At 62.4% G+C, this 45470-nt stretch carries 37 protein-coding genes and 1 pseudogene; 12 read left to right on the top strand and 26 right to left on the bottom strand.

Annotation, left to right across the window (positions count from 1 at the left end; translation table 11 throughout):
- The 3 genes from APH42_RS15660 to csiR all read right to left on the bottom strand — a co-directional run.
- On the bottom strand, positions 1–1153 hold a 1153-nt coding region (locus tag APH42_RS15660; RefSeq protein WP_060493700.1), incomplete at its 3' end, for a HAMP domain-containing sensor histidine kinase.
- On the bottom strand, positions 1131–1811 hold the full coding sequence (locus APH42_RS15665; protein WP_012272507.1) for a response regulator transcription factor: 681 nt from the start codon (positions 1809–1811) through the stop codon (positions 1131–1133). The genes APH42_RS15660 and APH42_RS15665, both read right to left, overlap by 23 nt.
- 74 nt (positions 1812–1885) lie before the next feature.
- On the bottom strand, positions 1886–2581 hold the full coding sequence (gene csiR / locus APH42_RS15670; RefSeq protein ID WP_012272506.1) for a DNA-binding transcriptional regulator CsiR: 696 nt from the start codon (positions 2579–2581) through the stop codon (positions 1886–1888).
- Between the two features lie 196 nt (positions 2582–2777).
- On the opposite strand from csiR, the gene glaH reads away from it, so the two are divergent.
- The 6 genes from glaH (at position 2778) to proP (ending at position 10434) form a co-directional block, all read left to right on the top strand.
- Entirely contained in the window at positions 2778–3755 is a 978-nt protein-coding gene (gene glaH, locus APH42_RS15675) for a glutarate dioxygenase GlaH (protein ID WP_012272505.1), read from the top strand.
- 114 nt (positions 3756–3869) lie between these two features.
- The gene (gene lhgO / locus APH42_RS15680) at positions 3870–5120 is read left to right on the top strand and encodes an L-2-hydroxyglutarate oxidase (protein WP_012272504.1); all 1251 of its coding nucleotides are present in this window, start codon (positions 3870–3872) and stop codon (positions 5118–5120) included.
- Positions 5121–5270: 150 nt separating this feature from the next.
- Positions 5271–6662, top strand: coding sequence for a GABA permease (gene gabP / locus APH42_RS15685; protein ID WP_060493701.1), 1392 nt, complete (start codon positions 5271–5273; stop codon positions 6660–6662).
- Between the two features lie 87 nt (positions 6663–6749).
- Positions 6750–7643 (top strand): PA4780 family RIO1-like protein kinase, encoded by an 894-nt coding sequence (locus tag APH42_RS15690; protein ID WP_012272502.1) that lies wholly within the window; start codon positions 6750–6752, stop codon positions 7641–7643.
- Positions 7644–7816: 173 nt separating this feature from the next.
- Positions 7817–8791: a porphobilinogen synthase gene (gene hemB / locus APH42_RS15695; protein ID WP_012272501.1), complete on the top strand. Its 975-nt coding sequence runs from the start codon at positions 7817–7819 to the stop codon at positions 8789–8791.
- 140 nt (positions 8792–8931) lie between these two features.
- Positions 8932–10434 carry a glycine betaine/L-proline transporter ProP gene (gene proP, locus APH42_RS15700; protein ID WP_012272500.1) on the top strand — a complete coding sequence of 501 codons (1503 nt, stop codon included), beginning with the start codon at positions 8932–8934 and terminating at the stop codon, positions 10432–10434.
- On the opposite strand, the gene APH42_RS15705 is transcribed toward proP, so the two are convergent.
- From APH42_RS15705 to APH42_RS15730, 6 genes are all read right to left on the bottom strand, one after another.
- Positions 10435–11136 (bottom strand): YoaK family protein, encoded by a 702-nt coding sequence (locus tag APH42_RS15705; protein WP_012272499.1) that lies wholly within the window; start codon positions 11134–11136, stop codon positions 10435–10437. It lies immediately after the preceding gene.
- Positions 11137–11145: 9 nt separating this feature from the next.
- The gene (locus APH42_RS15710) at positions 11146–11775 is read right to left on the bottom strand and encodes a riboflavin synthase (RefSeq protein WP_060493702.1); all 630 of its coding nucleotides are present in this window, start codon (positions 11773–11775) and stop codon (positions 11146–11148) included.
- A gap of 133 nt (positions 11776–11908) precedes the next feature.
- On the bottom strand, positions 11909–14065 hold the full coding sequence (locus APH42_RS15715) for a hypothetical protein (protein ID WP_156352779.1): 2157 nt from the start codon (positions 14063–14065) through the stop codon (positions 11909–11911).
- A gap of 256 nt (positions 14066–14321) precedes the next feature.
- Entirely contained in the window at positions 14322–17306 is a 2985-nt protein-coding gene (locus APH42_RS15720; RefSeq protein ID WP_060493704.1) for an autotransporter domain-containing protein, read from the bottom strand.
- 89 nt (positions 17307–17395) lie between these two features.
- Entirely contained in the window at positions 17396–19462 is a 2067-nt protein-coding gene (gene treS, locus APH42_RS15725) for a maltose alpha-D-glucosyltransferase (protein WP_012272495.1), read from the bottom strand.
- An 87-nt stretch (positions 19463–19549) separates the two neighbouring features.
- Positions 19550–20467, bottom strand: coding sequence for a LysR family transcriptional regulator (locus tag APH42_RS15730; protein WP_012272494.1), 918 nt, complete (start codon positions 20465–20467; stop codon positions 19550–19552).
- 120 nt (positions 20468–20587) lie between these two features.
- Here APH42_RS15730 and APH42_RS15735 point away from each other — a divergent pair, with 120 nt between their 5' ends.
- From APH42_RS15735 to APH42_RS15745, 3 genes are all read left to right on the top strand, one after another.
- Positions 20588–21346 (top strand): 5-oxoprolinase subunit PxpA, encoded by a 759-nt coding sequence (locus APH42_RS15735; RefSeq protein ID WP_060493705.1) that lies wholly within the window; start codon positions 20588–20590, stop codon positions 21344–21346.
- 92 nt (positions 21347–21438) lie between these two features.
- Positions 21439–22326, top strand: coding sequence for an allophanate hydrolase subunit 1 (locus APH42_RS15740; protein WP_012272492.1), 888 nt, complete (start codon positions 21439–21441; stop codon positions 22324–22326).
- Positions 22323–23294 carry a biotin-dependent carboxyltransferase family protein gene (locus APH42_RS15745; RefSeq protein WP_060493706.1) on the top strand — a complete coding sequence of 324 codons (972 nt, stop codon included), beginning with the start codon at positions 22323–22325 and terminating at the stop codon, positions 23292–23294. Before APH42_RS15740 ends, APH42_RS15745 begins: the two co-directional genes overlap by 4 nt.
- Positions 23295–23430: 136 nt before the next feature.
- On the opposite strand, the gene APH42_RS15750 is transcribed toward APH42_RS15745, so the two are convergent.
- Positions 23431–24279: a TIGR03915 family putative DNA repair protein gene (locus tag APH42_RS15750; protein ID WP_060493707.1), complete on the bottom strand. Its 849-nt coding sequence runs from the start codon at positions 24277–24279 to the stop codon at positions 23431–23433.
- Positions 24270–25490, bottom strand: coding sequence for a putative DNA modification/repair radical SAM protein (locus APH42_RS15755; protein WP_012272483.1), 1221 nt, complete (start codon positions 25488–25490; stop codon positions 24270–24272). The genes APH42_RS15750 and APH42_RS15755 overlap by 10 nt, the downstream gene beginning before the upstream one ends.
- A 145-nt stretch (positions 25491–25635) precedes the next feature.
- Between APH42_RS15755 and mqo the strand changes: the two genes are divergently transcribed.
- The gene (gene mqo / locus APH42_RS15760) at positions 25636–27201 is read left to right on the top strand and encodes a malate dehydrogenase (quinone) (protein WP_060493708.1); all 1566 of its coding nucleotides are present in this window, start codon (positions 25636–25638) and stop codon (positions 27199–27201) included.
- On the opposite strand, the gene APH42_RS15765 is transcribed toward mqo, so the two are convergent.
- The 5 genes from APH42_RS15765 to APH42_RS15785 are packed head-to-tail and all read right to left on the bottom strand — an operon-like array spanning position 27182 to position 32059.
- Positions 27182–28708, bottom strand: coding sequence for a glycosyltransferase family 39 protein (locus tag APH42_RS15765; RefSeq protein ID WP_060493709.1), 1527 nt, complete (start codon positions 28706–28708; stop codon positions 27182–27184). The genes mqo and APH42_RS15765 overlap by 20 nt on opposite strands.
- Before the next feature lie 4 nt (positions 28709–28712).
- Positions 28713–28985, bottom strand: coding sequence for a lipid-A-disaccharide synthase N-terminal domain-containing protein (locus APH42_RS15770; protein WP_012272480.1), 273 nt, complete (start codon positions 28983–28985; stop codon positions 28713–28715).
- Positions 28982–29725 carry a glycosyltransferase family 2 protein gene (locus APH42_RS15775; RefSeq protein WP_012272479.1) on the bottom strand — a complete coding sequence of 248 codons (744 nt, stop codon included), beginning with the start codon at positions 29723–29725 and terminating at the stop codon, positions 28982–28984. Before APH42_RS15775 ends, APH42_RS15770 begins: the two co-directional genes overlap by 4 nt.
- A gap of 34 nt (positions 29726–29759) precedes the next feature.
- On the bottom strand, positions 29760–30734 hold the full coding sequence (locus tag APH42_RS15780) for an NAD-dependent epimerase/dehydratase family protein (RefSeq protein WP_060493710.1): 975 nt from the start codon (positions 30732–30734) through the stop codon (positions 29760–29762).
- Entirely contained in the window at positions 30722–32059 is a 1338-nt protein-coding gene (locus APH42_RS15785; RefSeq protein ID WP_060493711.1) for a UDP-glucose/GDP-mannose dehydrogenase family protein, read from the bottom strand. The genes APH42_RS15780 and APH42_RS15785 overlap by 13 nt, the downstream gene beginning before the upstream one ends.
- Positions 32060–32303: 244 nt before the next feature.
- Here APH42_RS15785 and APH42_RS15790 point away from each other — a divergent pair, with 244 nt between their 5' ends.
- Positions 32304–33350 carry a class I SAM-dependent methyltransferase gene (locus tag APH42_RS15790; protein ID WP_060493712.1) on the top strand — a complete coding sequence of 349 codons (1047 nt, stop codon included), beginning with the start codon at positions 32304–32306 and terminating at the stop codon, positions 33348–33350.
- A 57-nt stretch (positions 33351–33407) separates the two neighbouring features.
- Here the strand turns inward: APH42_RS15790 and APH42_RS15795 are convergent, their stop codons facing one another.
- The 6 genes from APH42_RS15795 to yghU all read right to left on the bottom strand — a co-directional run bounded on the left by APH42_RS15795 (position 33408) and on the right by yghU (position 40426).
- Entirely contained in the window at positions 33408–34652 is a 1245-nt protein-coding gene (locus APH42_RS15795; RefSeq protein WP_016394970.1) for a saccharopine dehydrogenase family protein, read from the bottom strand.
- Between the two features lie 33 nt (positions 34653–34685).
- Positions 34686–35783, bottom strand: a complete 1098-nt coding sequence (locus tag APH42_RS15800) for a carboxynorspermidine decarboxylase (protein WP_060493713.1) — start codon at positions 35781–35783, stop codon at positions 34686–34688.
- Between the two features lie 185 nt (positions 35784–35968).
- Positions 35969–36886 carry a pyridoxal-phosphate dependent enzyme gene (locus APH42_RS15805; protein WP_060493714.1) on the bottom strand — a complete coding sequence of 306 codons (918 nt, stop codon included), beginning with the start codon at positions 36884–36886 and terminating at the stop codon, positions 35969–35971.
- A complete protein-coding gene (locus tag APH42_RS15810; protein WP_060493715.1) occupies positions 36883–37557 on the bottom strand; it encodes a transcriptional regulator in 675 nt (224 codons plus the stop codon). Before APH42_RS15810 ends, APH42_RS15805 begins: the two co-directional genes overlap by 4 nt.
- A gap of 185 nt (positions 37558–37742) precedes the next feature.
- Positions 37743–39446, bottom strand: coding sequence for an amidase (locus APH42_RS15815; RefSeq protein WP_060493716.1), 1704 nt, complete (start codon positions 39444–39446; stop codon positions 37743–37745).
- A gap of 140 nt (positions 39447–39586) precedes the next feature.
- Positions 39587–40426, bottom strand: a complete 840-nt coding sequence (gene yghU / locus APH42_RS15820; RefSeq protein ID WP_012272471.1) for a glutathione-dependent disulfide-bond oxidoreductase — start codon at positions 40424–40426, stop codon at positions 39587–39589.
- Positions 40427–40625: 199 nt separating this feature from the next.
- Between yghU and APH42_RS15825 the strand changes: the two genes are divergently transcribed.
- The gene (locus APH42_RS15825; RefSeq protein WP_012272470.1) at positions 40626–41672 is read left to right on the top strand and encodes a dienelactone hydrolase; all 1047 of its coding nucleotides are present in this window, start codon (positions 40626–40628) and stop codon (positions 41670–41672) included.
- On the opposite strand, the gene APH42_RS15830 is transcribed toward APH42_RS15825, so the two are convergent.
- The 4 genes and pseudogenes from APH42_RS15830 to APH42_RS15840 form a co-directional block, all read right to left on the bottom strand.
- Positions 41634–42827 (bottom strand): MFS transporter, encoded by a 1194-nt coding sequence (locus tag APH42_RS15830; RefSeq protein WP_012272469.1) that lies wholly within the window; start codon positions 42825–42827, stop codon positions 41634–41636. The two genes, APH42_RS15825 and APH42_RS15830, sit on opposite strands and share 39 nt — an antisense overlap.
- Before the next feature lie 196 nt (positions 42828–43023).
- Positions 43024–44610: an ABC-F family ATPase gene (locus APH42_RS15835; RefSeq protein WP_012272468.1), complete on the bottom strand. Its 1587-nt coding sequence runs from the start codon at positions 44608–44610 to the stop codon at positions 43024–43026.
- A gap of 20 nt (positions 44611–44630) precedes the next feature.
- Positions 44631–44896 (bottom strand): annotated as a pseudogene (locus tag APH42_RS30480) (site-specific integrase); the annotation flags it as partial.
- A partial coding sequence (locus APH42_RS15840; RefSeq protein ID WP_060493717.1) for an SOS response-associated peptidase occupies positions 44881–45470 on the bottom strand: 590 nt, incomplete at its 5' end. The pseudogene APH42_RS30480 and the gene APH42_RS15840, both read right to left, overlap by 16 nt.

Raw genomic sequence — 45470 nt, forward strand, 5'->3', positions numbered from 1 at the left:
TATCGTCCTGTGTCGCGAAAATCCGCACCTGCCCACCCTCGGGCGTAAACTTGATCGCATTGCCTACCAGATTGGCCAGCGCCTCGAACAGCAGTTCGCGGTCACCGTGCAGAGCCGGCAGCTGTGCGGGCTGGTGCAATTCCAGATGAATGCCGCCATCCTCGGCCAATGGCAGGTAAAAGTCGTGCAGTTCGACCAGCAGTTCATGAGGGTCCAGCTGGACGAAACCAGCCCGGCGCTGGCGGTCTTCCAGCTCGCTGATGCGCAGTAACCCACGAAAGCGCGCCATCAAGGTGTCGGTTTCGCCAATGGCCTGGTCCAGCGCCTCGGCTTGCGCGGAATCCACGTCGCTTTGCTGGCGAATGCGGTAAAGCTGGGCGCGCAGGCGGGTCAGCGGGGTGCGCAGGTCATGGGCAATGTTGTCGCACACGCCTTTGACCTCGTGCATCAACCGCTCGATGCGGTCGAGCATGGCATTGACGATGGCGGCCAGCATGTCCAGTTCGTCGCGCCTGGCCGACAAGGGCAGGCGGTGAGTCAGGTCTCCCGCGACGATAAGCTCGGCCTGGGCCTGGATCGCACGGATACGCTTGAGCGGGCGGCGGCGCAACAAATACCAGCCGGCAAAGCCTGGGATCAGCGTCAAGGAGATACCCCAGAGCAGGGCATCGAGAATGATCCGGGTAACCACGAACAGTGAGCCGTTGTCGCGGAACAGTACCAACCAGCGGCCATCCTGTACCTTGATCGCTACCGCATCGCAGCTGTCGCGGGGCAGGTGTGGGTCGTCGGCATCCAGGCAGCGTTTCAATTCATGGATCTTGCCGTCCAGCCTGAGCTCCGGGGGCAAGGCTCGCACACTGCCGCCAATCGGGTTGAGCTGGGTGTCGAACAAGCCATAGGCATCGAAGCTGCGCTCCTCGAAGGCCTGGCTGGCGATCAGGGCGTCGTCCAGTTGTTTGCCGCTCATGTGCGCGAACAGGTGCTGACGCTGCAGCATGGAGTGGCGGGTGAGTTTGTTCAGGTAGCTGGACACCTCGAAGTACAGCACCCCCATGAGGATGCTGCTCCAGGCCACGAACAGAAAGCTGTACAGCGCCAGCAGGCGGCTGGTCGAGGAACTCCAGCCTTTAGACGGGTTCAGCAATGGCATAGCCGGAGCCCCGTACCGTACGGATCAGCGGCGATTGGCCGGGGGAGTCGATTTTCTTGCGCAGGCGGCCGATGTGCACGTCGATCAGGTTGGTGCCCGGGTCGAAGTGGTAGCCCCAGACTTCCTCGAAAATCATCATCCGCGTGATTACCTGGCCGCTGTGGCGCATCAGGTATTCCAGTAGCTTGTACTCGGTGGGCAGCAGGTTCAGCGTGTTGTCACCGCGACGCGCTTCGTGGCTGATCAGGTCCAGTTGCAGGTCGGCGACCTGCAGGCGGGTCTGGGTCATGGGCACGCTGTTGCGGCGCAGCAACACCTCGACCCGCGCGGCCATCTCGTCGGAGGCGAACGGTTTGGTCAGGTAGTCGTCACCGCCGGCACGCAGGCCGCGCACCCGCTCATCGACGTCGGAGAGGGCGCTGATCATCAGGATCGGCGTGGCGATCTTGAGGCTGCGCAGGGTGGTGACGATGGTCAGGCCATCGACCTCGGGCAGCATGCGGTCCAGGGTGATCAGGTCGTAGCCGCCGGCAATGGCCTTGGCCAGGCCCTCACGGCCGTTGTCGGCCCAATCCACCTCCAGGCCGTGGCTGGTAAGTTCGGCGACGATTTCCTGGCCGGTGACGGCGTCGTCTTCGATGGTCAGTACGCGAGGCATGCTGGTTCCTGGGCATCTAATAGAGATTTGATTGTGCCAAAGAATAGACAACCGGCGATTTAAGAAAAATTCATCTAGCGTGCGCCGATACCTTCAGCATGCATGATCTGCGCAATGATCGGCACCGGGGTCATCAGGTGCGAGCGCATCATGGCGCTGGCGCGCTTGGCATCACGGGCGAGAATCACCTCGACCAGCGCTGCATGCTCCTGGCGCTTGAGCTCCAGCGCCTGCTCGGAAAACACCGTCTGCGTCAGCCACAGATGGCGGTAGCGTTCGGCCTGGTCGAACAGGTAGGTGCGCGCTTGCAGCAGGTGCTTGGAGCCGCAGCCCGAGGCGATGGCGGTATGGAACGCCTTGTGCCGTTCGTCCCACACGTCCAGGCGCTGTTCACGGGTTTTCACCTCCACCACTTTGGCCAGGGTGTGCGAGTGGGCCAGCACCGAGGCCTCCCAGGCGTCGTCGCCGCGTTCGATGGCCAGGGCGATGATCATCGCTTCCAGGTTGGCGCGGGCATCATAGATGTCGTTCATCTCGTCCAGCGACATGGGCGCCACCCGGTAGCCTTTCTGGCTTATCGCGTTGACCAGGTGCTCTGCCACCAGTTGTGACAGTGCTTCGCGCAGCGGGCCCACGCCCAGGTCGTAGCGTTCCTTGAGGGCGCTCATCAACAGTTTTTCACCGGGTTTGAACACGCCGCGGATGATGTCCTTCTTGAGCCTCTCATACCCGCTGAATGCTGAGTTTTGTCGGGGGGCGAGCGCTTCCAAGATCCTGTTCCTCAAAACGTTTTGCCGATCATACCGAAACCCTCTGCCGACGAAAAACAATGGACAAAAAAGTCCAATGTCGCTGAATGATAAAAATGTAGACATTTTGAGTTTGTAGCGATATTTTTACCTCGCCCGCACTGCTCCAGGTCACTACCGGACGGCGCCACACAACTTTTTTTGCCAGGACACTGCCATGAACGCCTTTACGCAGATCGACGAACTTGTCATGCCGCTGCCGCTCGAACCGCAGGGCTACACCATTGCCCCCTCGAAACAGTCGCCGCGCCTGCTGGAACTGACCTTTGCCCGGGAAACCGTCGAAGCGTTCGTGCAGGCGGTTGCCCAATGGCCGGTACAGGCACTGGAGTACAAGTCGTTCCTGCGTTTTCGTGTAGGCGAAATCCTTGACGAGTTGTGCCAGGGCACCTTGCGCCCGGTGTTGCTCAACACCATCCTCGACCGCGCCAGCGGCGGCATGCTGATTACCCCTGTCGGCCTGGACGACGTGAGCCAGGCCGAGGACATGGTCAAGTTCACCACCGCTTGTGCACACCTGATCGGCCGTTCCAACTACGACGCCATGAGTGGCCAGTTCTACGCGCGCTTCGTGGTGGTCAACAGCGATAACTCCGACAGCTACCTGCGCCAGCCGCACCGGGTCATGGAACTGCACAACGACGGCACGTTCGTGAACCAGATCACCGACTACGTGCTGATGCTGAAAATCGACGAAAAGAACATGGAAGGCGGCAACTCGCTGCTGCTGCACCTGGACGACTGGGAGCAGTGCGACGAATTCTTCCGTCACCCGATGGCACGCCGCGAAATGCGTTGGACCGCACCGCCGAGCAAGAAGGTGGCCGAAGATGTGTTCCACTCGGTATTCGACACCGATGCCGAAGGCCGCCCGACCATGCGCTACATTGACCAGTTCGTGCAGCCGGAAAACTACGAGGAAGGCATCTGGCTGAACGCCTTGTCCGATTCGTTGGAAGGCAGCGAGAAGAAGGTTTCGGTACCGGTGGGGGTGGGCAGCTTCCTGCTGATCAACAACCTGTTCTGGCTGCATGGCCGCGACCGCTTCACCCCGCACGAGGGGCTGCGCCGCGAACTGATGCGCCAGCGTGGTTACGTCGCTTTCCCTAAACCGCTGTACCAGCGCGGGCAATAATGACAGGGCGCGGGGCGGGCGCCCGCCCACGCGTCTTTGCACAAAACGATGCCACCTGGGCCCGCGCGGGCCTCGGTGAGCAAGCCAGGCAATGCCTGCGTGTGAGGTAAGGCTGTGTACGATTTCATCATTATTGGCGGTGGCATTGTGGGCATGTCCACGGCCATGCACCTGATCAAGGTCTACCCGGACGCAAAGATTCTCCTGCTGGAGAAAGAGTCTGGCCCGGCCCGCCACCAGACCGGCCACAACAGCGGCGTGATCCACGCCGGTGTGTATTACACCCCCGGCAGCCTCAAGGCGCGCTTCTGCCTGGAAGGCAACAAGGCCACCAAAGCCTTCTGCACCCAGCACGGCATCCGCTTCGATGAGTGCGGCAAGCTGCTGGTAGCCACGAACGACCTGGAAATGCAGCGCATGAAGGCGCTGTGGGAGCGTACTGCGGCCAATGGCCTGGAACGCTACTGGCTGTCGGCTGACGAATTGCGCGAGCGCGAGCCCAACATCGTTGGCATGGGTGGCATCTTCGTGCCGTCCAGTGGCATCGTCAATTACGCTGAAGTCACTGCTGCCATGGGCGCCGAATTCCAACGTGCTGGTGGTGAAATCCGCTATGGCGCCGAGGTGGTCGGCCTGCAGGAGCAGGCCAGTGAAGTGATCGTGCGCACTCAGCGCGACGAGTTCCGCAGCCGTTTCCTGGTGACTTGCTCGGGCCTGATGGCCGACCGAGTGGTGAGCATGCTGGGCCTGCGCACCGAGTTCGTAATCTGCCCGTTCCGTGGCGAGTACTACCTGCTGCCCAAACAGCACAACCAGATCGTCAACCACCTGATCTACCCGATCCCCGACCCGTCGATGCCTTTCCTGGGTGTGCACTTGACCCGCATGATCGACGGCACCGTCACCGTTGGCCCCAATGCTGTACTGGCGATGAAACGCGAGGGCTACCGCAAGACCGACGTCAGCCCCAGTGACTTGTTCCAGACCCTGACCACCCCTGGCATCCTCAAGGTGCTGGCGAAGAACTTCCGCCCGGGCCTGATCGAGATGAAGAACTCGCTGTTCAAGGGCGGGTACCTCAAGCAAGTACAGAAATACTGCCCGAGCATCACCAAGGCCGACCTCACGCCTTATCCGGCTGGTGTGCGTGCCCAGGCAGTATCGCGTGATGGCAAGCTGATCGACGACTTCCTGTTCGTCAACACCGCGCGCAGCGTCAACGTGTGCAACGCACCGTCGCCAGCTGCCACCTCGGCTATCCCGATCGGCGCCTATATCGTCGAGAAAGTTTGCGAGCAGGTCAGCCTCCAGGGCGGCAGCTTCCCCAAAGCAGACCTGGCTGCCAACCAGCGGGCGGCTAGCTGACACCGCCGTAGCACCTCTTGCGGTTTCGTTTTACTCAACCCGAACTGCCCTACTCACCATTTAGGGCAGGGCGGGCTTTTTCGCGCCTGCGTCGGTGACGTGCAGCCGGCGGCCCCAGCGTGGGCATGACAAAAACAACAAGGTAGCGCCATGCAAACCCACAAGAACAATTTGAGTCATGGATTGAAATCACGGCATGTGACCATGCTGTCCATTGCCGGCGTGATCGGCGCCGGCCTGTTTGTCGGTTCTGGCCGCGCCATCGCCGAAGCAGGCCCGGCCACCATCCTGGCCTATATCCTGGCAGGCGGGCTGGTGGTATTGGTAATGCGGATGCTGGCCGAAATGGCGGTTGCCTCGCCGGATACCGGCTCGTTCTCGACTTACGCCGACCTCGCCATCGGCAAATGGGCCGGCTACACCATCGGTTGGCTGTATTGGTGGTTCTGGGTGCTGATCATCCCGATCGAGGCCAATATCGCCGCTACCATCATCAACTCCTGGGTCCCGCAGATGGAGATCTGGGTCTTGTCGTTGGTGATCACCTTGCTGCTGACCGCCACCAACCTGTTCAGCGTGAAGAACTACGGCGAGTTCGAATTCTGGCTGGCACTGGTCAAGGTGGTGGCCATCGTCAGCTTCATTGCCCTTGGCGTTTGCGCTATTTTCGGCCTGTTGCCGGGGTCCGGCGTCAGCGGCGTTTCGCGCCTTTGGGATACCGGCGGCTTCATGCCCAACGGCTTTGGTGCGGTGCTGAGCGCGATGCTGATCACCATGTTCTCGTTCCTCGGGGCCGAGGTGGTGACCATTGCCGCCGCCGAATCCGACGAGGCGGGCAAGCATATTTCCAAGGCCACCAATTCGGTGATCTGGCGGATTACCCTGTTCTACATCCTGTCGATCTTCATCGTGATCGCACTGGTACCGTGGACCGACCCTCGCTTGGCTACCGAAGGTTCTTATGTCACGGTGCTGGATACACTTGGCGTGGCTAATGCCAAGGCCATTATCGATTTCGTGGTGCTGACGTCGGTGACCAGCTGCCTCAACTCGTCGCTGTACACCGCCTCACGCATGGTTTATTCCCTGAGCCGGCGCGGTGACGCCCCGGCCTGTGCCCAGGTAACCAGCCGCAGTGGTACGCCGGTGGTGGCGGTGCTGTTGTCCACGGGTGCTGCATTTCTGGCGGTGATCGCCAACTACCTGGTACCGGCAAAGGTGTTCGGCTTCCTCATGGCAAGTTCCGGCGCCATTGCCCTGCTGGTGTACCTGGTCATCGCCATTTCCCAGCTGCGTCTGCGCCAGCGCCTGACTGCACAGGGTAAGACGTTGGGCTACCGCATGTGGTTGTTCCCGTGGCTGACCTGGGGCGTGATCCTGTTCATCAGCGGCGTACTGGTACTGATGCTGTTCCGGCCGGATCACCGCCTGGAAGTGGTGTCGACCATGGTGCTGGCGGTGCTGGTGGTGTGTTCGGGGCTGCTGGTGACCCGGCGCCGGGCGCGCGCGGTGGTGGTGGGGGGCGTAGGGCAGGGCGCCTGATGCGTCCGGCCTGAAGACAGACGAGCAAGTCGCATCAGGCTGTGAGAGGATGTCCGCCAACAAAGCCAGGACCCTGAACGCAGCCTGATGAAGACACCTAAAAGAATCGAACCCCTGATCGAAGACGGCCTGGTCGACGAAGTACTACGGCCGTTGATGAGTGGCAAGGAAGCCGCTGTGTATGTGGTGCGCTGCGGCAGCCAGGTGCGCTGCGCCAAGGTTTACAAAGAAGCCAACAAGCGCAGTTTCCGCCAGGCCGCCGAGTACCAGGAAGGCCGCAAGGTGCGTAACAGCCGCCAGGCACGCGCGATGGCCAAGGGCAGCAAGTTCGGCCGTAAAGAAGCCGAAGATGCCTGGCAGAACGCTGAAGTGGCGGCGCTGTTCCGTTTGGCCGGCGCTGGTGTAAGGGTACCCAAGCCCTACGACTTCCAGGACGGCGTGCTGTTGATGGAGCTGGTGACCGATGCCGATGGCGATGCGGCCCCGCGCCTGAACGATGTGCACCTTGAAGCCGAAGATGCCCGCGTATTCCATGCCTTTGTCATTCGTCAGATCGTGCTGATGCTGTGTGCCGGGCTGGTGCATGGCGACCTGTCCGAGTTCAACGTGCTGCTTGGCCCGGACGGGCCGGTGATCATCGACTTGCCGCAGGCAGTGGATGCGGCGGCCAACAACCATGCCTTCAGCATGCTGCAGCGCGACGTGGACAACATGGCCCATTATTTCGGGCGCTTTGCCCCGGAGCTGAAAAGCACCCGCTATGCGCAGGAAATGTGGGCGTTGTACGAGGCCGGCAAATTGCTCCCTGACAGCCCGCTGACTGGGGTGTTCGAGGATGACGAGCACGAGGCTGACGTGACCGGGGTAATGCGGGAGATCGACGCCGCCCGGATGGATGACGCCCGCCGTCGTGCGGCGCGCGCCGAGGCGGAGCATGGGCCGGCCAAGGCAGAGGAGCCGACGCCGCCCTGGCTGCAGTAACCGCTTGACTCACCGGCCTCTTCGCGGGCTCGCCCGCGAAGAGGCCGGCGCATGAGCGCACGCGACCGAAGCAGCCCTTGCCATTGACGCAAGACATAATCTCGTCATTTGGCCTTTTCACTGGCGCGCGACAGGCATAAGGTATACGCCGTTCAAAATGCCCTGGAGCTGTCATGTCCAACCAATTCCCGTCCGTTCGTCCCCGCCGCCTGCGCCAGAACGAGTCCCTGCGCACGATCTTCCAGGAAACCGAGTTCCGCCTGGAAGACCTGATCCTGCCGATCTTCGTCGAGGAGGGTATCGATGATTTCGTGCCGATCACCAGCATGCCCGGTGTCAACCGCATCCCCGAGAAGCTGCTGGCCCAGGAAATCGAGCGCTATGCCCGTGCCGGTATCAAGTCGGTGATGACCTTTGGCGTCTCGCACCACCTGGACGCCACTGGTAGCGACACCTGGAACGAAAACGGCCTGGTCGCGCGCATGTCGCGCATCTGCAAGGACACCGTGCCGGAAATGGTGGTGATGTCCGACACCTGCTTTTGCGAATACACCAGCCACGGCCACTGCGGTGTGCTGCATGACCACGGTGTGGACAACGACGCCACCCTGGCCAACCTGGGCAAGCAGGCGGTCATCGCCGCGGCGGCGGGTGCCGACTTTATCGCCCCGTCGGCGGCGATGGACGGCCAGGTACAGGCTATCCGCAGCGCGCTGGATGGTGCCGGTTTCCACGACACTGCGATCATGGCCTACTCGACCAAGTTCGCCTCGTCGCTGTATGGCCCGTTCCGCGAGGCCGGCGGCACTGCGCTGAAAGGTGACCGCAAGAGCTACCAGATGAACCCGATGAACCGCCGCGAAGCGGTGCGCGAGTCGCTGCTCGACGAGCAGGAAGGTGCGGATGTGCTGATGGTCAAGCCGGCCGGTGCCTACCTTGACGTGATCGCCGACATTCGCGCAGCCTCGCGCCTGCCGCTGGCGGCGTACCAGGTGAGTGGCGAGTACGCGATGATCAAGTTTGGCGGCCTGGCCGGCGCCATCGATGAAGGCCGGGTGGTGCGTGAGAGCATCGGCGCGATCAAGCGTGCCGGTGCCGACTTGATCCTGACTTACTTCGCCATGGACCTGGCCCGCGAAGGTATCTGAAGCCCAGCCTTCAGCAAACAAATGCCGCTGCTATTGCAGCGGCTTTTTTATGCCAATGCACAAAAAATCCGTAAGCGCTGAATTATTTAGTGTCCCGTTGTATCTGATCCCTTAGAGCATTCATCGACAGGGATACGGGTATGAAACCTCGCAAGAAAAGCGTCCAGCCAATCGGCCTGAAGGACATCACCATCGTCGACGACGCCAAGATGAAGAAGGCGATCACCGCCGCTGCGCTGGGTAACGCCATGGAGTGGTTCGACTTTGGCGTGTACGGCTTCGTCGCCTACGCCCTGGGCAAGGTGTTCTTCCCCAATGCCGACCCCAGCGTGCAGATGATCGCGGCCCTGGCCACCTTCTCGGTGCCGTTCCTGATCCGGCCATTGGGCGGGTTGTTCTTCGGCGCCTTGGGCGACAAGTTCGGGCGGCAGAAAATCCTCGCTGCGACCATCGTGATCATGTCGCTCAGCACCTTCGCCATCGGCCTTATACCGTCCTACGCCAGCATCGGCATCTGGGCGCCGATACTGTTGTTGCTGGCCAAGATGGCCCAGGGTTTTTCAGTGGGGGGCGAGTACACCGGTGCCTCGATCTTCGTTGCCGAATACGCCCCTGACCGCAAGCGCGGTTTTCTCGGTAGCTGGCTGGACTTCGGCTCGATTGCCGGGTTTGTGCTAGGTGCTGGAGTGGTGGTGCTGATATCCACCATTCTCGGTGAAGAGAAGTTCCTTGAATGGGGCTGGCGGCTGCCGTTCTTCCTGGCCCTGCCGCTGGGCATCATCGGCCTTTACCTGCGCCATGCGCTGGAAGAGACACCCGCGTTTCAGCAGCATGTCGACAAGCTGGAGCAGGGCGACCGTGAAGGCCTGGCTTCTGGGCCCAAGGTGTCGTTCAAGGAGGTGGCTACCCAGCACTGGCGCAGCCTGGTGACCTGCATTGGTGTGGTAATCGCCACCAACGTCACCTACTACATGCTGCTCACCTACATGCCCAGCTACCTGTCGCACAACCTGCACTACAGCGAAGACCATGGTGTGCTGATCATCATCGCGATCATGGTCGGCATGCTGTTCGTGCAGCCGATGATCGGCCTGCTCAGCGACAAGTTTGGCCGTCGGCCATTCATCATCGTTGGCAGTGTTGGCTTGTTCGCCCTGGCCATTCCGGCATTCATGTTGATCAACAGCGGCGTGCTGGGGGTGATTTTCGCCGGGCTGCTGATCATTGCTGTGCTGCTGAACTTTTTCATCGGCGTGATGGCCTCCACGTTGCCAGCGATGTTCCCTACGCACATCCGCTACAGCGCCCTGGCCGCTGCATTCAACATTTCGGTGCTGATAGCCGGGCTTACTCCGACCCTCGCTGCCTGGCTGGTGGAGAGTACCGGCGACCTCTACATGCCGGCCTACTACCTGATGGTAATCGCCGCCATTGGCCTGCTGACCGGCCTGACCATGAAGGAAACCGCCAACAAGCCGCTGCGCGGCGCGGCACCGGCGGCATCGGACATCGAGGAAGCGCGTGAGCTGCTGCAGGAGCACCACGACAACATCGAGCAGAAGATCGAGGACATCGATGCGCAAATCGCCGAACTGGAAGCCAAGCGCGAGACGCTGGCCCAGCAGCACCCGCGCATCGAATGATCAGCGCGGCATGTAGCCACGCTGCCAGGCGCGCGGGATGAACCGCGACACCAGGGCCAGCATGCAGGCCAGCGCGCAACTGCCGGCCAAGGCCTGCAGGCCCAGGTGTTGTTGCAACCAGGCGCCGAGCGCAGCCCCCAGCAGCATGCCGGCCCAAGGCACCAGCTGCACCCGCCAGCCGTTGCGCCGCTCACCCAGCAGCCAGCGCCCCAGGCCACGGCCGAAACGCGACAGGGCGCCGGTCACGTAGGTCAGGCCGATGGGCAGGCCATTCACCTGTTCGACCACAGCATTGATCATGCCCATGGCCAGCGTTGCGGCCAACAGCGCCGGGAAGGTGGCTGGCAATGGCCACGCTGCCGCGAACGCCAGCAGTGCGGCAACCACCAGCAGCACCGGCCAGGCCCGACGGCCCAAGCCACGCGCCATCAGCACGCCCAATGCATTGCCCGCGACAAAACCCAGCACTGCGCCACTCAGGCGCAGCACCAGGGCCAGATCTGCCTCACTGATGGCCACTGCCAGGCGTGTGGTGTTGCCACTCATGAACGACACGAAGTCGCCCAGTGCCAATAGGCCAATGGCATCGGTCATGCCGGCCAGCACCGACAGCGCGGCGACCAGGCCGAGGCCGACGCGGCCACGCAGTACTTGCAGGCGTAAACGCTTGGCCGTGCGCGCGGTGAGGGCGTTAGGCAGCATGTGCAGGCCTCAAGGCAGCTGTTTTTCGCGGGCCAGGGTGCCTTTGATGGTGCGCTCCACCACATCGACCAGCACCATGGTCTGGTGGTCGACCTCGATGTTTAGCAGCTCGCCGGCCTTGTAGCTGGCGAAGGTGGTCTGACGCAGGGTTTCCGGGATCAGGTTGATGGTGATGACGTTGTCCTCCACATCAGCGACGGTCAGGCTGCAGCCATTGACCCCGATGAAACCACGCGCAAACACGTACTTGCCCCATTCCGGCGGCATGCGGAACTTGATGAAGGCGCCGGTTTCCTTGATCGACAGCTCGACGATTTCGGCAGTGGTGGCGATGTGGCCAGCCATCAGGTGGCCGCCAACTTCGGCGTTCATCTTCGCTGAACGTTCGATGTTCACCCCTTGGCCGGCCTTGAAGTTACGCAGGTTGGTGCGTTCGAGGGTAGCGGTCATGGCGTCGAACCTGACCTGGCTGCCGTCGATTTCGGTGACCGACAGGCAAGTGCCTTCGACGCTGACGCTGGCGCCGATCTTCAGCGCTTCGAGCAGTTCTGGGGTGAGGTCGATGGTGAACTGGTTGTGGCCCGGGTAGGTGGTCACATCAAGCAGAGGGCGGACGGCCTGGACGATGCCGGTGTACATGGAGTTGCTCCTGGGCGCGGAAAAGAAAACACCCGAACGCTATGCCCGTAGCGCTGTAAATGCAAGGCTTCGCACGACCTTGCTTTGCTACTGCCAATTTGTAAAAGCCCCCGCCTGGCTTCCCTCCGTGCAGTCATGCGTGAGAACCAGCCCCTCGGCGTGACAACGTTCCATCCGCAGGAATACTGATAAGTAGTTCAGGCGCGGATGCAATTGGCGACCACACTTCGTTCAGGTTGAAATACAGCGTGACGTCTAGTTTTAACATTGCGCTTTGTGAGGATGGGGTCGTGTGATTGAACCACTGCATGAATCCATCCGCCAATTGCTCGACCAGCGTGGCGAAAGAGTGGGCGTTGTCGGCGATAGTTTCAGAGTCACCGTTCGCAATACTCACATTGTCTACCAGCAGAATCGGAACCTCGCACCAAGCGTCCAATGCAGCAGCACTGGGGGCGGTAATCTGAGAGCGCAAACCCATGGCTATACTGAGGCAACATTCCCGGGGCCGTGCACGGCTTGCATTGGCGAACGGCGTCAAGGCAAGCTCGATAGCAGTGAACAAGTTGCCATCGCAGGCGAACTGGCGGCTTGGTAGGATGATATTTGGCACAACGGGAGCGCTGAAAGCAGATGCCGGCGACTGATAGACCAAGGCTGAGTTGGTCCGCGCCCCCGCAGAACCTTCAAGATTCGCGTTTCGCACAATCCACCAGGTCGAGCAAGCACTCTGGTATGTTCCGATATCGATATTCGCCCAGACGAATTTGAAAGTAGGCTCGTCCATCGTTGAAAGCGCTTGATCATCGTACTGTGCCACATACCAGCATGAGTCGTTATTGAGTGCCGCTACTTCACCTGCAAACGCTACGCCGCAGGGGTGTTGGCCATTGATGGTTGGCCAGCCCATCTTCGAAAGACCACACCCTGCCTCCACTTGTGTGCTTTGAGCGAACAGGCGCAGCGTCTTGCGCCCATTGGATGCGCCCGCGAAATCCAAAACATACAGAGCGCTTGCCTGATCAGCGGGAGGAGGAGCCGTTGACGCACTCGGCACAGTTGCGCATGTGGGCCAACGCCAGTTAGCCCATGTTTGGATGACGTGTTCAAACTGATTCAGCAATGCAGTAGTTACCCGTTGCTTTGCGGGACCATCGGTATGCCGTTCTGATGCCTCTTGTTGCAATGCCTGCATCTGTGGCCACAAGACCGGCCAGGCAACATTGAATGACGCAAGCGCGGCAAACATTTCCTGGTGATCACCCATGTCAGTTGAGTCGCAATCCTGTAGCGGCTCATCGATTGGCTTGTTGTAGGCCAGTCTTACCCAAAGCTGGTCTTGAGCACCGTGTGCGGGCAACTCCACTTGCGCCTCATAACTCCACTGCAGCGCTGTGCAGGCAGAGGCCTGGACACGCGCCTCGTGGGACAGTTTTGCTCGTTGACTCAACAGCGACGGTTGATGAGGGAATTCCCGCCTAGGCATTGGTACTTCAAGCATGGACATCGTTGTGAACTGGGGACCAGCCTGGTGACCCAGTACACAACGATTTCCATGCGAGTGCGTATAGCCAAACTCCATGAGTGTACCTATGAAACGCGGGACGCTCGATTCAGCTCGCAATGGAAACGGCGTGCTGACAGCGGCTGGTATTTGTACAATCGAGGCATGCAGATACGCATTTGAGAACGACGTTTGCACATGCTGCTCAAACTGATCCCGTGCGGCGCTCAGGTCGCCGTCTGACTGCATGGCGAAAACCGGAGCGACACCTGTGGCAAGCACTTTGGCAAGGGTTTCCTTCAACGATACAAGCCGCTGATAGACGGGATCGTCGAACGCGGTGGGTGCGCCGTTGGTCATCAAGGCGAGGAAATCGTCGAATGCGGACATGAAGGATTGCGCCCAGATGTCGAGGTCTAAGTCCCTGAATGTGAGCGTGTTGTAAGTCGGTTCCAATGTGCAGGTTTCATAATTTGGTACCACTGCCGTGCCGCTTATCAATCTATTGCTGATGGGCAACAGGGTGAAATAGCTTGCCGTTCTGCACCGTGTAACAAAGTCCACATGGTAGGGCTCACCCCAGCGCATGCCCCATAGTGACACCTGCGGCGTGAGCAGCTTGGCGAACAAGCCCGCATAGCGGTCGAGTGCCTCGCGCATTTGCTGGCAGACACAATTATCGTTGTTCGCAGTACGGCAACCGCTCATGCACGAAGCGGGTTGCTCGCATGGCAATTGTTGCCAAGTCACGCTTGGTACGCTGTACATTGCAGTCAGTGTGTACATGTGCCTGTATTCAGCTCCATCGAATTACTGGTTTATCGAGCGCTTGTTGCCAGGGGAAAATCTTCGCGTACCGATTTTCTCTCACTGGGGCGCTCAGCAATGCCGACTTTTGAGGGGGTAGATGGCCTGGCGACTGCCATCACATTAGGTCACGGACACTGTGCAGACAAACCAAAACCAGAAATTCTCAAGCGCAATGTTGACTGTACGAATAGTGGGCAAGGCCACTGCCGTACGCAGTGACCGTACTCTGAAATCAGAATTTCAACTGCCACTGCCCAACCACCGCATGGTTACGGCTGTTGCTGCCCAGTTCACCGCTATACCCGATGCCTACGCTTTGCCGCGCACTCAGCCCCAGGTCCAGCCCGGCCTCGGCCAGCAAGCTGTCGCGGTCGATCGCACTGCCTTCGACACTGAACGCATCACCCCCTGCGATAAACGCCTGCCGCGTGCGGGTATCGATGCTGCCGTAAGTGTGCCGCCAGCCCAGGGTCGCCCGTGGCGTCAGGCTCATGCCGTTGTCCAGCTGCCCCAGGTGCGCCAGGCGCACACCGAAGGTGCTGCTGACGTTGTTCTGGGTATCGGCGTCCACGGCCAGCGCCGCATCGCCGCCTTGTTCCCGGTAATTGTCGCGGTGGTAGCGCTGGTAGCCGAGGTTGGCGAACGGCTCGGCGCTCAGGCGACCGCTGCCCATGGTGTAACCCAGCTCGATGAAGGCCTGCTGACTGTCGGCGTCGTAGTCACCCTTGAGGCGCTCTTTGAAACCGGCAAACGCCACGTCGCGCTTGCTGTCGCCGTCGTGGCTGCTGTACGCCGCACCCAGGCGCACGGCCAGTGGGCCGCTCTGATGCTGGGCGTAGACGCCAGCGTGCCAGCTGCGCACCGTGCCATCCAGGCCAGTGGCGTCCAGGCGGGTGTGCGAGTAGCCACCCAGCAGGCCCACGCGCCAGTCACCAGCCAACGCCCAGTCGACGCCCAGCACACCACCGCCGGTACGCTGCTCCAGTGTGCTGGCGCCATGGCTGCCATCGACCTTGCCGTAGCTGCCCAGCGCCTGTGCCCAGACGCGCCCCTGGGCAGTCGGGTCGTTGAGGTTGCGCGCTTCACGCGGCACGCCGGTGGCGGCCAGCGCCGGGCCGTCGCTGTCGTTCAGGCCAACCAGCAGGCCGCCAGCGCTGCCCATTGCCTGCATCGCGCCGAGCATGCTGCTGCCGACCTGCGACGCGCCAGCCAGGGTGGCGGCCGCGAGGTTGGCGGTATTGCTGCCGGACAGCTGCTCGATGGCATTGCCGGCACCGGCTGCGGTGGTACCGAGCACGGCGTTGTACAGGTTGCTGTTCTGCCCGAGGCTGGCCAGGCTACGCGCAGCGCCAGCCGCGTTGGCGGACGGTGCATAGTGCTCGAAGGCTACGTCGTTGCGGGTGTAGTCCAGACCTACCGAGGTGTTGTTGTAGCGCAGGATAGGGGTGAGGAAGGCATAGTCGCTGCTGACTTGGGTGAAGGTGCCGTTCACGGCACCGGCGGTCAGCACGGTGTAGTGGCTCTGCCACGGGTATTCGCCGGCGCTTGGCTGCACATGCAACGTGGCGCCATCGAGGTTGGCAGTACCGCTGACATGGATCGGTGCACTGCTGCCGTCAGCGTTGACGCCATACACCAGGCTTGAACCCTGGCCAAAGCTCAGGTCGCCCGCAACGGCGGCGACGCCCAGGCCGGTGTTGGTGAGCAGGGTGCCGTTCACTTGCAGCCCGCCGACCGACCCGCCACCGGCATACGTGGCGCCTTTTTCAATCAACATCGAGCCGAGGATGCTGCCCTGATTGATCAGCGTGGCGCCCGAGTTCACCACGCCACCTTGGCTGAAGTCTTCGAGGCTGGTCAGGGTCCAACTGCCGCCGCTGACCTTCAAGGTTTCGAAGTTGGCGCTGTTGCCGAAGTTGCCAGTGCCGTTCAGGGTCAGGCTGTCGATGCCAGCACCGCCATCGACCAGGCCGTTGAACGTGCCACCAGTCAGCACGGTGAGGCTGTCGTTGCCGGCACCCATGCTCAGCGCAAGGCCGTTGCCACCGCTGATAGTCCCGCTGTTGATCACGCTGTCGTCGTACTCGCCGATCAGCTTGATGCCAAAGCCGCCTTCGCCCTCGATGCGTCCGGCGTTGCTGATAGTGGTCGCGGCCACACCGGCACCTTCGGCGCCGTCATCGACCAGGATGCCGTTGTCGACACTGCGAATGACCCCACTGGTGGTATTGACGATGCTGCCACCGCCCATGGCAATGCCTTCGCTGCCATTTGGCCGGCCACCACTGTCGACGCCCTTGGCGCCCAAACCCTGGATGGTGCCGGCGTTGTATACATGGCCGATGTTGTCGATATCGACGCCATCGCCGTCGCCATTGATCTTGCCGTCGGCGATGGCACCGGTGATGGTGCCCCAGTTGTACACCGTGCCGCTGCCGTCGGAGCCGAAACCCGAACCGTTGCGCCCGGTAATGCTGGCGCCCTCGTAGTTGTACAGCGTGGCATCGGTCTTCAGGTCGACGCCGTGGCGGTCGGCGCTGATGGTGCCGTGGTTGTACACGGTGACCCCGGTAGAAGTGCCGATCTTGATGCCGTCCCACTTCTGGTCAAGGCCGTTCTTGTCCTGTGGCGCGGTGTCGGTGTAGATCAGCCCGTAGTTGGTGATCGTGGCGTTGGAGCCGGTCTTGATCGCGTCGTTGCCTACGGCGTGGATCACGCCTGTGGTCTGGTTCTCCAGGGTGGTGGTGAACGCTGGATTGTTCAGCGTTTCGAGGTCGATGGCCTGGCCTTCGACGGTGGACGCGATGGTGCCCGCGTTGATGATGCTCAGGCTACCGCCGGCGGCAGGGTTGGTCTGCAAGCGCAAGCCGTCGTTGCTGCCTTGGATCAGCCCCCCGGCGTGGTTGGTGATGACGAAGTGGCTGAGGTCTTCGCCGTCGCCCTTGCTGTCAATGCCACGGCCATCGGTTGAGCGGATGATGCCGGCGTTATCGACACTCACCGTTGCACCACTGGTGTGCTTGGGCAAAATCACGCCGTCGTCGTCACTGGCCACGATGCTGCCACTGGCCGTCACTATCAAGGTGTCGGACTTTTTCAGCTCCAGGGTGTCGGTGCTGGCGCGGTCGATCAGGTAATCCTTGGCAAAGGCGTTGGGGGCGAAGGCAGCACAGGCCAGGGCGATGCACAGGGCCAGGCGGTTGGGCGTGAAATGCATTGGGCGACCATGGGTGAGTGTTCAGGGGCGCCCAATATGGCCATTCGATATTACGATTTGATTGATCGGGTGGCTGTTTTCATCGCCAATTACACATGTCCGCTACTGTTGACGATGCGCAGGCACAGCGCCTCGTACGGGTCCAGGTTCACCATCAACCGCCCATCTTCGCTCAAGTCGCCTTCGACCGTTTCGTTGATCATGTCCACCACCGGCCCAGGCGTGAACCCGTCCAACAGCAACTCCTCGGCAATCGTTTCATGGCCAAAGTTCAACGCACTGATCTGGATGCCGCGCCCGGCTGGCAGCTCATGCACCATCACCAGCAGCCCCGGGCTGATGACCTCGGGTACCAGCACCTGACGGCTGGTGGCAATGCCATAGGCCTGGCGTACCGCTAGCAGTTTCTTCACTTTGCAGGCAAACGAATCAACCGCTTCCAGCTGGCTGTCGAGGCTGCCGTACAGTGCCCGTGCACGCGGCATGCCACGCACTGACGCCTCGGCTTGCGGGTCAAGCCCGGCAAGGTCATAGCCGCCCCGGTGAATCCAGCGGGTATCGCCATCGAGCATGCGCTCGGCCACGGCTTCGGCGGGCAAGGGCAGGGCGCCGACCAAGTCCCAGCCAGACAATGCGACCACCCCGGGCTGCATGGCGTTGTACATGACCAGCAGCAGGTGCACCTTCTGGATCAGTTCGATGTCAGCCGTGCCAATCTGCTCGAGGTCGCGAATGCCCAGTGCGGCAGCGATCAGGCTGGCGGTGGTGCAGGCGATGCCATTGGTGACGAAACGCAGGTTGTAGGGCGCATGTTCGCCCGACAGCCGTTCGTAGATCTCTTCGCGGATGTGTTCGCGCAGGATGCTGCCAGGCAGGGTCTGGCCTTTGTACAGGTACATGTCGTGGGCATGCAGGGTCCAGAAGTGCACCAGTTCCACCGTCAGCTCGTCGTGGTTCTGCAGGGCATGGATCAGCGAGGCCGGGTCGATGCCGAAGGCATGCATTTCTTTGAGCATCAGGCGCAGGAACGCGGTGTCGCCGGTCAACAGCGCATGCTGATAGGCCGGCCGGGTAATGAAATCGTAGGACAGGTCGGCACCGCCCTTGGACATCTGCGCAATGTCATCAAGGGTCAGGTTGAGCTCCTGGAAGCTGAAACCACCGGCCTTGCGGATCATGCCGCCGATCAACTGGTTGCCGACGATCGACAGCGGATGGCTTTCCGACCAGGCGGTGCCGCTGGCGCGCGTTTCCACGCCGAGAAAGCCGTTGGCGTCCAGGCGCAAGCCGCGCGCACCCAGGCAATCCAGGGCGTGTAGCGCGTCGCCAATGATCATCTGCTGGGCGGCGAAGGTCGGGTCCAGCCAGTTCAGCGACGGTTGGCCTTCCTTGAAGTAGTGCAGGTACACCCAGCGCCGGGTCTTGCCGTCGACGCCTGTGACCGGCGGCGTGGCGCTCCAGTCGGTTTCCTTGACGCCCGGCTCGAAGAAAATGACCCGTTGCAACTGGCCGACGATGTAGTGGCGGGCCTTGAGCTCGTCGCACTGAGCTGGCAGCAGGTTGACCGCGTCGCGGCCGACGGGCACCTCGGGCAGTAGCGGCCAGTCTTCTTCGCGCACCTCGACCATGTGGTACAGCCCAGGGTAGGGGCCGTGGGCAAGCTCGGCGAGGCGGAAGTCGGCCCCCTTGCCGGTGTGCGAGGGGATCAGGTCGTCAATGGTCACGGCATTGTGCGCGGCGGCCATGCGGCTCATCTGGATCAACTCCTGCTCGCTGCCGTACAGCGGGTCGATGTCGAAACTGATGCGGTCGAAGTTGCCATCCACGCTGGGGGTGAGTTCGCGGCCGCGGATACCCCCGGAGCGCTTGATCGGGCCGGTGTGCAGGCCCTGTACGCCGATTTCCGACAGGCGCTTCCACAGCGCTTCGTGGGCCAGGGCACCCAGCACCGAGCAACCCTCGGGGGCGATGATGGCGTCAGGGTAGACGGTCAGCCACACCGAGGCGATTTCGGTGGCGCGCCGGGGCTGGGCCTCGGCATAGGGTTGTTGCCACAGGCGTGACTGGCCTGAATACAGGCTGGCGCGCGCCTGAGAGGCCTTGAGCATGGCGCGGTCTTCGAGCCATTTGACGTATGACGGGTCGGGCTGGGTCATTGCGCGTCCTCTTTGCGTGTCGGCACCGGCTCAGCTTAGGACGGTTGTGGCGGCTGATCGTTCGGCTTGCGATCGGTTTTGCCTTCATCAGCGCCGAGCCGACAATTGTTGCGGCGCCAGAAACGCATCGTGGAAGTAGTTGCGCACGGCCTGCATCGCCGGGCTGAACGCGCGCTCCCGGTGCCAGGCCAGCCCCACGCTCATTGGTGTGACCGGGTCACTGATGGTGACCGTCTCGATACGCTTGCCCTCAAGCGACCAAGGCCGGTGCACCAGGTCCGACAGGATCGCCACGCCGCTGCCGTTGGCGACCATGCTGCGCACGGCCTCCACCGAGCTGGTGCGTACCCGTACACTGGGCCGTTGCCCGGCCTGTTCCCAGTAGCGCATGGCACTTTGCTCGGCCTCATCGACAGTCAGCAGAATGAACGGCTCACAGGCCACATCGGCCAGGCTCACTGCCGAGCGTTCGCACAACGGGTGATGCCCGGGCAGCCACAGCCGGCGTTCGGAGTTGAACAGGGTTTCCGAGACGATGTCGGGGTGGGTGAGGTTGGCGGTGAGTACCACCGCCATGTCGAAACGCCCCTCCAGCAGGCCTTGCTCGATAGCGCTGCGCTCCTGCTCGTACAGCTCCAGGGTTACGTCCGGGTGCCAGTGTTCCAGGCGTTGCAGGTGGTGCGGCAGGAAGTAGCCGATCACTGTGTAACTGGCCGCCAGGCGCAACAGGCCGCTGGCGCGCACGTCCGGTAGCGGGCTGTTCAGCGCGTCGTCGACACTGCGCAGGATGACGTAGGCGCGGTTCAGAAAGTGCCGGCCGGCCTCGGTCAGGCTCATGCCTTGGGCCGAGCGCTGGAACAACAGCACGCCGAGCATCGCTTCAAGCTCCTTGATGGCCGTGGTCACAGCCGACTGGGAGATGTTCAAGTGAATCGCCGCTTGGGAAATCTGGCCGATTTCGGCGGTGGCGACGAAGTAGCGGACCTGGCGCAGGGTCAGTGACACGGTAGGCTCCCGGTGTATCTGTTTTTCAGAAGACACCCTATCTGTTTATAGATCTTCCCAAGGGGGTACAGAGAATCTAACGTGGCATGCATGCAGTCACAAGTGCCAGGAGATGCCGTCATGCAAGCAGTGGATTTCAATTCGGACATGGGTGAGGGCTTTGGCCCCTGGACGATCGGTGATGGCGTCGATAACGAGCTGATGGGCTACATCAGTAGCGCCAACATCGCCACCGGCTTCCATGCCGGTGACCCTGGCACGATGCGCCGCACAGTCGAGCGCGCCAAGGCCCTGGGTGTTGCGGTGGGGGCGCACCCAGGCTTTCGTGACCTGGTCGGTTTCGGTCGCCGGCACATCAATGCTCCGGCGCAGGAGTTGGTCGACGACATGCTCTATCAACTGGGCGCGCTGCGTGAAATTGCCCGCGCCCAAGGCGTGCGCCTGCAGCACATCAAGCCGCACGGGGCGCTGTACATGCACTTGGCGCGTGACCAGGAGGCAGCGCGCTTGCTGGTGGAAAACCTGCGAGTGATCGAGCCCGAGCTGATGTTGTACTGCATGCCGGGTTCGGTGATCTGCCGTATTGCCCAGGAACTGGGACAGCCGGTGGTTCGCGAGTTTTACGCAGACCGCGAGTACGACCTGAGCGGGTCGATCGTGTTCACCCGCAATGTGCGGGGGTATGAGCCCAAGGCTGTCGCCGAGCGCGTCTTGCGCGCTTGCCAACAAGGCGTGGTACGCACCGTCGAAGGCCAGGACCTGGCCATCGAATTCGATTCCATCTGCCTGCACAGTGACACCCCAGGTGCGCTTGACCTGGTCGAGGCCACGCGCAAGGCGCTGGATACGGCCGGCATCGTGGTGCGTGTGCCACGCTGAAACCGTTGGGCATCCGGCAAACAGACAAGCCGCAGCCCGTGCATTTTGTTTTTGCCTGCCTTTCTATAAAGATTCCAAGAAAAGGAACAGTCATGGCCGAACCGCTTGCTACAACCCCGATCCGCTACAGCTTCGGCGCCGACGAGCACCTGTTTGCCGAAGTCAGCGAAAGCATGTCACTGGAGGCCTTTTTCAAGGGTATGGCCGTCACCCGCGCGGTGGAGCGGCTGGCCCTGGATGGCGTGCTGGATGTGTGCCTGGCCAACGCGTCGTTCCAGATTCGCTTCGACCCGGACCGCATCGCCCCCGAGGCGTTGCTTGAGGCCGTGCGCGGCGCCGAAGCGCAGGCGGTGGCGGAGCGTTCGTTGCAGACGCGGATCATCGAGATCCCGGTGTTGTACAACGACCCCTGGACCCATGAAACGCTGATGCGATTTCGCGACCGCCACCAGGACCCGGCCAGCACCGACCTGGAGTACGCCGCACGCATCAACGGCCTGGCCGATGTCGAGGCCTTCATCGCCGCGCACAGCGGCGCGCCGTGGTTCGTGTCGATGGTCGGTTTCGTCGCCGGCCTGCCGTTCATGTTCCAGATGGTCGAGCGCGAGCGGCAGTTGCAGGTGCCCAAGTATTTGCGCCCGCGTACCGACACGCCGAAGCTCACCTTGGGCCATGGCGGCTGCTTTGGCTGTATCTACTCGGTGCGCGGGGCAGGCGGCTACCAGATGTTCGGTGTTACCCCAGCACCGATCTACGACCCGCAGCAAACCTTGAACTACCTGAAGGACCACATGGTGTTCTTCCGCCCGGGCGACATCGTGCAGTTCAAGCCCATTGACCGCCGGGCCTACGACCAGGCGGTGGCGGATGTGGAGGAAGGCCGCTTCGACCTGCGCATTCGCCCGGTGGCGTTTTCTCTGGATGCCTTCCTCGCCGACCCGGTCGGTTACCCCAAATCGTTGCAGGAGGTGCTGGTATGATCAAGGTGCTCAAACCCGGCCTCGCGACTTCCGTGCAGGACCTGGGCCGCGAAGGTTACTACCACCTGGGCATCCCACCGTCCGGCGCACTCGACCAATACGCCTTGAGCGCGGCCAACCACCTGGTGGGCAACCCGGCCGGCGCTGCGGGCCTGGAATGTGCGTTGGTGGGGCCGGAGCTGGAGTTTCAGCAGGACGCACTGGTGGCCGTTTGCGGTGCGCAGATGCCCGCGTTGCTCGATGGCCGCGAGCAGCGGCCGGATACGGCGTTTGCCGTGCGCGCCGGGCAAGTGTTGCGTTTCGGTTTTCCTACCGCAGGTGCTCGGGCCTACCTGGCAGTGGCAGGCGGCATCGACGTGCCCGAAGTACTGGGTAGCCGTTCCACCTACGCGCTGGGGGCCTTGGGCGGCTTTCATGGGCGCAAGTTGATGGCGGGCGACCTGCTACCGGTCGGCGTGCCCAGCGGCAAGACCCGTGCCGGTGCAAGCCTGCCGATGGCCTTGCGTCAGGCCCTGGGTGGCGAGGTGGTGTTGCGGGTGGTGCCTGGGCTGTACTTCCACCGCCTGACCGCACCTGCGGCGCAAAGCTTTTTCACCGAAGCCTGGACAGTCGGCTCCGAGGCGGACCGTATTGGCTATCGCTACAAAGGCGGCAGTGCCTTGAGCTTCCAGCCACGGGAGCAGCCGTTCGGTGCTGGGTCGGACCCGTCGAACATCGTCGACAGCTGCTACCCAATCGGCTCGATCCAGGTGCCGGCGGGGTTGGAACCGATCATCCTGCACCGCGATGCTGTGTCCGGTGGCGGTTACGCCATGATCGGCACGGTGATCAGTGCCGACCTTGATTTGATCGGGCAGATGCAGCCTAACCAGCAGGCACGGTTCCTGGCGGTTAGCCTGGAGCAGGCGCTGGAGGCGCGGCGGTCGTACAAGAAGAAGCTTGGTTGCCTGGATAGGCTCTTCGCCTGACGTCGAGGCAAAGCCGCGGTGCTTTTTTGTGGCAGCGGCCTTGCGTCGCGGTAGGGCTGCGCCGCACCCCTAAAAGATCAGCCTCGCTGCTGGAATCAGCGCCCGCTTTGCGGACCATCGCGGCACAAGGCCGCTCCTACACCGACCGCGTGTGCATGCTGATTTGCTTGCCGGATTGAGCGGCCACTTCAAGGGCCTGGCCGTCCCGCTGCTTGCCCTGGCGCGCCAAGCCTTCCAGCTGCGGTATCAGCATGCCTTCCGGCAAATGCCGCCAGAACCGCCCGGGCATGTGCAGGCGCAAGGCGTCCGGGTTGAGGCGGGCCGGGTTGAAGGTATGGCGGTAGTACGTGCGCCAAAGCTCGGCGCCAGGGTCGTCGGCGTTGCGCGCCCACTGGCGCCAGGCTTCGGGGCACTGGCGCTGGTAATCGAACACTTGACCGTCAAAGCGAATGCCATCCTGTGGTGTAGCGATAAGCCAGCGCAAACGCCCCAGGCGGTCGGCGAAATGCGGGCTGGCACTTTGCAGAATGTCATGCGCCGGCTCGTGATAGGCCACCAGGTCCAGCTGCAAATGCGCGACCAGTTCATCAGGCAACGGCACGAAGCGCACGAACGCATGCAGGTGATGTGCTTCGCGGCTCACCTGCTTGATGCGCCGTTGCAGCTCACTGCCCAACCTGTCACCCGCCAGCATGGCTGTGCGGTCGCCATGGGCGACGCGCCAAAGCACTTCGTACAGCAGGTTCCAACGTTGCTCTCCACGGTAGCGGGAGGCCTGTTCCAGTTGGCTCAGCAAGGCTGCCGGGACTTTGGCGCGAAAAGGGCCGGGGCCTTCCGGGGGGGCAGTCGGTATGGCCAGCAGGTCCGCCATCGGGCCTTGCGACCAGGTGACTTCGGACGGGTCGATGCCATGCCCCAACAACACCCGGGCCTGATCGCGCCAAGTCGCGAACAGGTCGTCGCAGTCGAGCGCGATCACCCCCATAACCCCATCTGCACCGGTGCTTGCGGCTCACGCAAACGCGCCCTTAGCAGGCCGCTGCGCAGTTCGGCTTGGGCCGGGCGGTAGTCGCTGGTGACGATGAACGGCCGAGCCTTGTCCAGCACGCAACGCAGCTGGATCAGGTCGTCATAGCGGATACGCCGTTCCCGGCGCAGGGCGACCAGGCGTTGCACACTGCGCAGGCCGATGCCGGGGATGCGTGCCAGTAACGCTGGCTCGGCGCGGTTCACATCCAGCGGGAAGACCTCGCGGTTGGCCAGCGCCCAGGCCAGCTTGGGGTCGATGTCCAGGGCCAGGTTACCGCTCTGGCCCAGCAGCTCGCCAGCCTTGTAGCCATAGCCACGCAGCAGGAAGTCGGCCTGATACAGGCGGTGTTCGCGCAGCAGCGGAGGTGCGGCCAGGGGCACGCTGCCTGGGCTGTCGGGGATGGGGCTGAAGGCGGAGTAGTACACGCGCTTGAGGCCGTAACCCTGGTAAAGCGATTCGGCGTTGCGCAGCAAGGTGCTGTCGTCGGTGCTGTCGGCGCCGACGATGACCTGGGTGCTTTGCCCGGCCGGGGTAAAGCGTGGCGCCTTGGGCTCGTTGGCCACGGCTTGCTGGCCTTGGTGAATCACGCCCATGGCCTGGCGAATGGTGTGCGCCTGTTTTTCCGGCGCCAGGCGTTTGAGGCTGGCGTCGGTCGGCAGCTCGATGTTGACGCTGAGGCGGTCGGCCAGTCGCCCGGCCTGTTCGATCAGCAGCGGGTCGGCGTCGGGAATTGTCTTGAGATGAATGTAGCCGCGGAAGTTGTGTTCTTCGCGCAACAGCCGGGCCACGCGGATCAGCTGCTCCATGGTGTAGTCCGCCGAGCGGATGATGCCAGAGCTGAGGAACAAGCCGCTGATGCAGTTGCGCCGGTAGAAGTCCAGGGTCAGGCGTACCACTTCCTCGGGGCTGAAGCGCGCGCGTGGCACGTTGCTGGAGCGGCGGTTGACACAGTACTGGCAGTCGTACAGGCAGAAGTTGGTGAGCAATACCTTGAGCAGCGATACGCAACGGCCGTCGGGGGTGTAGCTGTGACAGATGCCCATGCCATTGGTGGCCCCCAGGCTGTCGGCACCGCGCGAGTTACGCTTGGGCGCACCGCTGCTGGCGCAGGAAGCGTCGTACTTGGCGGCGTCGGCGAGGATGCCGAGTTTGGCAATGAGTTGCATGGTACTGTCTCGCAATACTGAATATTCATACAGTATTTTGAGATGTGATGGATTGCAAGTGCTTGTGCGCCGGCCATACCTGAGCAAATCCGTCAGCTAAGCTTGTGGCTGAACTTATGGATAGGCACGAGGCACGGGAGAGGTTATGAAGATCACCATCAAGCCGAAACTGGCGCTGGCCGGGCTGGCCTTGGCAATCGGCATGCTCAATGCCCAGGCTGCGGAAACCAGAAAGGTCGATGTGCTGCTGGTGGGCGGCGGCATCATGAGTTCTACCTTGGCCGTGTGGCTCAACGAATTGGAGCCAGGCTGGTCGATGGAGATGGTCGAGCGCCTGGACAAAGTGGCTGAAGAAAGCTCCAACGGCTGGAACAATGCGGGTACCGGCCATTCGGCCCTGGCTGAGTTGAACTACACCCCGGAAAAGGACGGCAAGATCGACATCAGCAAAGCGGTGGAGATCAACGAGTCGTTTCAGATCACCCGGCAGTTCCTTGCTTGGCAGGTGAAGCAGGGGGTGCTGAAGAACCCGCATTCGTTCATCAACACCACCCCGCACATGAGCTTTGTCTGGGGCGATGACAATATCCGCTTTTTGAAGAAGCGCTACGAGGCCCTGCAGGCCAGCCCGCTGTTCAAGCCCATGCAGTACTCCGAAGACCATGAGCAGATTCGCAAGTGGGTACCGCTGATGATGGAGGGCCGCGACCCTAACCAGAAGCTGGCGGTGACCTGGACGCCGATTGGCACCGACGTCAACTTTGGCGAGATCACCCGGCAGTACGTGGGTTATCTGCAGACCCGACCGAACTTCGACCTCAAGCTGTCGAGCGAGGTGCAGGACATTACCCGCAACGGTGACGGTTCCTGGCACGTCGAGTACAAGAACCTCAAGGATGGCAGCAAGGCGGCCACCGATGCCAAGTTCCTGTTCATTGGTGCCGGCGGTGCCGCGTTACCGCTGCTGCAGAAGTCGGGTATCGACGAAGCCAAGGACTATGCCGGTTTCCCGGTCGGCGGCTCGTTCCTGGTCACCGACAACCCGGCCATCGCCCAGCGGCACATGGCCAAGGCCTACGGCATTGCCGCCACCGGTGCGCCGCCCATGTCGGTGCCACACCTGGACACCCGGGTGCTCGATGGCAAGCGCATGATCCTGTTCGGGCCGTTCGCCACATTCTCGACCAAGTTCCTCAAGCAAGGCTCGCTGCTCGACCTGCTTGCCAGTACCAGCGTGCACAACGCTTGGCCGATGGTACGGGTAGGGGTCCGCGAGTTCGACCTGGTGCAGTACCTGATCGGCCAGGTGTTGCAGTCCGACAATGATCGCTTCGAAGCACTGCGCACCTACTTCCCCGAGGCGAAGAAGGAGGATTGGCGGCTGTGGCAGGCGGGCCAGCGGGTGCAGATCATCAAGAAAGACGAAGCTCTCGGTGGCGTGCTCAAGCTCGGTACCGAGGTGGTGACGTCCAAGGACGGCAGCATCGCCGGCTTGCTGGGGGCCTCGCCTGGTGCTTCGACCGCACCGCCCATCATGCTCGATGTGCTGAACAAGGTGTTCAAGGACAAGGTGGCCTCGCCCGAGTGGCAGGCGAAAATCAAGCAAATCATCCCGTCCTATGGCGTTCGCCTGAACGACCACCCGGACCAGGTGCAAAAGGAGTGGGCGTATACCAACGAGGTGCTGCAGCTTAGCCCTCCTGCGCCCTAGCCCAGGTGAAGTGGTAGACGTGGTCGGGGGCAGTGGCGCGGCACTGGCCGTTGTCGGCATCGGCACCGACCACATACCACTCGGCCCGCGAGGTCTCGCCCAGCTTGCGGGCCTTGTCGGCGTTGAAGCAGCGGCCCAGCTCGGTGGCCGGAACCAGTGCGAACGCAGAGGGGTGCTGGCGCAGCCAGTAGGCCGCCGCATCGGCTTTGGGTTGGCCCGTGAAGCCGAAATGCACGATGGGTTGCCGGGCAAACAGCCAATGGCCCTCGCGCCAGTTGACCAGCACCAGTTCAGCACCGTCGGTGGCTTGAGCGGCGTCGCTCATCAGCGTGTCATGCGGGTTGCGGCCTTCCTTGATCGGCTCGACGAAGCCTCGAGCGAACCACAGGGCGAACCATGTCAGGGCTACGGTAGTGAAGGCCCTGCGCCAACCCGGCCGGCGCTGCCACCAGCGCTTGAGCAGCCAAGGCAGCAGCGGCGCCATGGCCAGTACCAGGCCAGGCAGGGCCGGGAAGATGTAGAGCTTGCGCTTGCCGCTGCTGAGGCTGAAAAACAGCAGCACCAACGCCACCCAGCCGAGTAACAGCAGGAAGCGGCCATCGCGTTTTTGCAGTTGCCGGCGCCAGGCCGGTATCAGCCAGGGCAGGGCCAGTATCAGGGGCAGCCAGTACTTGGGGATGACCTTGACGAAGAAGTACCAGAACGGCTCGCGATGGTCCCAGGCATTGGCGTAGCGGCTGGCGGTCTGGCGCAACAGGATTTCTTTCAGGTAGGCCAGCTCTGCCGCGCCACCGCCCTGGGCGATCGACACCAACAGTGGCAGCAGCCACACCGCGCAACCGGCCAGCAACCACAGCAGCCCCAGGCTCCAGCGCCATCCCTGGCCCGGCATCGCGACCACGCCGTGCCAGCGCTGGCGTACTGCCCAGGCGTAAGGCAGCAGCATCAGCGCCGGGACAAAACCCACACCCTTACTGATAATGCCCAGGCCCATCGCCGCGCAGGCCAGGTAGAACCAGCCCCAGGCGGGCCCCAGCAGCAGGTGGCGCAGCATGCCGTAGAAGCCGAGCGCCACCCACAGGCACAGAAAACTGTCGATCTGCCCGGTGCGCAGGATGCTGTAGCTCTGGTAGGTGGCCAGGAACAGCAAAGCTGCGATTACGCCGATGCGCCGGTTCCACAGGCGCCGCCCGAGGTCATGCAGCACCCAGGTGATGGTCGCCGCCGACAGCAGCCCTGGCAGATAGAGGGCAACCTTGGGTGAGCCGGTCAGGTAGCTGAACAGTGCCACGGTCCACATGAACAACGGTGGCTTGTCGCCGTAGATCTCCGCGGCCCGGTGCGGGATGAACCAGGTGCCGCTCTGCAGCATTTCCAGGGCCACGCCGAGAAAGCGTTCTTCATCGACATTCATTGGCTGGCGCCAGCCGATACCGGCGCCCACCAACAACACGGCGAGGGCGATCAGGGCCAGGCGTTCGGCCGCAAGCGTCTTGAACTTTGGCAAAGGCCTATTCCTTCTGTTCCTGATGGCGGGCAATCAGCTGCAGGTTGCGCAGGTAAACCAGAAAACCGAAGCTTTGGCCGATGATGAATACCGGGTCCTGGCGGTAGATGGCGTACGTCAGCAGAAGTGCGCTGCCGAGCATGCTCAGGTACCAGAAACCCACCGGGATCACGCTGCGGCGCTTGAACTCGCTGTACAGCCACTGCAGCACGAAACGCCCGGTGAAAACGGCCTGGCCGGCAAACCCGACGATCAGCCACAGGGTTTCGCGGGTCATCCTTCAAGCTCCTGCGGGTGGCTGTCCAGGCGGGTTCGGCGGATCAGCCACCACACCCCGATCAGGTCGAGGATGCCGACCAGGGCGCGGTCCAGGTTGCCGTATTTGGAGACACCCGCGTGGCGTGGCCGGTGATTGACCGGGTGCACCAGCATGCGGCCGTTGTGGCGCAGGATCAGTGCCGGAATGTAGCGGTGCATGTGGTCGAAGTAGGGCAGGCGCAAGAAGGCTGCACGCTCGATCAGCTTCAGCCCGCAGCCGGTGTCGGGCGTGGCGTCCTTGAGCAGGCGGCTGCGCAGGCCATTGGCGAAGCGCGAGGCCCAGCGTTTGCTGGCGCTGTCACGCCGGTTGACCCGGTGCCCGGCCACCAGCTTGACGCCGCCGGCCAGGCCCTGGTTGGCACGCACCAGGGCCAGCATGCCGGGGATGTCCGCCGGGTCGTTCTGGCCGTCGCCATCCAGGGTCGCCAACCAGTGGCCGCGGGCCGCCTGGGCGGCATGCCACAGAGAGGTGCTCTGGCCCTGCGAGCGTTCGTGACGCAGGATGCGCAATTGCGTGTAGCCCTGGCTTTTCAGTTGCTGCAATACGCTCAAGGTGCGGTCGCTGCTGCCGTCGTCGACCACCAGCACCTCGTAGCGTTCGGCGGTGAGTGCAGCGCGTATCTCCATCAGCAGTGAAGGCAGGTTGTCGACCTCGTTCTTGGCGGGGATCAGTACCGAGAGGTCAAGTGGATCTGTCATGAGGCTACCTGTGATCATGTTGTTATTACGTGGATCAAACCCGGTAGAAATCCCGGTACCAGCCAACGAAAGCGTTGACGCCGTGCTCCAGCGACGTGCCTGGGGAGTAGTCGATCCAGCGTGCCAGTGAGCCGACATCGGCCCAGGTCTCCAGCACGTCGCCCGCTTGTAGCGGCAGGTAGTCGCGCTGGGCCTTGATGCCCAAGGCGGCTTCCAGGCATTCGACGAATTGCAGCAGCCTTACCGGCTGCCCACGGCCGATGTTGAACAGCTGGCAGGGCGGCTGCCCCTCGGTCGGCCGGGGTGGTTTCAGGCGCAGGCGCACGATGCTTTCGACGATGTCGTCGATGTAGGTGAAGTCGCGGCCCATCAGGCCGTTGTTGTAAACCTCGATCGGCCGTCCTCCGAGCATGGCGCGGGTGAACTTGAACAGCGCCATGTCGGGCCGGCCCCAGGGGCCGTAGACGGTGAAAAAGCGCAGGCCGGTGGTTGGTATCCGATACAGGTGCGCGTAGCTGTGCGCCATCAGTTCATTGGCACGCTTGCTGGCGGCGTACAGCGAAACCGGCTGCTCGACCGGGTCATCGATGCTGAACGGCAGCTTGGCATTGGCGCCGTACACCGAGCTGCTGGAGGCGTAGATCAGGTGGCGTGGTGGCTGCTGGCGGCAGGCTTCGAGGATGTTGAGGAAACCGACCAGGTTGGCCTGCCCGTAGGCGCCAGGGTTGTCCAGCGAATAGCGCACCCCGGCCTGGGCCGCCAGGTGGATCACTTCACTGAACGCCTGCCTGGCGAACAGCTGTTGCAGGTCGGCGCTGTTGGCGATATCGAGGGTTTGGAAGCGGAAATTGGCGAAGCCGAACAGCCGTTGCAGGCGCGCCAGTTTCAGCTCGACGCTGTAGTAGGCATTGAGGTTGTCGATGCCGACCACATCGATGCCTGCCTCGCACAGGCGGCGAGCGACATGGAAGCCGATGAAGCCGGCCACGCCGGTAATCAGTACGGGCATGCTGGCTGCACCTGGCCGCGACCAATACCGTAATAGGTGAGGCCGGCGGTGGCCATGTGCTCGGGCTCGAACAGGTTGCGCCCGTCGAATACCACTCGGTCGGCCAATTGTTGCGGCACTTTTTCCAGGTTGAGCACGCGGTAGTCCTGCCACTCGGTGATGATTACCAGCGCATCGGCACCCTCCAGTGCATCGTCCTTGCAGGGCACCAGTTGCAGGTCGGCGCGCGGGCCGTAATGCCGCAGGATTTCTTCCATCGCCTGCGGGTCATGGGCCTGTACCCGCGCGCCAGCGGCCCACAGGGCCTCCAGCAGGACCCGGCTGGAGGCCTCGCGTATGTCGTTGGTGTTGGGCTTGAACGACAACCCCCACAAGGCAAATACCTTGCCCCGCAGGCCACCGGGATAATGCCGCTGGATCTTGCTGAACAACCGGCCCTTTTGATGTTCGTTGACCGACTCCACCGCACGCAGCAACTGCGGCTCGAAGCCTTCAGCCTCGGCGCTGCGGCGCAGGGCTTGCAAGTCCTTGGGGAAGCACGAGCCGCCAAAGCCGCAACCGGCGTAGATGAAGTCATAGCCAATGCGCGGGTCGGAGCCGATGCCACGGCGCACCATCTCGATATCGGCCCCCAGGTACTCGGCCAGGTTGGCGATTTCGTTGATGAAGGAGATCTTGGTCGCCAGCATGCAGTTGGCCGCATACTTGGTCAGCTCGGCGCTGCGCGCATCCATGGTCATAAGCTTTTCGCGGTTGCGGCTGAACGGCAGGTACAGCTCGCGCAGCAATTCCACTTCGGCCGGTTCGGCGCCGCCGATGATGATGCGGTCCGGACGCATGCAATCATCCACGGCCGAGCCTTCCTTGAGAAATTCCGGGTTGCTGATGACCTGGAAACGACTGGTGTCGGCCACGGCCTGGGCTATACGCGATTTGATGCGGTGCACCGTGCCGACTGGCGCGGTGGATTTGTTGACGATCACCTTGGCGCCGTCGGCATGTTCGAGGATGCTGTCGACCACGGCAAAAACGTGCTTCAGGTCGGCGCTGCCATCGGCTTGTGGCGGAGTGCCGACTGCGATGAACTGCAGCCTGGCGAAGTGAACTGCTGCCCTGGCATCCGTGGTGAAACGCAGGCGACCGCAAGCCAGGTTTTTCTCCAGCAGCGGCGCAAGGCCGGGCTCGAAGATCGGGCAATGGCCTGCACTGAGGTTGGCAACTCGTTCGGCATCGACATCCATGCACAACACCGAATGGCCCACCTGGGCCAGGCACACTGCCTGGGTGAGGCCGACATAGCCAGTACCGAAAACCGTGACTTTCATCTAACAGCTCCTTGATAAGAAAGCTGAAAAAAAATGTCACATTGTTGTTTAGGAATTGTTACCCAGCGGATGATTCCGTGGGCTGCGCGGCCGCGATGCCACTTCACCTGGGGAGACCATCTAAACTTACAGACGGCTCGCGGTCATGTGTTTCAACGCGATCCGTAACCCTTGAACCGACCACCGCCTCCCAGGAGCGGATGTCCCTCGCTGGCGATGGCCTTCTTGCAGAGGAGGGCAGGTCATGGACGAGGCAAGGCTTCACGATTTCATGGGCAAGCTGGTGAACGACATGGGCGCAGCGGCGACACTGGCCAATGTCATCCTCGGCGATGAGCTGGGGCTGTACCGGGCCATGGCCGACAGCCAGGCGGTTACCCCCGAGCAACTGGCGGAAAAGACCGGCTGTCATCCGCGGTTGGTGCGCGAATGGTTGAATGCACAGGCGGCATCGGGCTATGTGGTGCATGACAAGGGCCGCTTCGTACTGCCTGAAGAGCAGGCCATGGCCCTGGCGCTGGAGGATTCCCCGGCTTACATGGCCGGCGGTGCAGCCGTGGTGGCGGCGCTGTTCCATGACAAGGACAAGCTGGTAGCCGCCATGCGCGGCGATGGCGGGCTGGCCTGGGGCGACCACCATCCGTGCATGTTCAGCGGCACCGAGCGGTTCTTCCGGCCGGGGTACCGCACCTTTCTGGTGGCCAATTGGCTGCCGGCGCTGGAGGGTGTGGTGGCCAAGCTGCAAGCGGGCGCCAAGGTGGCAGACGTGGGGTGCGGCCATGGTGCCTCGACGCTGGTCATGGCGCAGGCGTTTCCGGCGTCGACCTTCGTGGGGTACGACTATCACGGGCCTTCGATCGTCACCGCCAACCAGCGTGCACGTGAGGCGGGCTTGGTGGAGCGGGTGGGTTTCCAGCAGGCCAGCGCCAAGGACTACCCTGGGCATGACCACGACCTGGTTTGCTTCTTCGACTGCCTGCACGACATGGGTGACCCGGTGGGGGCAGCCAAGCATGCCTATCGTGCTTTGAAACCTGACGGCACGGTGATGTTGGTAGAGCCTTATGCCGAGGACTCGCTGGACGGCAACCTGACGCCGGTCGGGCGGTTGTTCTATGCGGCGTCGACGTTCATCTGCACGCCAAACTCGTTGTCGCAGGAAGTGGGGCTGGGGTTGGGCGCGCAGGCCGGCGAGGCGCGTTTGCGGGCAGTGTTCGAGGAGGCGGGGTTCAGCCGGTTCCGGCGGGCGACGCAGACGCCGTTCAACCTGATTCTGGAGGCCCGCAAGTAGGGGCCTGGCCTGCAAAAGCAGAAGGGGCGCCCTGTTGGCGCCCCTTCTGTTTACTGCTTAGGCTTCAGCGTCCCAAGGACGATCGCCTTTTTCATCTTTGACGCGGGTCGGCAAGCCCATCACATCCAGCGCCTTGAGGAACGGCTCTGCTGGCAGCTCTTCGACGTTGACCATGCGCTTGGCATCCCATTCACCACGGGCAACCAGCAGGGCGGCAGCCACTGGCGGTACACCGGCGGTGTAGGAAATGCCCTGGCTGTCGGTCTCGGCGTAGGCTTCTTCGTGGTCGGCCACGTTGTAGATGAACACTTCGCGCGGCTGGCCATCCTTGGTGCCTTTTACCAGGTCACCGATGCAGGTCTTGCCGGTGTAGCCAGGGGCCAGCGAGGCTGGGTCTGGCAGTACGGCCTTGACCACTTTCAGCGGTACCACTTCCAGGCCTTCGGCGGTTTTCACCGGTTGCTCGCTGAGCAGGCCCAGGTTTTTCAGCACGGTGAACACGTTGATGTAGTGCTCGCCGAAGCTCATCCAGAAACGCACGTTCGGCACGTTGAGGTTCTTCGAAATCGAGTGAACTTCATCGTGGCCGGTCAGGTACAGGTTTTGCGAGCCTACTACTGGCAGGTCGTCGGTACGCTTGACCTCGAACATGGTGTTGCTGGTCCACTGGCTGTTCTGCCAGCTCCACACTTGCCCGGTGAACTCGCGGAAGTTGATTTCCGGGTCGAAGTTGGTGGCAAAGTACTTGCCATGCGAACCGGCATTGACGTCGAGGATATCGATCGAATCAATGCTGTCGAAATACTGCTGCTGCGCAAGCTTTGCGTAGCTGTTCACCACACCCGGGTCGAAACCGACGCCGAGAATGGCGGTAATGTTCTTTTGTTGGCACTCTTCGAGGTGTTTCCACTCGTAGTTGCCGTACCACGGCGGGGTCTCGCAAATTTTGCCCGGCTCTTCGTGGATGGCGGTGTCCAGATAGGCGACACCGGTATCGATGCAGGCACGCAGCACCGACATGTTGAGGAAGGCGGAACCCACGTTGATCACGATCTGCGATTCGGTTTCGCGGATCAGTGCCTTGGTCGCCTCGACATCGAGGGCGTTGAGCGAGAAGGCCTGGATGTCGGCGGGTACCTTGAGGCTACCCTTGGCCTTGACGCTGTCGATGATGGCCTGGCATTTGGAGATGTTCCGTGACGCGATAGCGATACGACCCAGTTCGTCGTTATGCTGTGCGCACTTGTGGGCCACCACCTTGGCGACACCTCCTGCACCAATGATAAGAACGTTCTTCTTCAATTTACCCTTTGCTCCTTACTTGGAAAGCCGGTCTTACGACAGGCTGGAAACGTAGTCTTCAAAACCGAACTCGCGGACGACTTCGACGCTGCCGTCGAGTTGCTTGACCACGATGGAAGGCATTTTCAGACCGTTGAACCAGTTTTTCTTGACCATGGTGTACCCCGCCGTGTCGATGAACGACAGGCGATCGCCAATGGCCAACGGACGATCGAATTGGTACTCGCCGAAGATGTCACCGGCCAGGCACGACTTGCCGCAGACCATATAGGTGTGCTCGCCGTCGTTGGGGGCCATCTTGGCGTTGAGGCGGTAAATCAGCAGGTCGAGCAGGTGCGCTTCGATCGAACTGTCGACCACGGCCAGGTGCTTGCCGTTGTACAGGGTGTCGAGCACGGTCACTTCCAGCGAGGCGCTGTTGGTGATGGCGGCTTCGCCGGGCTCCAGGTACACCTGCACACCGTAGGTTTGCGAGAAGGCCTTGAGGCGCGCGCAGAAGGCGTCTACCGCATAGTCTTCACCGGTGAAGTGAATGCCGCCACCGAGGCTGACCCACTCGACCTTGTGCAGCAGGTGGCCGAAACGCTCTTCGATGTGCGTGAGCATCTTGTCGAACAGGCCGAAGTCACCGTTCTCGCAGTTGTTGTGGAACATGAAGCCGGAGATCTGTTCGATCACCTGTTCGATCTTGGCCGGGTCCCATTCGCCCAGACGGCTGAACGGGCGGGCCGGGTCGGCCAGCAGGTAGTCGGAGCTGCTGACCTGCGGGTTGACGCGCAGACCACGCACTTTACCTTCGGACTGTTCGGCAAAACGCTGCAGCTGGCCGATCGAGTTGAAGATGATCTTGTCGCAGTTCTCGAGCATCTCCTCGACCTCGTCGTCGGCCCAGGCCACGCTGTAGGCGTGGGTTTCGCCGGCGAACTTCTGGCGGCCGAGCTTGAGCTCGAAGAGGGAGGACGAGGTGGTGCCGTCCATGTACTGCTGCATCAGGTCGAACACCGACCAGGTGGCGAAGCACTTGAGGGCGAGCAGCGCCTTGGCACCGGAGTGTTCACGCACGTAGGCGATCTTCTCCATGTTGCTGAGCAGCTTGGTTTTATCGATGAGGTAATACGGCGTCTTGATCATTTAAAGGCCCCCGGCCAGGCCGGCCAAAAAAAGGACACGCATTGTGCCTTCACTTGCCGCAGACCGAAAGGGTGGGATACGCATTTCGTCAGGGTTGACGCCATTGCGAGGGCAATTTCGGTTGCGGCGGGCCTAGTAGATCAGGTGCATATGACTATCGTAATCACCACCGACAGGTGGCAGCTTCAATCTGCCTGCCGCAACCACGCCTGAATTTGCTCAAGCGTTGCCGTAGCGCCGCCACACACCACCACCAGCACATTCTGGTATTGCGCCAGGGCGCCCGGCGCATACGCTAATGCCAATGCTGCGCCACAGGCGGGTTCCACCAGCAGGCGATGGTCCAGCAGGAATCGCTCACAGGCCTCCAATGCCGCACGATCGGTGACCAGGTGGCTGTGTACCGGGTGTTGCTGTGCGCAGGCTAGCGCCTGATCGGCGACCCGCTTTGCCCCCAGCGAGGTCGCCACCGAGGCGATGCGCTCCAGCTCAACCGAATGCCCCGCCTGAAGGGCCGCGTGCAGCGACGCGGCGCCATTGGTTTCCACCGCCAGCACCGGTACATCACCCCAGCCATTGCGCTGCAGCCCCTCCACCACGCCGCTGAGCAACCCGCCACCGCCTACCGACAGCACCACGGCGTCCGGTTTCACGCCGGCTTCGGCGACTTCATCGATCAGGCTGGCATGCCCGGCCCACAGCAGCGGGTCGTCAAACGGGTGGATAAACGCATCATTCGGCCCTACCAAGGTCTGCGCCAGTGCGTTCGCCTCCTGCCAGGAACTGCCATGCACCACCACGTTGGCGTCTTCCAGGCGCAGCAACTCCTTGGCCCGCTCGGTAGTGGTCTCGGGGACGACCACGGTCACCGGCACACCCAGCTTGCGGCCCGCATAGGCCACCGCCAGGCCGGCGTTGCCGCCCGAAGAAGAGATGAACTGCCGGGCGCCACGGGCTTGATGCACTTCGCAGGCGTGGCCCACCCCACGCAGCTTGAACGAGCCGCAAGGTTGCAGAGCGTCGAGCTTGAGCCAGACGTTTCGGCCCGTGACCATCGACAGCGAGCGGGATTCGATCAGTGGGGTGTGGATATGCAAGGTCATTGGCTGGCTCCGCGCAGTTGTTCAAGGTAGTTGTAAATGGTGTAGCGGGTTACGCCGAGGGCACTGGCGGCCTTTTCCACGCCGCCTTTGACGATGAACAGGCCGCGCTCCTGCATGACCTGTACGGCTTCGACCTTGGCCTGTTTGTTCATCCGGCCCTGGCCGCTGCGTTGCAAGGCAGCCTGAATGATCTCGCTCATCAGCAGTTCCATGTCGGCGGGTTCGTTGACGGCAGGCGTGGCCCCCAGCGGTTGGAACTGCTGGAGAAAGCTCATGGCGGCGTCCAGGCCGGTGACGTCGGTGTTGACGCAGAGGCTGGCGAAGGGGTGGCCGTTGCTGTCGCGAAAGATTGCGGTGGCGCTGCGCAGCGTGCGGCCCTTGAGCGTGGTGGGGTAGTCGGGCAGTACCACCGGCTCGCAGCCATGCTGCTCGGCCGAGGCCTGCATCAGCGCCTTGAAGCCTTGGTCCTGCTCCGGGGCGGCGAGGATCGGGCTGCCGACGCTACGGCCGGAGAGATGGCCGTTGACGATCGCCACCACGGAATGCTCCGGGTGGTCCAGGTCGTGCAGCAGGATTTCCATGTTGCGTGCGGCAACGCTGCCCAAGGCCTGGATGGCGGCTTTGAGCACGGTGAGGGTGAGGTGGCGTTCTTCAGCGGGGGGAATGGGCATGGCAAATTGCACAATTCAACTTTTTGTGCATTTTTACACAAAAAGTTGAATTGTGCGATTTGCTTTTTCAGGCCCATTCGCGGGCAAACCCGCCCCCACAGGATCGCCACAAGCCTTGAGACCTGCTCAGTACCTGTGGGAGCGGGTTTGCCCGCGAAATGGGCCGCAAAGCGGCCGCTGTAAATTCAGCCCAGAGCTGGAGTGCGCGGCGGAATCATGCGGCGCGAGCCGGTCGCCTCGAAGGCCGCACCAAAGCTCAGCAGCGCATTGTCGCTGTAGGCTCGGCCGGCAAAGGTCAACCCCACCGGCATGCCGATATCGGCCATCACGCCCATTGGCACGGTCACGGTCGGTACGCCCAGGTGGCGGATCGCCAGGTTACCGTTGGCCACCCAGATGCCGTTGCTCCAGGCGATGTCCGCCGACGCCGGGTTGACGTCGGCGTCAGCTGGGCCAACGTCCGCTACGGTTGGGAACAGCACCGCATCCAGGCCCAGCTTGTCCATCCAGTCTTCCAAGTCCAGCTTGCGGGTCTGCTCCAGGCCGCGCAGGCCATCTGGCAGGGTCTCGATCTGGTCCCAGGTCTTCAGGCCGCGCTTGGCCATGTTGACGTACTCGTCCATGCCCGCCGCCAGGTCGTCCTCGCGGTTGGGCAGGGTGCCTGGGTCGTGTGGGAAAATCTGTGGGCCATCGACATCGGCCAGGCGGTTGAGCTTGGGGTCGTCATTGGCACGCAGGAAGTCGTCGAAGCCCCAGCCCGAAAGCTCCCACAGTTCGTCATGGAGGAACTCCTTGCTGACGATACCGCGGTTGTAAACGGTCGGTGCGCCCGGGCGGTCGCCTTCGCAGTTGGACACCAGCGGGAAGTCCACTTCCAGCACTTGCGCACCGGCCGCTTCCAGGGCCTGGCGCGCTTGCTGCCACAGGTCGATGACCGTGGCGCGGGTGTTGATGCGTTGGCCAGTCGGGCCGCCGATGCCTGGTTTTTCGGAGGTACCGGCCTCGGTGTCGGCATTGATGTACATGCGTGGCACGCCAAAGCGCTTGCCCTTGAGCGCGCTGGCATCTACCGCCAGGTCCAGGTACGACGCCGGGCGCACCTTGGAGGCCGCCGGAATCGGCACCCACGGTTGCAGGCGCCACAGGTCGCCGCGCTTGTCGACGTCATCGGCGACCACCACGTCGAGAATTTCCAGCAGGTCGGCCATGGTGCGTGCATAAGGCACCACCACGTCCATGGTCGGGGTCAGCGGCCAGTTGCCACGCACCGAAATCACCCCGCGCGATGGGGTGTAGGCGCACAGGCCGTTGTTGGACGCCGGGCCACGGCCGCTGGACCAGGTTTCTTCGGCCAGGCCGAAGGCACTGAAGCTGGCGGCGGTGGCGGTGCCGGCGCCGTTGGACGAGCCCGAGGCGAACGGCGCGGTCAGGTAGTTGGCGTTGTAAGGGCTTTCGGCGCGGCCATAGACACCGCGCTGCATGCCACCGTTAGCCATGGGCGGCATGTTGGTCTTGCCCAGGCACACGGCACCCGCGGCGCGCAGGCGCTCGATGGTGAAGGCGTCGCGCTGGGCGACCAGGTTCTTGAAGGCAGGGCTGCCGGAAGCGGCAGTCAGGCCCTTGACCAGGTAGCTGTCTTTGGCAGTGTAGGGAATGCCGTCCAGTGGGCTCAGCACCTGGCCCTTGGCACGGCGGGCGTCGGAGGCCTCGGCCTCTTTCAGCGCCTCCGGGTTGCGTACCACTACGGCGTTCAGGGCCGTGGCCGTGTCGGCGCCATCGTAGGCATCGATACGTGCCAGATAGGCCTTGACCAGCTCGACCGCCGTCGTGCGGCCCGACTCGAGCGCGTCGCGCAGCGCGGCAATGGAAACCTCGGTTACCTCGATCATGCGTTCACCAAAAAAATGTGCAGGTGGGGGCTAGTGCGAGGAGTGTACAAGAAGGGCTTGGTGGGCGCAGGTTTGCGCAGGGGCAAATGGTTTTATGCAGGCGGGCATTGTCGGGGTCGCGCAGCGACCCCGGCCAGCAGTTAATCCAGGTCTGCCGCTGAATGGCGCTCCGGCACCTGGCTGTCTTCATCGCCCCAGGTACGGTTGACACGGGTACCGCGTTGTACCGCCGGGCGCAGGGCAATTTCCTCGGCCCAGCGCTGTACGTTGGGGTATTCGTCAACCGCCAGGAACTCAGCGGCGCCGTACAAGTTGCCGCGCACCAGCTGGCCATACCAAGGCCACACGGCAATGTCGGCGATACTGTACTCCTCGCCGCCCAGGTAGCGGCTCTCGCCCAGACGGCGGTCGAGTACATCCAGTTGACGCTTGGCTTCCATGGTGAAGCGGTTGATGGCGTACTCGAATTTTTCTGGGGCATATACGTAGAAGTGGCCAAAGCCACCGCCCAGGTAGGGTGCAGCGCCCATCTGCCAGAACAGCCAGTTCAGGCTCTCGGTACGTGCAGCTGGCGATTTTGGCAGCAGTGCACCGAACTTGTCCGCCAGGTACAGCAGGATCGAACCCGATTCGAATACCCGTACAGGCGGTTCGACGCTGCGGTCGAGCAGGGCAGGGATCTTCGAGTTGGGGTTGACCTGGACAAAGCCACTGGAAAACTGGTCGCCTTCGCCGATGCGGATCAGCCAGGCATCGTATTCGGCATTGGCGTGGCCCAAGGCGAGCAGTTCTTCAAGGGCAATGGTGACCTTCACCCCATTGGGCGTGGCAAGGGAATACAGCTGCAGCGGGTGCTTGCCTAGCGGTAGCTCCTTGTCGTGAGTCGGGCCGGCAACCGGGCGGTTGATGCTGGCGAACTGGCCGCCGGACGCTGCGTCGTTGCGCCAGACCTTGGGTGGCACGTAGGCGGGCTTGCTCATGCATGAATCTCCTTCATTGGCGCGAAACGGTCACGTAAGACGTGGACCTGCATCTATGCCACGGGTTCGACGCAATGTGCAAATGCATAGGGCGCAAGCGCGACATGCATGACGGCGTTTTCATCCAGTTTTCATCCGGCACAGGCCCGGCCGGTTTTATGCTGGGCCATCACTTCGCCCTGCAAGGAACCGCCGGCCGATGACCATTCCTCGCTGCTTGTTGGCGCTGGCTCTGCTCGGCGGCCTGTTGGCCCGCGCCGAAGCCGCGCCCTGGGTTGCCGGCCTGCACCACATGACCCTGGCCGACCCGGTCGATAGCCGCCCGATGCAAGCGTTGGCGTTCTACCCGGCCAATGGCGCAACCCGGAGCAGCCGCATAGATGGGTACCCGGTCGAAGTGGCCGAAGAAGCGCCCGTTGCCATGGGCCGGTTCCCGTTACTGGTACTGTCTCACGGCAATAACGGCAGCCCGTTGGCCTTGCACTACCTTGCCACGTCGTTGGCGCGCCAAGGGTTCGTGGTGGTCGCGGTGGTGCACCCAGGGGACAACGCGCGCGACCACAGTCGCCTGGGCACCCTGAGCAATCTTTATGGGCGGCCGCTGCAAGTCAGCGCCGCCATTAGCGCTGCACGCGATGATGCCGTGGTCGGGCCCTATCTGAATGAAGGCAAGGTGGGCGTGATCGGCTACTCGGCAGGCGGCGAAACCGCGTTGATCCTGTCTGGCGCGCGCCCTGATCTGGATCGGTTGCGTCAGTATTGCCTAGAGCGCCCGAATGACGCTGACGCCTGCAAGACCCACGGCATACTGATCGCCGACCGCAGCGAGCTCGCGCCTGAGGCTGATCCGCGAGTGGGTGCCGTGATGTTGATGGCGCCGCTAAGCCTATTGTTCGGTCGTCATGCACTGGCCGGGGTGCAGATACCCGCGCTGATCTACAGCGGCGACAGCGATCAACTGGTGGCCGTGGACCGAAATGCCGAAGCCTTGGCCCGCAAGCTGCCAGTCACGCCAGACTATCGCCTGTTGGCCGGTGCCGGGCATTTCGTGTTCATGGCCCATTGCGATGCCGAGCAGTATGCGCGGATGCCGGCGCTGTGCAAGGACGCCGACGGCGTCGACAGGCGGCATATCCATCGCTCGCTGCAACGTGAAACGGCAGCATTTTTCAGCCAGGCTTTGGGGGCACCAGAGCCCGCCGAACGCTCAGCTGCGACGGGCACGCCGCGCCAGCAGCAACGTTAGGCCGACCCCGGCCAGGGCGAGCAGGGCCGCCACGCAGAAAATCGAGGCATAGCCCAAGTGCACGGCTACGGCCCCCATCACGGGGCCGGCGATGGCCAGCGCCATGTCGAAGAACACCGCATAGGCACCCAACCCCGCGCCGCGGCTGCTGCTGGGCACCTGCTTGATCGCCTCCACGCCCAGTGCCGGGTACACCAGCGAGAGCCCGAAACCGGTCAGCCCGGCGCCAACCAGCGCCCAGGGCGGCGAGGGCGCCAGCCACAGCAGGCACAGGCCGAGCACTTCGGTGGCCATGCAGGCTACTGCCACGTTGTAGCCACCAAAGCGGTTGACCGCGTTGACGAACAGCAGCCGCGAAATGATGAAGCACACACCGAACGCACTCAGGCACCAGGCCGCGCCTGCCCAGCCGCGCTCGAGGTAGTAGAGGGTAACGAAGGTGGTCAGGGTGCCGTAGCCGATCGAGGCCAAGGTCAGGCCCAGGCCACACGGCGCAACCCGGCCGAACGCTGACCAGAAGGGCAGACGCTCGCCGCGTACCACTACCACGTCGGGGCGCTTGCGCAGCACCAGCAGGGCAAGGGTTGCCAGTACCAGCAAGGTCGGCCCCAGTACGCTGAAGTCCAGCCCGTCCACGGCCAGTACGCCCAGCGGTGCACCGATGGCGATAGCGCCATAGGAGGCGATACCGTTCCATGAGATCACCCTGGCCGTGTGCTCGGGGCCGACCTGGCTGATGCCCCAGCTCAAGGTGGCCACCCCGATCAACCCTTGGGCGACACCCAGTAGCAAACGCCCGCCGAGTAACAGGGTCAGGCTCAGCAGTGGGGCGCTCAAGGTCCAGGCCGAGAACAACGTCAGCACACCGCAACCGGCAATCCCCAACAGGCCGAAGCGGATGGCCCGTTTACCACCCAAGGTGTCCGCCACCTTCCCCGCAAACGGGCGGCTAAGCAGCGTGGCCAGGTATTGCAGGCCAATCGTTACCCCAGCGATCACTGCGCCAAAGCCGAGTTGGTCGTGCACATAGCTGGGCAGTACTGCAATCGGCAAGCCGATGCAGAGGAAGGCAATGAAGGTGTAGAAAACGATCGACAGGATCTGCAGTGTGATGTGCAGCGTATTGCTGGTGGGGGCGGGTTGTTGCGCGGTCATGGGCTCTTCGCGGGCGGGCGGTTGGGCGTGGCCCCATCATGGCCGCTGCGCGAAATAAATGAAAGCAGGCTAACGAATTATTCGTCGGGGGATACCCACCTTCAGGATTGGTCGCAGGTACTTCACCTGTAGGAGCAGCCTTGTGCTGCCAAGAGGCCGGCCCAGCCACCTCAGATGGCCAGGCCTTACCCGTCAATCAGACCAATACGCCCTGGCTACGCAGGTAATCGTCATAGGTACCGCTGAAGTCCACCACGCCATCGGGCGACAGCTCGATGATGCGCGTGGCCAGCGACGACACGAATTCGCGGTCGTGGCTGACGAACAGCAGGGTGCCTGGGTAGTTTTCCAGCGCCAGGTTCAGCGCCTCGATCGATTCCATGTCCAGGTGGTTGGTCGGCTCGTCCATTACCAGCACGTTCGGCTTCTGCAGGATCAGCTTGCCGAACAGCATGCGACCTTGCTCACCACCGGAAATCACCTTCACCGACTTGAGGATTTCGTCGTTGGAGAACAGCATCCGCCCCAAGGTGCCGCGGATCACTTGCTCGCCGGAGGTCCACTGGCCCATCCAGTCGAACAGGCTCAGGTCGTCTTCGAAGTCGTGGGCGTGGTCCTGGGCGTAGTAGCCCACCTCAGCGCTGTCGGTCCACTTCACCGAGCCTGCATCCGGGGTCATTTCGCCAACCAGGGTGCGCAGCAGGGTGGTTTTGCCAATACCGTTGGGGCCGATGATTGCAACGCGCTCGCCCGCTTCGACGGTAATGTCGAAGTTCTTGAACAGCACCTTGTCGTCGAAGGCTTTGGCCATTTTTTCGACGACCACTGCCTGGCGGTGCAGCTTTTTCGTCTGCTCGAAGCGAATGAACGGGCTGACGCGGCTGGACGGCTTGACCTCGGCCAGTTGGATCTTGTCGATCTGCTTGGCACGCGAAGTCGCCTGCTTGGCTTTCGAGGCGTTGGCCGAGAAGCGGCTGACGAAGGTCTGCAGCTCGGCGATCTGGGCCTTTTTCTTGGCGTTGTCCGACAGCAGTTGCTCACGCGACTGGGTGGCCGCGGTCATGTACTCGTCATAGTTGCCAGGGAACAGGCGCAGTTCGCCGTAATCCAGGTCAGCCATGTGGGTGCAGACGCTGTTGAGGAAGTGCCGGTCGTGGGAAATGATGATCATGGTGCTGTTACGCGCCGTGAGGATCGTTTCCAGCCAGCGAATGGTGTTGATGTCCAGGTGGTTGGTCGGTTCGTCGAGCAGCAGCACGTCCGGGTCCGAGAACAGCGCCTGGGCCAGCAGTACACGCAGCTTCCAGCCCGGTGCCACTTCGCTCATCGGGCCGAAGTGCTGCTCCAGCGGAATACCCAGGCCCAGCAGCAGTTCACCGGCACGGGATTCGGCGGTGTAGCCGTCCATTTCAGCGAATTCGGTTTCCAGCTCGGCGACGGCCATGCCGTCTTCCTCGGTCATTTCCGGCAGCGAGTAGATACGGTCACGCTCGGCCTTGACCTTCCACAATTGGCCGTGGCCCATGATCACCGTGTCGATCACGGTGAATTCCTCGTAGGCGAACTGGTCTTGGCGCAGTTTACCCAGGCGGGTATTCGGCTCGAGCATGACCTGGCCACCGGACGGCTCCAGGTCACCGCCAAGGATTTTCATGAAGGTCGACTTGCCGCAACCGTTGGCGCCGATCAGGCCGTAGCGGTTGCCGTTGTTGAATTTGACGGAAACGTTTTCGAACAGCGGCTTGGAGCCGAACTGCATGGTGATGTTAGCGGTGGAGATCAAAGGGCTTACCTATCAGTAACTTACGACGCTGGGCTTTCAGCTGATACCGATTTGATACCAATCTTGAGGTTTTCCAGCTCGCTCCAGTCGGAGCTTGAGTTAAGCCAACGGGCATACGTCGACAGCAGCATCTGAACGCTGTGACCCAGCTGTTGGGCGATAAATGCGGGGTTGAGGCCGGACATTGAGCGTATTGTCGCATAGGTGTGACGGCAGTTGTATGGGGGCGACGCCTGATCCCCAATTCATTCAGCTCGGGCACCCAAGGTTTTACGTATTCGGCATTGATAGGGGACGATCAATCGGGAGGATCAGTCCGGCGCCCTGATTACGCACATTGCCGACGGCAGTGCTCACCCGATACCACTCGAAGGCCTCGGCCGGTTCGCTTAGGTTGAGCACCAGTTGCTCTGCATGCTCGCTTGGCATGCCCGCTGCGATCCACTCGCATGCCAGTTCTGGCGAAAGCACGACAGGCCTGCGGTCGTGCACGTCAATCATTCCTCCCTGGGCGTCGGCGGTAATGATCACGAAGCCGTCGTGCTCGTTGCCAGCAAACTGGCCGATGGACGCGCAAAGGGCAGGGCGCCCGTCACGCCGATGGATGAAGTACGGCTGCTTCTTCGGGCCGCCTTCATCTTTCCACTCAAACCATCCGTCCACTGGCGTGATTGCCCGGTGTGGCCAGATCGCACGGAAGAACGCGCCGTGCGCCACCTTTTCGACCCGAGCATTGATCGGCGCAGCACGGTCAGTCGCCCAGTGCGGCCGCCATCCCCACCTCACCAAGTCAGCGCGCGGGCCTGCATCATCCTCCCGCAGCACTGCCACCGGCATGGTCGGCGCGACGTTGTACCGTC

This window comes from Pseudomonas sp. NBRC 111140, from assembly GCF_001320885.1.
Classification (GTDB): Bacteria; Pseudomonadota; Gammaproteobacteria; order Pseudomonadales; family Pseudomonadaceae; genus Aquipseudomonas; species Aquipseudomonas putida_P.

Bases quoted from the DNA above. Each gene is read 5' to 3' on its own strand.
- APH42_RS15710 (WP_060493702.1), bottom strand. From the start codon at position 11,775: ATGTACACCGGCATCGTCCAGGCCGTCCGCCCTCTGCTTGATGTGACC.
- APH42_RS15815 (WP_060493716.1), bottom strand. From the start codon at position 39,446: ATGATCGAGGTAACCGAGGTTTCCATTGCCGCGCTGCGCGACGCGCTC.
- APH42_RS15735 (WP_060493705.1), top strand. From the start codon at position 20,588: ATGCAAGCAGTGGATTTCAATTCGGACATGGGTGAGGGCTTTGGCCCC.
- APH42_RS15745 (WP_060493706.1), top strand. From the start codon at position 22,323: ATGATCAAGGTGCTCAAACCCGGCCTCGCGACTTCCGTGCAGGACCTG.
- mqo (WP_060493708.1), top strand. From the start codon at position 25,636: ATGAAGATCACCATCAAGCCGAAACTGGCGCTGGCCGGGCTGGCCTTG.
- treS (WP_012272495.1), bottom strand. From the start codon at position 19,462: ATGACCCAGCCCGACCCGTCATACGTCAAATGGCTCGAAGACCGCGCC.
- APH42_RS15705 (WP_012272499.1), bottom strand. From the start codon at position 11,136: ATGCTGCCTAACGCCCTCACCGCGCGCACGGCCAAGCGTTTACGCCTG.
- APH42_RS15715 (WP_156352779.1), bottom strand. From the start codon at position 14,065: ATGTACACACTGACTGCAATGTACAGCGTACCAAGCGTGACTTGGCAA.
- APH42_RS15775 (WP_012272479.1), bottom strand. From the start codon at position 29,725: ATGACAGATCCACTTGACCTCTCGGTACTGATCCCCGCCAAGAACGAG.
- proP (WP_012272500.1), top strand. From the start codon at position 8,932: ATGAAACCTCGCAAGAAAAGCGTCCAGCCAATCGGCCTGAAGGACATC.
- APH42_RS15830 (WP_012272469.1), bottom strand. From the start codon at position 42,827: ATGACCGCGCAACAACCCGCCCCCACCAGCAATACGCTGCACATCACA.
- APH42_RS15825 (WP_012272470.1), top strand. From the start codon at position 40,626: ATGACCATTCCTCGCTGCTTGTTGGCGCTGGCTCTGCTCGGCGGCCTG.
- APH42_RS15770 (WP_012272480.1), bottom strand. From the start codon at position 28,985: ATGACCCGCGAAACCCTGTGGCTGATCGTCGGGTTTGCCGGCCAGGCC.
- APH42_RS15800 (WP_060493713.1), bottom strand. From the start codon at position 35,783: ATGATCAAGACGCCGTATTACCTCATCGATAAAACCAAGCTGCTCAGC.
- hemB (WP_012272501.1), top strand. From the start codon at position 7,817: ATGTCCAACCAATTCCCGTCCGTTCGTCCCCGCCGCCTGCGCCAGAAC.
- APH42_RS15665 (WP_012272507.1), bottom strand. From the start codon at position 1,811: ATGCCTCGCGTACTGACCATCGAAGACGACGCCGTCACCGGCCAGGAA.
- APH42_RS15810 (WP_060493715.1), bottom strand. From the start codon at position 37,557: ATGCCCATTCCCCCCGCTGAAGAACGCCACCTCACCCTCACCGTGCTC.
- APH42_RS15755 (WP_012272483.1), bottom strand. From the start codon at position 25,490: ATGCAACTCATTGCCAAACTCGGCATCCTCGCCGACGCCGCCAAGTAC.
- gabP (WP_060493701.1), top strand. From the start codon at position 5,271: ATGCAAACCCACAAGAACAATTTGAGTCATGGATTGAAATCACGGCAT.
- APH42_RS15805 (WP_060493714.1), bottom strand. From the start codon at position 36,886: ATGACCTTGCATATCCACACCCCACTGATCGAATCCCGCTCGCTGTCG.
- APH42_RS15740 (WP_012272492.1), top strand. From the start codon at position 21,439: ATGGCCGAACCGCTTGCTACAACCCCGATCCGCTACAGCTTCGGCGCC.
- APH42_RS15750 (WP_060493707.1), bottom strand. From the start codon at position 24,279: ATGGGGGTGATCGCGCTCGACTGCGACGACCTGTTCGCGACTTGGCGC.
- APH42_RS15690 (WP_012272502.1), top strand. From the start codon at position 6,750: ATGAAGACACCTAAAAGAATCGAACCCCTGATCGAAGACGGCCTGGTC.
- APH42_RS15785 (WP_060493711.1), bottom strand. From the start codon at position 32,059: ATGAAAGTCACGGTTTTCGGTACTGGCTATGTCGGCCTCACCCAGGCA.
- APH42_RS15720 (WP_060493704.1), bottom strand. From the start codon at position 17,306: ATGCATTTCACGCCCAACCGCCTGGCCCTGTGCATCGCCCTGGCCTGT.
- glaH (WP_012272505.1), top strand. From the start codon at position 2,778: ATGAACGCCTTTACGCAGATCGACGAACTTGTCATGCCGCTGCCGCTC.
- APH42_RS15790 (WP_060493712.1), top strand. From the start codon at position 32,304: ATGGACGAGGCAAGGCTTCACGATTTCATGGGCAAGCTGGTGAACGAC.
- APH42_RS15780 (WP_060493710.1), bottom strand. From the start codon at position 30,734: ATGCCCGTACTGATTACCGGCGTGGCCGGCTTCATCGGCTTCCATGTC.
- yghU (WP_012272471.1), bottom strand. From the start codon at position 40,426: ATGAGCAAGCCCGCCTACGTGCCACCCAAGGTCTGGCGCAACGACGCA.